This window comes from Salinarimonas sp. (genome assembly GCF_040111675.1).
Taxonomy (GTDB): Bacteria; Pseudomonadota; Alphaproteobacteria; order Rhizobiales; family Beijerinckiaceae; genus Salinarimonas.
In genome coordinates this window covers 1,502,449-1,556,161 of record NZ_CP157794.1, presented here as the reverse complement: position 1 = coordinate 1,556,161, position 53,713 = coordinate 1,502,449, and the positions used below count along the sequence as shown (strand labels likewise).

At 70.8% G+C, this 53,713-nt stretch carries 61 protein-coding genes and 1 pseudogene (2 of these 62 running past the window's edge); 39 read left to right on the top strand and 23 right to left on the bottom strand.

The genetic code is table 11. The features are described from left to right. The 4 genes and pseudogenes from ABL310_RS07280 to ABL310_RS07265 all read right to left on the bottom strand — a co-directional run. Positions 1–118: the start of an arsenate reductase ArsC gene (locus tag ABL310_RS07280; protein WP_349372012.1), read on the bottom strand. 425 nt of this gene lie to the left of the window's left edge; only the first 118 of its 543 coding nucleotides appear in the window; it begins with the start codon at positions 116–118; the stop codon falls past the left edge of the window. A gap of 96 nt (positions 119–214) precedes the next feature. Next, positions 215–451: pseudogene (locus tag ABL310_RS07275) on the bottom strand (ArsR/SmtB family transcription factor); the annotation flags it as partial. 76 nt (positions 452–527) lie between these two features. Beyond that, on the bottom strand, positions 528–1,712 hold the full coding sequence (locus tag ABL310_RS07270; RefSeq protein ID WP_349371021.1) for an MFS transporter: 1,185 nt from the start codon (positions 1,710–1,712) through the stop codon (positions 528–530). Positions 1,713–2,055: 343 nt separating this feature from the next. Continuing rightward, the gene (locus ABL310_RS07265; protein ID WP_349371020.1) at positions 2,056–3,234 is read right to left on the bottom strand and encodes an IS110 family transposase; all 1,179 of its coding nucleotides are present in this window, start codon (positions 3,232–3,234) and stop codon (positions 2,056–2,058) included. Between the two features lie 224 nt (positions 3,235–3,458). On the opposite strand from ABL310_RS07265, the gene ABL310_RS07260 reads away from it, so the two are divergent. The 6 genes from ABL310_RS07260 to ABL310_RS07235 all read left to right on the top strand — a co-directional run bounded on the left by ABL310_RS07260 (position 3,459) and on the right by ABL310_RS07235 (position 8,423). Next, positions 3,459–3,707 (top strand): hypothetical protein, encoded by a 249-nt coding sequence (locus tag ABL310_RS07260; protein ID WP_349371019.1) that lies wholly within the window; start codon positions 3,459–3,461, stop codon positions 3,705–3,707. Then, positions 3,704–4,234, top strand: a complete 531-nt coding sequence (locus ABL310_RS07255) for a DUF1523 family protein (protein ID WP_349371018.1) — start codon at positions 3,704–3,706, stop codon at positions 4,232–4,234. The genes ABL310_RS07260 and ABL310_RS07255 overlap by 4 nt, the downstream gene beginning before the upstream one ends. Continuing rightward, complete coding sequence (locus tag ABL310_RS07250; protein WP_349371017.1) at positions 4,189–5,358, top strand: phosphoribosyltransferase domain-containing protein; 1,170 nt, start codon at positions 4,189–4,191, stop codon at positions 5,356–5,358. Before ABL310_RS07255 ends, ABL310_RS07250 begins: the two co-directional genes overlap by 46 nt. Beyond that, positions 5,355–6,110, top strand: coding sequence for a hypothetical protein (locus ABL310_RS07245; protein WP_349371016.1), 756 nt, complete (start codon positions 5,355–5,357; stop codon positions 6,108–6,110). Before ABL310_RS07250 ends, ABL310_RS07245 begins: the two co-directional genes overlap by 4 nt. A 295-nt stretch (positions 6,111–6,405) precedes the next feature. Beyond that, positions 6,406–7,485 (top strand): cysteine protease StiP domain-containing protein, encoded by a 1,080-nt coding sequence (locus ABL310_RS07240; RefSeq protein ID WP_349371015.1) that lies wholly within the window; start codon positions 6,406–6,408, stop codon positions 7,483–7,485. Beyond that, positions 7,482–8,423, top strand: coding sequence for an HpcH/HpaI aldolase/citrate lyase family protein (locus ABL310_RS07235; protein WP_349371014.1), 942 nt, complete (start codon positions 7,482–7,484; stop codon positions 8,421–8,423). The genes ABL310_RS07240 and ABL310_RS07235 overlap by 4 nt, the downstream gene beginning before the upstream one ends. Positions 8,424–8,639: 216 nt before the next feature. On the opposite strand, the gene ligA is transcribed toward ABL310_RS07235, so the two are convergent. From ligA to ABL310_RS07220, 3 genes are all read right to left on the bottom strand, one after another. Further along, entirely contained in the window at positions 8,640–10,781 is a 2,142-nt protein-coding gene (gene ligA, locus ABL310_RS07230) for an NAD-dependent DNA ligase LigA (RefSeq protein ID WP_349371013.1), read from the bottom strand. Positions 10,782–10,927: 146 nt separating this feature from the next. Beyond that, positions 10,928–11,470, bottom strand: a complete 543-nt coding sequence (locus tag ABL310_RS07225; RefSeq protein ID WP_349371012.1) for a GNAT family N-acetyltransferase — start codon at positions 11,468–11,470, stop codon at positions 10,928–10,930. Position 11,471: 1 nt separating this feature from the next. Beyond that, positions 11,472–11,774, bottom strand: coding sequence for a DUF1778 domain-containing protein (locus ABL310_RS07220; RefSeq protein WP_349371011.1), 303 nt, complete (start codon positions 11,772–11,774; stop codon positions 11,472–11,474). Positions 11,775–12,002: 228 nt separating this feature from the next. Between ABL310_RS07220 and mtnA the strand changes: the two genes are divergently transcribed. Together mtnA and ABL310_RS07210 are read left to right on the top strand one after the other, a co-directional pair. After that, positions 12,003–13,106: an S-methyl-5-thioribose-1-phosphate isomerase gene (mtnA, locus tag ABL310_RS07215; protein ID WP_349371010.1), complete on the top strand. Its 1,104-nt coding sequence runs from the start codon at positions 12,003–12,005 to the stop codon at positions 13,104–13,106. Then, positions 13,103–13,756: a class II aldolase/adducin family protein gene (locus ABL310_RS07210; protein WP_349371009.1), complete on the top strand. Its 654-nt coding sequence runs from the start codon at positions 13,103–13,105 to the stop codon at positions 13,754–13,756. Before mtnA ends, ABL310_RS07210 begins: the two co-directional genes overlap by 4 nt. 10 nt (positions 13,757–13,766) lie before the next feature. Here the strand turns inward: ABL310_RS07210 and uvrC are convergent, their stop codons facing one another. Then, the gene (gene uvrC, locus ABL310_RS07205) at positions 13,767–15,866 is read right to left on the bottom strand and encodes an excinuclease ABC subunit UvrC (protein ID WP_374730376.1); all 2,100 of its coding nucleotides are present in this window, start codon (positions 15,864–15,866) and stop codon (positions 13,767–13,769) included. Positions 15,867–16,007: 141 nt separating this feature from the next. On the opposite strand from uvrC, the gene ABL310_RS07200 reads away from it, so the two are divergent. The 4 genes from ABL310_RS07200 to ABL310_RS07185 all read left to right on the top strand — a co-directional run bounded on the left by ABL310_RS07200 (position 16,008) and on the right by ABL310_RS07185 (position 18,167). Then, positions 16,008–16,202 (top strand): hypothetical protein, encoded by a 195-nt coding sequence (locus ABL310_RS07200; protein ID WP_349371008.1) that lies wholly within the window; start codon positions 16,008–16,010, stop codon positions 16,200–16,202. Positions 16,203–16,789: 587 nt separating this feature from the next. Beyond that, positions 16,790–16,918 (top strand): hypothetical protein, encoded by a 129-nt coding sequence (locus ABL310_RS07195; RefSeq protein WP_349371007.1) that lies wholly within the window; start codon positions 16,790–16,792, stop codon positions 16,916–16,918. Positions 16,919–17,079: 161 nt separating this feature from the next. Then, positions 17,080–18,012 carry a ribose-phosphate pyrophosphokinase gene (locus ABL310_RS07190; RefSeq protein ID WP_349371006.1) on the top strand — a complete coding sequence of 311 codons (933 nt, stop codon included), beginning with the start codon at positions 17,080–17,082 and terminating at the stop codon, positions 18,010–18,012. Next, the gene (locus ABL310_RS07185; RefSeq protein ID WP_349371005.1) at positions 18,009–18,167 is read left to right on the top strand and encodes a hypothetical protein; all 159 of its coding nucleotides are present in this window, start codon (positions 18,009–18,011) and stop codon (positions 18,165–18,167) included. Before ABL310_RS07190 ends, ABL310_RS07185 begins: the two co-directional genes overlap by 4 nt. Positions 18,168–18,384: 217 nt before the next feature. Here the strand turns inward: ABL310_RS07185 and ABL310_RS07180 are convergent, their stop codons facing one another. The 6 genes from ABL310_RS07180 to ABL310_RS24905 all read right to left on the bottom strand — a co-directional run bounded on the left by ABL310_RS07180 (position 18,385) and on the right by ABL310_RS24905 (position 22,991). Beyond that, a complete protein-coding gene (locus ABL310_RS07180; protein ID WP_349371004.1) occupies positions 18,385–18,699 on the bottom strand; it encodes a P-II family nitrogen regulator in 315 nt (104 codons plus the stop codon). 9 nt (positions 18,700–18,708) lie between these two features. Further along, positions 18,709–19,704, bottom strand: coding sequence for a sodium-dependent bicarbonate transport family permease (locus tag ABL310_RS07175; protein WP_349371003.1), 996 nt, complete (start codon positions 19,702–19,704; stop codon positions 18,709–18,711). A 454-nt stretch (positions 19,705–20,158) separates the two neighbouring features. After that, positions 20,159–21,643: an NADP-dependent isocitrate dehydrogenase gene (locus tag ABL310_RS07170; protein ID WP_349371002.1), complete on the bottom strand. Its 1,485-nt coding sequence runs from the start codon at positions 21,641–21,643 to the stop codon at positions 20,159–20,161. Between the two features lie 247 nt (positions 21,644–21,890). Further along, on the bottom strand, positions 21,891–22,280 hold the full coding sequence (locus ABL310_RS07165) for an endonuclease domain-containing protein (RefSeq protein ID WP_349371001.1): 390 nt from the start codon (positions 22,278–22,280) through the stop codon (positions 21,891–21,893). Positions 22,281–22,434: 154 nt separating this feature from the next. Next, a complete protein-coding gene (locus tag ABL310_RS07160; RefSeq protein WP_349371000.1) occupies positions 22,435–22,746 on the bottom strand; it encodes a hypothetical protein in 312 nt (103 codons plus the stop codon). After that, positions 22,743–22,991, bottom strand: a complete 249-nt coding sequence (locus tag ABL310_RS24905) for a colicin E3/pyocin S6 family cytotoxin (RefSeq protein ID WP_374730400.1) — start codon at positions 22,989–22,991, stop codon at positions 22,743–22,745. Before ABL310_RS24905 ends, ABL310_RS07160 begins: the two co-directional genes overlap by 4 nt. 227 nt (positions 22,992–23,218) lie before the next feature. On the opposite strand from ABL310_RS24905, the gene ABL310_RS07155 reads away from it, so the two are divergent. The 13 genes from ABL310_RS07155 to ABL310_RS07095 all read left to right on the top strand — a co-directional run bounded on the left by ABL310_RS07155 (position 23,219) and on the right by ABL310_RS07095 (position 32,578). Then, a complete protein-coding gene (locus tag ABL310_RS07155; RefSeq protein WP_349370999.1) occupies positions 23,219–23,854 on the top strand; it encodes a 50S ribosomal protein L25/general stress protein Ctc in 636 nt (211 codons plus the stop codon). 83 nt (positions 23,855–23,937) lie between these two features. Then, positions 23,938–24,549 carry an aminoacyl-tRNA hydrolase gene (pth, locus tag ABL310_RS07150; protein WP_349370998.1) on the top strand — a complete coding sequence of 204 codons (612 nt, stop codon included), beginning with the start codon at positions 23,938–23,940 and terminating at the stop codon, positions 24,547–24,549. A 67-nt stretch (positions 24,550–24,616) separates the two neighbouring features. Continuing rightward, positions 24,617–24,922, top strand: a complete 306-nt coding sequence (locus ABL310_RS07145) for a hypothetical protein (RefSeq protein WP_349370997.1) — start codon at positions 24,617–24,619, stop codon at positions 24,920–24,922. After that, positions 24,831–25,271 (top strand): PIN domain-containing protein, encoded by a 441-nt coding sequence (locus ABL310_RS07140; protein ID WP_349370996.1) that lies wholly within the window; start codon positions 24,831–24,833, stop codon positions 25,269–25,271. Before ABL310_RS07145 ends, ABL310_RS07140 begins: the two co-directional genes overlap by 92 nt. A 414-nt stretch (positions 25,272–25,685) precedes the next feature. Then, positions 25,686–26,783 (top strand): redox-regulated ATPase YchF, encoded by a 1,098-nt coding sequence (ychF, locus tag ABL310_RS07135; protein ID WP_349370995.1) that lies wholly within the window; start codon positions 25,686–25,688, stop codon positions 26,781–26,783. A gap of 7 nt (positions 26,784–26,790) precedes the next feature. Beyond that, a complete protein-coding gene (locus ABL310_RS07130) occupies positions 26,791–27,468 on the top strand; it encodes a hypothetical protein (protein WP_349370994.1) in 678 nt (225 codons plus the stop codon). Further along, positions 27,437–28,333, top strand: a complete 897-nt coding sequence (locus ABL310_RS07125; protein WP_349370993.1) for an HAD family hydrolase — start codon at positions 27,437–27,439, stop codon at positions 28,331–28,333. Before ABL310_RS07130 ends, ABL310_RS07125 begins: the two co-directional genes overlap by 32 nt. A gap of 51 nt (positions 28,334–28,384) precedes the next feature. Continuing rightward, positions 28,385–29,050 carry an endonuclease V gene (locus ABL310_RS07120; protein ID WP_349370992.1) on the top strand — a complete coding sequence of 222 codons (666 nt, stop codon included), beginning with the start codon at positions 28,385–28,387 and terminating at the stop codon, positions 29,048–29,050. Positions 29,051–29,138: 88 nt separating this feature from the next. Further along, positions 29,139–30,161: a MaoC family dehydratase gene (locus tag ABL310_RS07115; RefSeq protein WP_349370991.1), complete on the top strand. Its 1,023-nt coding sequence runs from the start codon at positions 29,139–29,141 to the stop codon at positions 30,159–30,161. A gap of 103 nt (positions 30,162–30,264) precedes the next feature. Further along, a complete protein-coding gene (gene pgsA, locus ABL310_RS07110) occupies positions 30,265–30,840 on the top strand; it encodes a CDP-diacylglycerol--glycerol-3-phosphate 3-phosphatidyltransferase (RefSeq protein WP_349370990.1) in 576 nt (191 codons plus the stop codon). A gap of 37 nt (positions 30,841–30,877) precedes the next feature. Beyond that, entirely contained in the window at positions 30,878–31,129 is a 252-nt protein-coding gene (moaD, locus tag ABL310_RS07105) for a molybdopterin converting factor subunit 1 (protein ID WP_349372010.1), read from the top strand. 6 nt (positions 31,130–31,135) lie between these two features. Further along, positions 31,136–31,603, top strand: coding sequence for a molybdenum cofactor biosynthesis protein MoaE (locus ABL310_RS07100; RefSeq protein WP_349370989.1), 468 nt, complete (start codon positions 31,136–31,138; stop codon positions 31,601–31,603). Positions 31,604–31,777: 174 nt separating this feature from the next. Beyond that, a complete protein-coding gene (locus tag ABL310_RS07095; RefSeq protein ID WP_374730375.1) occupies positions 31,778–32,578 on the top strand; it encodes a TSUP family transporter in 801 nt (266 codons plus the stop codon). Positions 32,579–32,587: 9 nt separating this feature from the next. On the opposite strand, the gene ABL310_RS07090 is transcribed toward ABL310_RS07095, so the two are convergent. The 4 genes from ABL310_RS07090 to ABL310_RS07075 form a co-directional block, all read right to left on the bottom strand. After that, on the bottom strand, positions 32,588–33,388 hold the full coding sequence (locus tag ABL310_RS07090) for an endonuclease/exonuclease/phosphatase family protein (protein WP_349370988.1): 801 nt from the start codon (positions 33,386–33,388) through the stop codon (positions 32,588–32,590). A gap of 79 nt (positions 33,389–33,467) precedes the next feature. After that, on the bottom strand, positions 33,468–34,052 hold the full coding sequence (locus ABL310_RS07085) for a non-canonical purine NTP pyrophosphatase (protein ID WP_349370987.1): 585 nt from the start codon (positions 34,050–34,052) through the stop codon (positions 33,468–33,470). Then, positions 34,049–34,978, bottom strand: a complete 930-nt coding sequence (locus ABL310_RS07080) for a DMT family transporter (RefSeq protein WP_349370986.1) — start codon at positions 34,976–34,978, stop codon at positions 34,049–34,051. The genes ABL310_RS07085 and ABL310_RS07080 overlap by 4 nt, the downstream gene beginning before the upstream one ends. Before the next feature lie 2 nt (positions 34,979–34,980). After that, entirely contained in the window at positions 34,981–35,235 is a 255-nt protein-coding gene (locus ABL310_RS07075; RefSeq protein WP_349370985.1) for a hypothetical protein, read from the bottom strand. A 189-nt stretch (positions 35,236–35,424) separates the two neighbouring features. Between ABL310_RS07075 and ABL310_RS07070 the strand changes: the two genes are divergently transcribed. Next, positions 35,425–36,366, top strand: coding sequence for an IS110 family transposase (locus ABL310_RS07070; protein WP_349370984.1), 942 nt, complete (start codon positions 35,425–35,427; stop codon positions 36,364–36,366). Between the two features lie 16 nt (positions 36,367–36,382). On the opposite strand, the gene ABL310_RS07065 is transcribed toward ABL310_RS07070, so the two are convergent. Continuing rightward, positions 36,383–37,165 carry an alpha/beta hydrolase gene (locus tag ABL310_RS07065; RefSeq protein ID WP_349370983.1) on the bottom strand — a complete coding sequence of 261 codons (783 nt, stop codon included), beginning with the start codon at positions 37,163–37,165 and terminating at the stop codon, positions 36,383–36,385. 196 nt (positions 37,166–37,361) lie between these two features. On the opposite strand from ABL310_RS07065, the gene ABL310_RS07060 reads away from it, so the two are divergent. Next, a complete protein-coding gene (locus ABL310_RS07060; protein WP_349370982.1) occupies positions 37,362–38,558 on the top strand; it encodes a glycosyltransferase family 4 protein in 1,197 nt (398 codons plus the stop codon). Positions 38,559–38,691: 133 nt separating this feature from the next. Then, positions 38,692–39,222, top strand: coding sequence for a translation initiation factor IF-3 (gene infC / locus ABL310_RS07055; RefSeq protein ID WP_349370981.1), 531 nt, complete (start codon positions 38,692–38,694; stop codon positions 39,220–39,222). 102 nt (positions 39,223–39,324) lie between these two features. Here the strand turns inward: infC and ABL310_RS07050 are convergent, their stop codons facing one another. Next, the gene (locus ABL310_RS07050) at positions 39,325–40,695 is read right to left on the bottom strand and encodes an aminotransferase (RefSeq protein ID WP_349370980.1); all 1,371 of its coding nucleotides are present in this window, start codon (positions 40,693–40,695) and stop codon (positions 39,325–39,327) included. Positions 40,696–40,863: 168 nt separating this feature from the next. Between ABL310_RS07050 and ABL310_RS07045 the strand changes: the two genes are divergently transcribed. The 3 genes from ABL310_RS07045 to ABL310_RS07035 all read left to right on the top strand — a co-directional run bounded on the left by ABL310_RS07045 (position 40,864) and on the right by ABL310_RS07035 (position 43,150). Next, positions 40,864–42,279: an MATE family efflux transporter gene (locus ABL310_RS07045; protein WP_349370979.1), complete on the top strand. Its 1,416-nt coding sequence runs from the start codon at positions 40,864–40,866 to the stop codon at positions 42,277–42,279. Between the two features lie 103 nt (positions 42,280–42,382). Then, positions 42,383–42,871 (top strand): hypothetical protein, encoded by a 489-nt coding sequence (locus ABL310_RS07040; RefSeq protein WP_349370978.1) that lies wholly within the window; start codon positions 42,383–42,385, stop codon positions 42,869–42,871. Between the two features lie 24 nt (positions 42,872–42,895). Continuing rightward, positions 42,896–43,150, top strand: a complete 255-nt coding sequence (locus ABL310_RS07035) for a DUF433 domain-containing protein (RefSeq protein ID WP_349370977.1) — start codon at positions 42,896–42,898, stop codon at positions 43,148–43,150. A gap of 10 nt (positions 43,151–43,160) precedes the next feature. On the opposite strand, the gene ABL310_RS07030 is transcribed toward ABL310_RS07035, so the two are convergent. Then, positions 43,161–44,042, bottom strand: coding sequence for an MBL fold metallo-hydrolase (locus ABL310_RS07030; protein ID WP_349370976.1), 882 nt, complete (start codon positions 44,040–44,042; stop codon positions 43,161–43,163). Positions 44,043–44,245: 203 nt separating this feature from the next. Between ABL310_RS07030 and ABL310_RS07025 the strand changes: the two genes are divergently transcribed. The 8 genes from ABL310_RS07025 (at position 44,246) to ABL310_RS06990 (ending at position 52,306) form a co-directional block, all read left to right on the top strand. Continuing rightward, positions 44,246–44,803, top strand: a complete 558-nt coding sequence (locus tag ABL310_RS07025) for a rhodanese family protein (protein WP_349370975.1) — start codon at positions 44,246–44,248, stop codon at positions 44,801–44,803. Beyond that, positions 44,800–45,609 carry a sulfite exporter TauE/SafE family protein gene (locus tag ABL310_RS07020; protein WP_349370974.1) on the top strand — a complete coding sequence of 270 codons (810 nt, stop codon included), beginning with the start codon at positions 44,800–44,802 and terminating at the stop codon, positions 45,607–45,609. The genes ABL310_RS07025 and ABL310_RS07020 overlap by 4 nt, the downstream gene beginning before the upstream one ends. A gap of 44 nt (positions 45,610–45,653) precedes the next feature. Next, positions 45,654–46,073, top strand: a complete 420-nt coding sequence (locus ABL310_RS07015; protein WP_349370973.1) for a TIGR01244 family sulfur transferase — start codon at positions 45,654–45,656, stop codon at positions 46,071–46,073. 113 nt (positions 46,074–46,186) lie between these two features. After that, positions 46,187–46,492 carry a metalloregulator ArsR/SmtB family transcription factor gene (locus ABL310_RS07010; RefSeq protein ID WP_349370972.1) on the top strand — a complete coding sequence of 102 codons (306 nt, stop codon included), beginning with the start codon at positions 46,187–46,189 and terminating at the stop codon, positions 46,490–46,492. A gap of 196 nt (positions 46,493–46,688) precedes the next feature. Beyond that, positions 46,689–48,467 (top strand): acyl-CoA dehydrogenase C-terminal domain-containing protein, encoded by a 1,779-nt coding sequence (locus tag ABL310_RS07005; protein WP_349370971.1) that lies wholly within the window; start codon positions 46,689–46,691, stop codon positions 48,465–48,467. Next, complete coding sequence (locus ABL310_RS07000; RefSeq protein ID WP_349370970.1) at positions 48,467–48,892, top strand: hypothetical protein; 426 nt, start codon at positions 48,467–48,469, stop codon at positions 48,890–48,892. The genes ABL310_RS07005 and ABL310_RS07000 overlap by 1 nt, the downstream gene beginning before the upstream one ends. Then, the gene (locus ABL310_RS06995) at positions 48,885–50,093 is read left to right on the top strand and encodes an acetyl-CoA C-acetyltransferase (RefSeq protein WP_349370969.1); all 1,209 of its coding nucleotides are present in this window, start codon (positions 48,885–48,887) and stop codon (positions 50,091–50,093) included. The genes ABL310_RS07000 and ABL310_RS06995 overlap by 8 nt, the downstream gene beginning before the upstream one ends. An 11-nt stretch (positions 50,094–50,104) precedes the next feature. Continuing rightward, positions 50,105–52,306 (top strand): 3-hydroxyacyl-CoA dehydrogenase NAD-binding domain-containing protein, encoded by a 2,202-nt coding sequence (locus ABL310_RS06990; RefSeq protein ID WP_349370968.1) that lies wholly within the window; start codon positions 50,105–50,107, stop codon positions 52,304–52,306. 35 nt (positions 52,307–52,341) lie between these two features. Here the strand turns inward: ABL310_RS06990 and ABL310_RS06985 are convergent, their stop codons facing one another. Together ABL310_RS06985 and ABL310_RS06980 are read right to left on the bottom strand one after the other, a co-directional pair. Beyond that, positions 52,342–53,031: an ABC transporter ATP-binding protein gene (locus ABL310_RS06985; RefSeq protein WP_349370967.1), complete on the bottom strand. Its 690-nt coding sequence runs from the start codon at positions 53,029–53,031 to the stop codon at positions 52,342–52,344. After that, a protein-coding gene (locus ABL310_RS06980) for an ABC transporter ATP-binding protein (RefSeq protein ID WP_349370966.1) crosses the window boundary here: on the bottom strand, positions 53,028–53,713 show its 3' portion. The gene runs 100 nt beyond the window's last position; only the last 686 of its 786 coding nucleotides appear in the window; the start codon falls outside the window, past its right edge — the gene reads right to left on this strand; the stop codon is at positions 53,028–53,030. The genes ABL310_RS06985 and ABL310_RS06980 overlap by 4 nt, the downstream gene beginning before the upstream one ends.

The window sequence follows — 53,713 nt, the reverse complement described above, 5'->3', positions numbered from 1 at the left end:
CGGCGGAGAAGGCGCGGAAGCGGCCCGCGCCCTCCTTGCGCAGAAGGCTCTCGGCCATGATCGAGCGGGCGCTGTTGCCCGAGCACAGAAAGAGCACGTTGTAGACGCGGTCCGGCATCGGGTCTCGCATGGGCAGGCTCCTCAGGACGGGGGCGCAGATCTCGGGACGCCCCTCGCAGCATTCCTCGAGCAGGAAGCGGACGAGGTCGGAGAGCGCGTTCACCCGCGCGCGGTAGACGATGGAGCGACTCTCGCGCCGCCCCTCGATCAGCCCGGCGCGCTCGAGATGGGAGAGGTGGAACGACAGGCCCGAGGAGGAGACGCCCACCGCCTCCCCGATCGCGCCCGCCGCCATGCCGGCCTCGCCCGCGCGCACCAGCAGGCGCAGGACGCGCAGGCGCGTCTCCTGCGACAGGGCGGCGAAGGCGGAGAGCGCGTCACGCTCGAGCATCTCTCGATATCTCCATAACTCTTGAAATGTTGAGCACGAGCGCGCGCCCGAGTCAATCCGTGCGGCTGCGCAGACCTCAGCGCGTGCGCCGCTCGAGGATCGTGTTGAGCCAAACGAGCGTCAGCGCCGCGGCGAGCACCATCAGCGGTACGGCGCCGACGCCGAACGCATCGGCGAGGACGCCGCCGAGCGCGGGGAACAGCACGCCGCCCAGCATGGCGGCCGAGACCTGGAAGCCGATGGCGTGGGCGGCGAGCGCCTCGCCCAGCCGCGCGGGCGTGCGCGACATCAGCATCGGGAAGACCGGCGCGCAGGCGAGCCCGATGAGGATCACGCCCGGCAGCGCGAGCCATGTCGGCGCGAAGGCGAAGGCGGCGGCGCCGACCACCATGCCGCCGAGCCCGAGCCGCACCGAGCGGTCCTCGCCGAGACGCTCGGCGAACAGGCCGAAGCCGACCCGGCCGACGAAGAGCCCGGCCCAGTACAGGCCCGCCATCGCCCCCGCGAGCTCGACGGACAGCCCCCTGCCCTCGCTCAGCACGGTGAAGATCCACAGCCCCGCGCCGTACTCGACGCCGACATAGACGCAGAACATCGCGATCTGGAGGCGCACGACCGGGTGCCTCAGCGCGGCGCCGGTCGAGACCCGCGCGGGCGCGTGGCCCTCCCCGGCGGCGATCGGCCCGCCGGCGTCGGCGCGCCAGGCGCCGCGGGTCGTGAGGAACAGGAGCGCCATCGCCCCCATGATCAGGGCGATCAGCCCGTAGCCGAGCCGCCAGGAGCCGGTGGCGAGGAGCGCGCCCGTCATCAGGAACGGCCCGCAGGCCGCGCCGAAGCCGAAGGCGGCATGGAGCCAGTTCATGTGGCGCGGCGAGAAGCGCTTGGCGGCGTAGGCGTTGAGCCCCGAATCGATCGCCCCCGAGCCGAGCCCGACGAGCGGCGCGCAGGCGAGGAAGACCGGAAAGGCCGGCGCCAGCGCGATGCCGGCGAGGGCGGCTGCGACGAGCCCGGTGCTCCCCGCGAGAAGACGGCCGACGCCGAGCGCGGCGAGCAGGCGCCCGGCGAAGAAGGAGGAGACGAAGAACCCCGCCGCCGTCCCCGCCATGATCAGCCCGAGACCGCTCTGCGGCAGCGCGAAGGCGTCGCGCACGAAGGGCCAGGCGACGCCGTGCGCGACGTCCGGCAGCGCCAGCGAGACGAAGCCGAGATAGGCGACGACGACGAGGAACGCGCGCGGCGCGACGCGGGCGGCTGTGGACACGGGAACGCGCCTTTCGCGGTTCTAGAGCGCCGCGGTTCTACGCGCCGACGGCGGGCGTGTCACGGGCGATGGACACCCTCCCCTCGTGGAGAGGGAAGGACGTCGGCGCTCGACGCCCTCGCCGCACGGGACGTGCAGTGCGGGCCTCCGCGGACGGAAGCAGGACGGCCCCGCGTCGGAGGGCGCCGGCTCCTCGGCGACGAGCGGGGTGGCTCGGGCGGGCGTCTTCGTGGCAGGATGGGCGCGCGCGGCCGGAGGGCCGGCAGGAGGGGCGTTTCTTGGCGATGACGGATCTCGATCGGCGCTCGCCGACCGCGGCGGAGGAGGCTGCGTAATGAGCAAGTCAAGCAGCTTTTCGATCGGGATCGAAGGCTTCGCGGCGCTGAAGCATGGTCCAGATCACGGTGACGCGGCGCCTTGCGAGTGCGATGAGGGCCTGGGTGTGGTGCTTTCCTTCGCGTCGCTTGCGGTCGTAGAAGGCCTTGGAGAGAGGGTCTTTGGTCGTGACGGCGCAGAAGGCGCTCTGGTAAAAGACGCGCTTGAGGGCCTTGTCGCCGCCGTAGGCGCGCCGCCAGCCTGCGCGCTTTCCGGACTGGCGCTGGACGGGCGCGAGACCGGCAGCGGAAGCCAGCGCGTCGGCCGACCCGAAGCGCCGGATGTCGCCGACGCAAGCGATGAACTCTGCCGCGAGGACCGCCCCCATCCCCGGCAGCGAACGGATGAGGGCGCCGTCAGGGTGGTCGGCGAGCAAGCCTTCGAGATCGCGCTCGATCCGGACGATCCTGGCGCGCGCCTCGAGTGCCTCGTTTGCAAGCTCGCGGATCAGTTCGGCCGTAGGCGCCTCGCCCGGCACGACGATCTTCTGCGCCCGGGCGGCCTCCAGCGCGCGATCGACGAGGGCGTCCGTCCCGTGCAGGTGCGGCGTCCTCTTCAGATGCGCGAGCAGGCGGGGTTTTCCGGCGCGTCGGATCTCGGACGGCGTGACGTAGCGCGTGAGCAGGGCCAGCGGCCCCTTGCAGGTGAGGTCCAGCGTCCGTTCGAGGCCGGGGTGGATGCCGCACAGAAGTCCACGCAGGCGGGAGATGCGCCGCGTCTGATCCTGGATCAGCTCGCGCCGGCGACCGACCTTCAGCCGGAGCGCGACGAGCGTGTCGTCGTCCGGCAGGATCGGGCGCAGATCGCGGGTGCGCACCAGGTCCGCGATGGTGCGCGCATCCCGCGGGTCGGACTTGCGTTCGCCCCCCGAGAAGCCCTGGCCGGCGCGGTTCACCGCGATGCCGGGCGTGTGCACGAGGGCAAAGCCCTCGGCCAGCAGGACCGCTTCGAGGAAGCGGGCGAAGGAGCCCACGACGTCGAGCCCGATCACCACCTCTCGCCCGAGCGCGCGAAGCTCCCCGACCAGCGCGTCGATCGCGTCCGGGTCGTTCTCGACCGCGCGGTCGAGAACGACCCGGCCCTCGCCGTCGACCGCCACCGCCCAATGCGTGACCTTCGCGGCATCGATGCCGACGCATATCCTCATCGTACAACCTCCCTTCCGACCCCGGAACGCAGGCCTCGTCTCGCCGGCATCGCCTTACAAAGCCATCGAGGGCATCGCGTAATCAGCGGTCGATCAGAGGCGGCGATGCGGGCGGCCGAGCCACCTGAGCCATCGAGGACAGCCGGCATGACAGCCATACCCGCATCGCCTGCGCCACAGCAGCTTCTCACTACCGACAGCGCTAGGAAAAGGGGTAAGGCGGCGTGACCCGCTGGCTGATCGTCTTCCTCGTCCTCGCCGCGCTCTTGACGCTGACCCGCGAGGCGGTGCTGACGCTCGGGGAAATTCGGCGGCGCCGTCGCGCACGTCTCACGGACGAGCTTGACGAGGACGCCCTGGAATACGACATCGCGGAATGGCGACGTTCCACGGGGCGTCGCCTCTGGCTGCAGCTGGTCGGCGTTCCCCTCCTCCTCCTCGGCGTTCTCATCTTGGTCGGAGTCTACGGATGAAAGACAGAATGCGCGGCGGCCTCGTGAAGGCGCTGCTTCTCCTGATCGTGCTCCTGCCGGTGGGGGCGTTCCTGCACTACAACCTGCCGGGCTACGACGTGGTCCGCGTCGTCGGCACCGAGATCCGGCGCGTGGACACCGAGCCCACGACGGGCGAGAACCCCCAGAGGACGCGCGACGTCTACGTGATCCAGGCCGTCGATCCCGACGGGGGCGACGTGCGGGTGTACTACAACGAGGACACCGGCTGGGGCTTCCCGTTCTATTTCAAGTTCGACTCGGCCAACGTCCAGGCGCGCGCGCAGGAGCTGGCGGAGGACCGCGCGACGGCGCTCGTCACGCATTACGGCTGGCGCGTGCCGATGTTCTCCTGGTTCCCCAACGCCGTCTCCGTGGAGCGGGTGGAGCCGGGCTACACGCCGATCCCGTGGTTCAACATCGTCTTCCTGGTGATCCTGGCGCTGGTGATCGGCTGGATCTGGTGGTCGATCGCCCGCTGGCGGCGTCGCCGCGCGGCGGCGCACTGACCGCCTCCGCGATGGACTTCGAGGCGCGGCTCGCGACGGGGACGATCGAGGCCCGCGTCGCGCGGTCCTCGCGCCCGCCGCGCGACCTGTTCGGCTTCGCGGAGCGGCGCAACCCGAAGCGCTCCTTCCTGTTCGTGTCGAAGGTGCTGGGGCGCCACATCCCGGTGGCGCCCTCGGTGATGCGCGGCGCGACGCGGGAGCTCGCGGGGACGATCCCCGCCGACCTGCCCGGGCCGGTGCTCGTCGTCGGCATGGCGGAGACGGCGGTGGCGCTGGGCGCGGGCGTGGCGCAGGACTACGCGGCGGCGACGGGGCGCGACGACGTGCTCTACCTACCGACGACGCGCCACCCCCTCGGCTCGCCGCTGTGGCTGACCTTCGAGGAGGAGCACAGCCACGCGACGCGCCACCTGATCCACGAGCCGCTCGACCCGGATCTCGCGGCTTCGGCGCGCGGCGCACGCAGCCTCGTCCTCGTCGACGACGAGGCCTCGACCGGCAAGACCTTCGTGAACCTCGCCGCCGCCTTCCGGGCGGCCGGGCTCGCGCCCGAGCGGACGGTGCTGGTGACGCTCACCGACTGGTCCGGCGGATCGGCGGCGCGTGCGCTCGGCGCGACGAGCGTGGCGCTGCTCGAGGGGACCTATCGCTGGCGCCCGATTCCGGGCGCGCCGCTTCCCACGATGCCGGGGGTCGACGTGACCGCGCGCGGCGCGCATTCGCCGGACCCCGCGCGGGACTGGGGGCGGCTCGGCGTGCGGGAGCACCGGACGCCCTCGGCGGCGCGGCTCGCCCCGCGGCGGGGGGAGCGGATCCTGGTGCTGGGGACGGGGGAATACGTGTTCCCGCCCTTCCTGCTGGCGGAGGCGCTGGAGCGCGCGGGGGCGGACGTGCGGTTCTCGGCCGTGACGCGCTCGCCGATCGCCCTCGGCCACGCCATCGAGACGGCGCTCGCCTTCGGCGACAATTACGGGCTCGGCATCCCGAACTTTCTCTACAATGTCGTACGCGAGCGCTACGACCGTATCGTGATCTGCGTCGAGACCGGACGCGCCGCGCTCGACCCGGCGCTGGTCGAGGCGCTCGGGGCCGAGGTCGTGGAAGACGGAGAGCTTTACGGATGAGCCGCCCCATCGTCTTCGTCGATCTCGACGACACGCTGTTCCAGACCCGGCGCAAGTGCCCGCCGGACGAGCCTTCGGAGCACCTGACGCTGGCGGCGCAGGCGACGAACGGCGCGCATTCTCTGATGACGCGCCGGCAGAAGGCGCTGGTCGACTGGCTGATCGCCTCGGCGGAGACGGTGCCCGTGACGGCGCGCTCGACGGAGGCCTATTCCCGCGTGGCGATCCCCTTCGCGGCGCACGCCGTGCTCGCCAACGGGGCGGTGATCCTGGGGCCGGACGGCGCGCCGGAGGCGGAGTGGGCGGCGATCATGGCGCGCGACCTCGCCGCCCACGAGGAGACGCTGGCGGCTCTGCTCGAGCACGGCCGCGCCGCGGGGGAGACGGCGGGGCTCGACATGCGCTCCTGGATCGTGGCCGAGGCGGAGATCGCGACCTACGCCGTGTTCAAGCAGAACGACGGCGAGGGCGAGCGGCTCGTCGAGATCGCCGACGCGCTGACCACCGGCTTCGACCTCGCCGGCTGGACCGTGCACCACAACGGCAACAATCTCGGCCTCCTGCCGCCGGCTTTGTCGAAGCGCCGGGCGGTGGACTGGCTTCTGGCGCGGCTTCGCGCCGAGGACCCGACGCGGCCCGCCATCGGCTTCGGCGACAGCCTGACCGATTTGCCGTTCCTGCTCGCCTGCGACCTGTTCGGGGCCCCGGCGGGCAGCCAGCTGGCGCGGGCGCTGACGGAGGGGGCGGGGTGATGGGGGGCGCGACGGCGCCGGCATCCCGCGCGGCCGCATCGGAGTGCTCGCTGACGCGAGACGCGGCACGGCCTCTCCTTCCCTGTAGGGGAAGGTGGCGCCGCGCGAAGCGCGGTGACGGATGGGGCGCGCGGAACGCGCGTTCGGCGAAGCCGAAACCGACGTGCGCGACCGTCGGCCGCCCGGGAGCTTCCGCTTCGCGGAACGCGTCGCTCGCGCGCCGCGCCCCATCCGTCTCGGCTTCGCCGAGCCACCTTCCCCTACGGGGAAGGAAAAGCGCCGGGAGGCTCCGCTGATGCTGGGCGGGTTCCCGGGGTCGTTCGCAGCGGGGGACGTCGATTTCCTGCTGACCCCGCTCGCCATCGACGAGACGCCGGTGGAGGAGAAGGAGCGGGCGATCCAGTCGGGGGCGCGGCACTATTCCGAGATGATCGGGCGCGAGAGCCCGCCCTCCCCCGAATACCGCGCGCTCTACGACGACGCGCTGGCGCGCCATGCGCCGCGGGCGGCGCGGGAGGTCGCGGGGCTGGCGAAGGGGCTCGCCGCGGCGGTGGACGGGCCGATCACGCTGATGAGCCTGGTGCGGGCGGGCGCGCCGCTGGGGGTTCTGCTGAAACGGTCGCTGGAATGCCTGGGCCGCGACGTGGCGCATGCCGGGATCTCGATCATCCGCGACCGGGGCATCGACGAGGCGGCGCTCGCGCATGTCGCCGCGCGGCGGCCGAGCGCGGGGGCGGTGTTCGTCGACGGCTGGACCGGCAAGGGGGCGATCGCGGGGGAGCTGGAGCGGGCGCTCGCGGGGCGGACCGACTACGCGCCGCGTCTCGTGACGCTGGCCGATCCGTGCGGGCGGGCCTGGCTCTCGGCCTCGGGGGAGGACTGGCTGATCCCCTCCGGCATCCTCGGCGCCACCGTGTCGGGGCTGGTGAGCCGGACGATCCTCAACGAGGCGATCGGGCCGGGGGACTTCCACGGCTGCATGGTGTGGGACCACCTCGCGCCGCACGACGTGACGCGCGATCATGTCGAGGCGATCTGGCGGCTCGCGCGCCCGGCTCTGGGCGATTCGACCGCGCCGCCCATCGCGCCTGAGGACCCGGACCGGGCGCGGCGGCGGGCCGCCTCGCTGGCCGTGGTCGAGGGCCTCGCGGCGCGGTTCGGCGTGGACAACCGCAACCGGATCAAGCCGGGCATCGCCGAGGCGACGCGCGCGGTCTTGCGCCGGGTGCCCGAGCGGGTTTTCGTAGCGTCGAGGACGGACCCCGATTGCGCCGCGCTGGTTCACCTGGCGCGCGAGCGGGCGGTTCCGCTCGAGGAGGCCGGGGCGGCGATCGCGCCCTACCGGGCGCTGACCTTGATCAGGAGGGTGTCGTGACGATCCCAGCCGACGCGTCCCCGATCGATCCGCTCGCGCTCGGCGCGACGCTCTACATGCCGGCGACGCGGGCCGACATGCTCGCCGTGGCGCAGGGCGCGAAGATCGGCGGCCTGCGCTCCATCGTGCTGTGCCTCGAAGACGCCGTGCACGAGACCGATCTCGGCGACGCGCTGGCGAACTTGCGCGCCCTGCTCGGGCGGCTCGCCCGGCTGCCGCCGGCGGAGGGCGCGCCGCTGCTGTTCGTGCGGCCGCGCTCGCGGGCGATGGCGGCGGAGATCGCGACGCTGCCGGGCGCGGAGCGGCTCGCCGGCATGGTGGCGCCGAAGGTGCGGCCGGGCCAGGTCGCCGGCTGGATCGCGGCGCTGGGCGATAGCCGCCTGATGCTGATGCCGACGCTGGAGACGGCGGAGGCGTTCGACCCGCTCGCCATGCGCGATTTCCGCGACGAGCTCCTGGCGGAGGGGCGCGGGCGGGTGCTCGCGCTGCGCATCGGCGGCAACGACCTCCTCGCCTGCCTGGGGCTGCGGCGCATCCCCGGCGAGACGCTCTACGAGGGGCCGCTCGGGGCGGTGGTGGCGCAGCTCGTCGGGCTGATGATCCCGGCGGGCTTCGCGCTCACCGCACCGGTCTACGACGTCGTGCGCGACCCCGCGACGCTGGCGCGCGAGACGGCGCGGGACGTCGCCCACGGGCTCGTCGGCAAGACGGCGATCCACCCGATCCAGGTGGCGACGATCCATGCCGCCTTCGCGGTGAGCGCGCCGGAGGTGGCGAGCGCCGAGGCCGTGCTGGCCGAGGAGGCGAAGGCCGTTTTCCAGCACGAGGGCGCGATGTGCGAGCCCTCCGTGCACCGGGCCTGGGCGCGCCGCGTGCTGGCGCGGGCGGCGTTGTACGGGGTGACGGAGGAGGGGTGGGCGGCGGACGCGGTGGGGTGAGTGATTGGGGGGTGTGGTCGTCGTCCCCGGCCGGAGCGCCGCAGGCGCGCAGGGGAAGGGGACGTGAGCGCGAAAAGCGCGCCGAAGGCGCTCTATTGCCGCCGACCAGGCGGCTGGTCGCCGCCGGAAGGAGCGCCTGCGGCGCGACAGATCTGCTGGGTCCCCTTCCCCTCCGCGCGCAAGCGCGCTCCGGCCGGGGATGACACGAGGAGCGCTCTACCGCCCGACCAGCGCGAACCAGCCGTCCTCGTCCGTCACCTGCACGCCCAGGTCCTGCGCCTTCTTCAGCTTCGACCCCGCGCCCGGCCCGGCGACGACGAGGTCGGTCTTGGCGGAGACGGAGCCGGCGACCTTGGCGCCGAGGCGCTCGGCCATGGCCTTGGCCTCGTCGCGGGTCATCTGCTCGAGGGTGCCGGTGAAGACCACGGTCTTGCCGGCGACGGGGCTGTCGGTGTCGATGCTCTCCGCGAGCGGCTGGGGCGTCACCTCGGCGAGGAGCTCGTCGAGCATCTCCTCGTTGTGGCCCTCGCGGAAGAACTCCACCAGCGCGTCGGTGACGACGGCGCCGATGCCGTCGATGTCGATGAATTCCCGGTAGGCGCCCTCGTCGCCGCCGGCGGCGCGCTTGGCGGTCTCGCGCAGGGTCTCGAACGTGCCGAAATGGCGGGCGAGCAGCTTGCCCCCGGTCTCGCCGACATGGGGGATGCCGAGCGCGAAGACGAAGCGGGCGAGGTCGACCGTGCGGCGCGCATCGATGGCGGCGAAGAGGTTGCGGGCGGATTGCGGGCCCCAGCCCTCGCGGCTCTCGAGCCGAGTGAGGCTCTGGGCGTTGCGGCGCTCCAACGTGAAAATGTCCTGTGGGCGGGTGACGAGCCCGTCGCGGTAGAAGTCCTCGACCCGCTCTGCGCCCAATCCCTCGATGTCCATGGCGGTGCGCGAAACGAAGTGCTTGAGCCGCTCCACGGCCTGGGCCGGGCAGATCAGCCCGCCGGTGCAGCGGCGCGCCGCGTCCTCCCGGCCGGTGCGCGGGTTGAGCTCGCGCACGGCGTGGCTGCCGCAGGCGGGGCAGGTGGTGGGGAAGATGTAGGGCGCGGCGTCGGGCGGGCGCTTGTCGATGACGACGTCCATCACCTTGGGGATGACGTCGCCGGCGCGGTAGACGATCACGGTGTCGCCGACGCGGATGTCCCGGCCCTCGCGGATGGTCTCGCCGCCGCCGCCGATGCCCTTGATGTAGTCCTCGTTGTGGAGCGTCGCGTTCGAGACCACGACGCCGCCGACCGTCACGGGCCGCAGCTTCGCGATGGGGTTGAGCGAGCCGGTGCGGCCGACATTGATCTCGATCGCCTCCACCACCGTGAAGGCCTCCTGCGGCGGGAACTTGTGGGCGAGCGCCCAGCGCGGGGCCCGGGAGACGAAGCCCAGCCGCTCCTGCAGGCCGAGGTCGTCGACCTTGTAGACGACGCCGTCGATGTCGTAGCCGAGATCGGCGCGGTCCTGCTGGATGCGGCGGTAATGGGCGAGCATCTCATCGAGGGTGGCGCAGCGCGCCATCAGGGGATTGGTCCGGAAACCCCAGGACTCGAAGCGCTTCACCGCCTCGAATTGCGTGGGCGCCGGCGGGCTCATGGCGCCCCAGGCGTAGGCGAAGAACTTCAGCGGCCGCTCGGCGGTGATGCGCGCGTCGAGCTGGCGCAGCGAGCCGGCGGCGGCGTTGCGCGGATTGGCGAAGAGCGGCTTGCCGGCGGCGACCTGGCGTTCGTTGATGGCGGCGAAATCGGCGTGGGAGAGATAGACCTCCCCGCGCACCTCGACGGCGCCCGGCTCGGGAATCTCGGCGGGGATGTCGTCGACCGTGCGGGCGTTGGCGGTGACGTCTTCGCCCTCCGTCCCGTCGCCGCGGGTGGCGGCGGTGACGAGCCGCCCGTCCTCGTAGCGCAGCGAGAGCGAAAGGCCGTCGATCTTCGGCTCGGCGGTGAAGACGGGCGTCTCGGCGAGGGCGAGGAAGCGCTTCACCCGGGCGACGAAATCCGCCACCTCCTCGTCGTCGAAGGCGTTGTCGAGGGAGAGCATCGGCACGCGGTGGCGCACCTTGGCGAACTTCTCCGCCGGCTTCGCGCCGACCCGCTCGGAGACGCCGAGCTCGCCCTGGGCGATCAGCTCCGGAAAACGCTGCTCGATCTCGCCGAGCCGGCGGCGCAGGGCGTCGTACTCGGCGTCGGAGACGGTGGGCGCGTCCTCCTGGTGATAGCGCACGTCGTGCCCGGCGATCTCCTCCGCGAGCCGCCTGTGCTCGGCCTTGGCCTGACGTGCGGTGAGAGCCGAGGGGGCGAGATCGGCATACGAGGTGCGGGCCATGCGGGGTGACTCGGGCGGGTGACGACGCCCGGGACTTTAGCGCGCGCGGTCGCGAACGGAAGGGGGGGCGGCGGTGCGCAGGACCGCGCCCTCTCCACCCGCCGGCCTTCGTCCGACTTTCTCCCCCGCGGGGAGGGCGCCCCGCCCTACCCTGCCCTGAGCGCGCCCTCCGCCGTCTCCACCGGGAGCAGCATGGTCTCGGCGTCGTCGGAGAAGGCGGCGAAGCCGAAGGCGGCGTAGAAGGCGCGGGCGCGGTCCTCCACGGCGCGGGCGAGGACGGCGCGGACGCCGAGCTCGGCGCCGGTGGCGACGATGCGCTGGAGGGCGTCCATCAGCAGGTCGGCGCCGAGCCCCCTGCCCTGCCAGGGCGCGTCGACGGCGAGCCGGCGCAGGATCGCGACGGGAATCGGGTCGCGGGCGGGCGTGGCGTAGGGCAGCCGCGGGCGCGGCGGCTCCTCCGGCGCCGCGACCAAGCCGGCGGCGAGGCAGAAGAAGCCGGCGATCCGACCGTCCTCGCAGACGGCGAACGTGCGCGCCCCGCGCGCGTCGCGCCGCAGGGCACGGCGGCGGATCCAGGCGTCGATCACGGCGTCGCCGCAGGCGAAGGCGGAGGCGTCGCATTCATGGGTGAGCCGGCCGGGTCGCGAGAGGCCGGTCGTCGCGCCGGCCACGGTGACGGAGCGGTGCACCTCAGCTCTCCCAGGCCGGACGCCGGCCCATCAGCGCCTTGAGCCGCGCGCTCGCGGACGGCGGCGAATCGAGCGCCTCGAGGAAGGCGGCATGCCGCGTCTCGTCGAGCGCGAACAGCCGCTCGTCGAGCAGCACGTCGACGGCGCGCGAGCGCGCGCTCTCCAGGATGAATTCCGAGCGCGTCTTGCCGAGCGCGCTCGCGGCCTTGTCGATCAGGTCGCGGGTGCGCGCCGGCGCCCGCACGTGGATCGTCGTCTCGCGCCGGACGCTGTCCGCTCGGGCCGTGCGCTTGCCCCGTTCCATCGGCGCATCCTCCTGCGCGAGACTCCGGCTCGCAGCTGTCGCGTCAAGTTGACACAGCATGCGTAACGATTTCTCCGACGTCAACACGGAGGACTTGGTATGCCGGGCGTTCCGATCGAACGCACGCCTTGACGCGCCGGCCCCGCTCCGCCCCAATGCACGGACGGATACAGGCGGCGATTGCCCGGCGGCGATCGTAAGCCGTGCGCGAGCCGGCGGAGGCGCAGCATGAAGATTCACGGACGGCACTACCGCACCATCTTCCCCGCCGAGGACGGCGAGGGCGTCTCGATCATCGACCAGACGAAGCTGCCCTTCGACTTCGCGCTCGAGCGGCTGGCGACGCTGGACGACGCGGCCGTGGCGATCCGCGACATGAAGGTGCGCGGGGCGCCGCTGATCGGGGCCACGGCGGCCTACGGCGTGGCGCTGGCGATGATGCGCGACGCCTCCGACGCGGCGCTCGCGGAAGCCGTGCGCGTTCTCGGCGCGACGCGCCCGACGGCGGTGAACCTGCACTGGGCGCTGGCGCGGGTGGAGCGGCGGCTCGCCGCGCTCGCGCCCAACCAGCGCATCCGGGCCGCCTGGACCGAAGCGGAGGCGATCTGCGACGAGGACGTGGAGCAGAACCACGCCATCGGTACGCACGGCGCGCGGCTGCTGGCCGAGATCCACGCGCGCACGAAGAAGCCGGTGAACGTGCTCACGCACTGCAATGCCGGCTGGCTCGCGACGGTGGACTGGGGCACGGCCATGGCGCCGATCTACCAGGCGCACGATGCCGGCGTGCCGGTCCATGTCTGGGTGGACGAGACCCGTCCGCGCAACCAGGGAGCGGCACTGACCGCCTACGAGCTCGGCGCCCACGGCGTGCCGCACACGGTGATCGTCGACAATGCCGGCGGGCACCTGATGCAGCACGGGCGGGTGGACATCTGCTTCGTCGGCTCCGACCGCACCACGGCGGCGGGCGACGTCGCCAACAAGATCGGCACCTATCTCAAGGCGCTCGCCGCCAAGGACAACGGCGTGCCTTTCTACGTGACGTTGCCGGTGACCACGATCGACTGGACGCTCGGCGACGGCGTGGCCGAGATCCCGATCGAGGAGCGCTCGGCCCGCGAGGTGACGCACCTGACGGGTGAGGACGAGTCGGGCGCGATCCACACCGTGCGGGTGGTCGCGCCCGGGAGCGAGGCGGGGAACCCGGCCTTCGACGTGACGCCGGCGCGGCTCGTCACCGGGCTGATCACCGAGCGCGGCGTTTGCGCGGCCTCCCGCGAGGGGCTGGCCGGGCTCTATCCCGACTATGCGAAGACGGCGGCGGAATGACGAAGCAGGACCAGGAGAGCGTGCGCGCCCACATCGTGCGGGTGGCGCAGGCGATGGACGAGGCGGGCTTCTGCCCGTCGAAGTCGGGCAACGTCTCGGCGCGGACGGACGCGGGCATGATCATCACGCCGTCCGGCCTGCCCTACAAGGCGACGACGCCGGCCGACCTCGTCGAGATCGGCTTCGACGGCGTGGTGCGGGCGGGCAAGCTGCGGCCCTCCTCGGAATGGCCGTTCCACGCCGCGATCTACGAGGCGCGCCCGGACGCGAAGGCGATCGTGCACACGCATTCGCCCAAGGCGACGGCGCTGGCCTGCGCGCGCCGCGGCATCCCCGCCTTCCACTACATGGTGGCCTATTGCGGCGGCAAGGACATCCGCTGCGCGGACTACGCCACGTTCGGGACGGACGATCTCGCGCGGAACGCCGTCGCCGGCCTCGAGGGGCGCAAGGCGGTGCTGCTCGCCAACCACGGCGTCATCGCGCTCGGCGCGACCCTCGACGGCGCCTACGCCATCGCCGCGGAGGTGGAGAACCTCGCCGGGCAATACTTGGCGCTGCTGGCGGCGGGGCTGGAGCCGGTGGTGCTCGACGACGCCGAGATGGCGCGGGTGGGGGAGAAGTTCGCGGGATACGGGAAGGTGGGGTGAGGAGGCCCGGCTAGCCCCCCTCGTGGAAGTGGTCGTACACCGCCTTCGCGGTGGCCGCGTTGACGCCCGGCGTCTTCATCAGGTCGTCCAGCGCGGCGCGCTGGATCGCCTTCACGGTCCCGAAATGGTGGAGCAGCGCGCGCTTGCGGGCGGGGCCGATGCCGGCGATCTCGTCGAGCGGGTTCTTGGTGAGCGCGCGCTTGCGCTTGGCGCGGTGGGTGCCGATGGCGAAGCGGTGGGCCTCGTCGCGCAGGCGCTGGATGAAATAGAGCGCGGGGTCGCGGGGCGGCAGCTTGAACGGGCTCTTGCCCGCGCAGAAGAAGGTCTCGCGCCCCGCGTCGCGGTCGCGGCCCTTGGCGACGCCGACCAGCGCGACGTCGGTCACGCCGATCTCGGCGAGCGCCTTGCGCGCCGCCGCGACCTGCCCAGCGCCGCCGTCGATCAGCACGAGGTCCGGCCAGGCGGGGAATTCCTCGTCGGCGGACGCGGCCGCCTCGAGCTCCTCCTCCAGAGCCTCGTCCTCGCTCTCGAGCTCGGGCCCCTCGGCGACGAGCGCGTCCTCGATCTCACGCGCCTCCTCCGGCTCGTCCGCGACCGCCTCGCGGGCGCGGAGGAGCCGGTCCGGATGCTCCTTGACGAGGCGCGCGAAGCGGCGGCCGAGCACCTCCTTCATCATCCCGAAATCGTCCCCGGGGCTGAGGTCCTGCGACTTGATGTTGAAGGTGCGGTAGTGCTGCTTCATGAAGCCGGAGACGCCGGCGACGATCATGGCGCCCACCGCGTTCGTGCCCATGATGTGGGAGTTGTCGTAGACCTCCACCCGCCGCGGCGCCTCCTCCAGGCCGAAGGCCTGGGCCAGCGCGCCGAGCAGCTTCGCCTGCGAGGAGCGCTCGGCGAGGCGCCGGCCGAGCGCCTCCTTGGCGTTGCGCAGCGCCCCCTCGACCACGGCGCGTCGCTCGCCGCGCTTGGGCGCGTGCACCTCCACCTTGTGCCCGGCCTTGAGGGTGAGCGCCTTCTGGACGAGCTCGCGCTCCTCGATGTCGTGCGAGAGCAGCACGAGCCGCGGCGGCGGCTTGTCGGCGTAGAACAGCGAGACGAAGGAGGCGAGCACCTCCTGCGTCGCGAGCCCCTTCTCGGCCTTCGGGAAATAGGCCCGGTTGCCCCAGTTCTGCCAGTTGCGGAAGAAGAACACCTCCACGCAATAGGCGCCCGCCTGCTCGTCGATGGCGACGACGTCCGCCTCCTCCACCGACCGGGTGTTGATCCCCTGCGATCCCTGGATGGCCGAGAGCGCCGCGATGCGGTCGCGGTAGCGTGCGGCGCGCTCGAACTCGAGCGCCTCCGCCGCCTCCTGCATGTCGGCGGCGAGGCGCTCCTTCACCGCGGTGGAGCGCCCGGCGAGGAAGTCCTTCGCCTCGCCCGCGAGGGCGGCGTAGTCCTCTTTCGAGATCTCGCCCGTGCAGGGGCCCGCGCAGCGCTTGATCTGGTGGAGCAGGCAGGGTCGGCTTCGGTTGTCGTAATAGCTGTCCGTGCAGGTGCGCAGCAGGAAGGCGCGCTGGAGCGCCGTCATGGTGCGGTTCACCGCCCAGACGCTGGCGAACGGGCCGAAATAGGCGCCCTTGCGGTTCCTCGCGCCGCGATGCTTCACGAGCTGCGGCGCGCGCTCGGCGTCCTCGGTGAGGAGGATGTAGGGCAGGGACTTGTCGTCCCGCAGCAATACATTGTAGCGCGGCTTGAGCTGCTTGATCAGGTTCGTCTCGAGCAGCAGCGCCTCGGTCTCGGTCTGCGTCGTGACGAACTCCATCGCCGCCGTGTCGACGATCATGCGGGCGATGCGGTTCGAATGCGCGTAGCCGCGCGCGTAGGAGCCCACGCGCGACTTCAGGTTCTTGGCCTTGCCGACGTAGAGCACCTCGCCCGAGGCGTCGATCATGCGGTAGACGCCGGGCGCGTTGGGCAGCGTCTCCCAGAAGCGCCGGATCACCGACATGCCGGCCGCGAGCTCCGCCGGCGCCTCGAAGTCGAAGGCCGCGCGCGTCCCCTCGGAATCGGCGGCCTCCGGAAGCGGGGCGATGTCGGTCGCGGGCGTGGAATCGGTCTCGTCGCTCATCGTGGGCGAGATGTATGCGACCGGCGGGCGGGGGGGAAGGGCGCGCGCCGTCGCGGCGGATTGCGATCCGTCAATCGGACGCGTGGCGAGGCCCGTAGGATGCGCTCGGGAAGGGGTTTCGGGGGCTCCGGAGGCTCATGCATGAACCGGTCCCGCAACAGGCTCCTGCCGTGGTTCGTCGGCGTCGCCATCGTCGTCGCGGCGGTCGTCTTCGTCGGATGGCGCATGATCGCCACCGGCTGCGCCGCCGACACGCCGGTGGCGCTCGGCGTGCTGATACTGATCCCGCTCGTCTATCTCGGGCTGATGTACCTGACGCTGACGAGCCAGGAATGAGGCGCCGGGGGTGCGTCGGCTGTCTCCCGCGCAGCGCTGGATGAAGAGAGGCCCCTGGACCCGGCTGCCAAAAGCCGGTTGCTTTTTTCGAGCTTGACGACCAAAGCGCTTCTGCGGCCTTGCGCACGGGCCGAGATGCGCGCAAACTATGAGTGACCCGGGCATACAGATCGACCTGGAGGATGTCGACGGAAACGTCGCCATCGCGATCGTCCGAACGCCGGTTGGAACGTTGCACGTCGTCGCGCGCTTCGTCAGAGCCGGTGATACGCTCCGAGTGGAAGACGCGCACGTCCAGGGGCTGGGCCGCGGCGCTCTCGGCCGCAGGGGGCTGAACGCGATCGGTCGTGCCGTTCTGGAGGCTACGAATGTCCAGCAGGTCTGCGTTTTCGGCGGCGTTCGGACGACGGGTGCACGGCCCGGCTCGCGCCCGCCGCCCTTCTGCTTCCCGCGTCGCCGTTGATTTGCGGGCGGCTTCCGGCATCGAAAGACCCGTGGATCTCGTCCGTCGCCTGCGGGACCTCGGCGCTCCGTTGGCGACGGCTCACGCGGTCCTCGGATCTCTGGCTGAGACAGGGAACGCGAGGGTGCCGCTGTCGGCGAGCCGCGACCGTATCGAGGACGCGCTGGCCGAGTTCGACATCGAGGTGATTCCGCGGCCCGCCCACGAGGGCGACACGTCGGACGACGAGGAGCCCAGCGCTCCCCGCTTCTGACGCCCCCTCGTCGGAACGGGTCCGCCGCCGCGCGCCCATTCGGCTGTCCATGCGCCTCGTCCATGCGCTTGCCCATGCGCCGGCTACCCTGATAAGACCCCTCGCGACATCCGCGCGCGGGCGCCCGACGCCGCGCCATCCAGCTCGAGGCCCCGTTCCCGATGAAGCTCGTCGCCGGCAATTCCAACCGTCCGCTCGCGGAGGCGATCGCCGCCTATCTCGATGTCTCGCTGGTGCGCTGCACCGTCAAGCGCTTCGCCGACATGGAGATTTTCGTCGAGCTGCAGGAGAACGTCCGCGGCGAGGACGTCTTCATCGTGCAGTCGACCTCGTTCCCGGCGAACGACCACCTGATGGAGCTCCTGATCCTCATCGACGCCTGCCGGCGCTCCTCGGCCAAGCGCATCACGGCGGTGATCCCCTATTTCGGCTACGCCCGCCAGGACCGCCGCACGGCCGGCCGCACGCCGATCTCGGCGAAGCTCGTGGCGAACCTGATCACCGAGGCCGGCGCCGACCGCGTGCTGACCCTCGATCTCCACGCCGGGCAGATCCAGGGCTTCTTCGACATTCCCACCGACAACCTCTTCGCCGCCCCGGTGATGACCCGCGACATCAAGGAGCGCCTGCCGACGGGCGAGCGCATGGTGGTCTCGCCGGACGTCGGCGGCGTGGTGCGCGCCCGCGCCCTGTCGAAGCGCCTCGAGACCACGCTCGCCATCGTCGACAAGCGCCGCGACCGCCCCGGCGAGTCCGAGGTGATGAACATCATCGGCGAGGTGCGCGGGCGCTCGTGCATCCTCATCGACGACATCGTCGATTCCGGCGGCACGCTGTGCAACGCCGCCGAGGCGCTCCTCGCCGAGGGCGCCACCGAGGTCTCCGCCTACATCTCCCACGGCGTCCTCTCCGGCGGCGCGGTCTCGCGCATCGCCAATTCCAAGCTCAAGGAGCTCGTCATCACGGACTCGATCCAGCCCACCGAGGCCGTGAAGGTCGCCCGCAACATCCGCGTCGTCTCCATCGCCCCCCTGATGGGCGAGGCCATCGCCCGCACCGCGAGCGAGAGCTCGGTGTCGAGCCTGTTCGATTGATCGCCGATAGCGGGAGAGGGCACCTGCCGGATCACAAGGTCGCCCTCGTCACCGCCGGCGGGTCCGGCATGGGCGCGGACGCTTCGCGCCGGCTCGCCGCCTACATGACCGGCCAGAACCTGCGGCTCGACGGCGGTCTGACGCGCTCGCTCTGAGCGGGGCCCCGCTGGTCGGCGTTTCTCCGTCATCCCGGACGGCGAAGCCGATCCGGGACCTATACGCGCCGACGCCGGATTCGCAGCCTTCAGGCTGCGTTGCGCTGCATCGACGCGCAGGGAGGTCGCGCGACGAGCGCGCCATGCGCGCTCGAAGCCGAGGTCGCGGTGATGGGTTCCGGGTCCGCTTCGCGGCCCGGGACGACGTCGTTCGCGCTCAGAACTTCTCCGCCCGCACCACCTCGACGCTCTCGAGCCAGACGATGCCCGTATGGCGCTGGAAGCTCTCCCGCGCCAGCGCCTCGGCGATCCGCTCCGCCGCCGTGCGGTCGAGCATCACGGCCTCGAGCTTGACGATGGAGAATTCCCGCACGAGCGAGGCGCCGTCGGCGGGATGGAGCCCGTGCGAGCCCTTGCCGCCGCCGGGAAAGATCGAGTAGCCGCTCACCTTCTCGGCTTCCAGGATGCGCTCGATCTGCGGCAGCAGGAAGCGCTCGGCGACGATGGAGATCTTGGTGGCCGGTGTCGTCATGGGAGCCTCTCAGGCGGGGAAGACGGTCTGCGCGAGCGCGAGCCAGAGCGGGATGGAGAGGAGCGCGACGGGCGTGCCGATGCCGGTGGAGGAGCCGACATAGGCGGAGGGGTTGGCGGTGGGGATCGCCGCGCGCAAGGTCGGCGGGCCCGAGATGTCCGAGCTCGACGCGGCCATCACCGCGAGCAGCGCGACGCCGCCCGGCGAGAAGCCGGTGAGGACGTGGGCGACGGCGCCCAGCCCGAAGCCGAGGAGCCCGTGCAGGAGCGGCGCGGCCACCGCGTAGACCGCGTAGACGTGGGCCACGCGCCGCAATTCGGCGAGACGGCTGTAGGCTTCCATGCCCATCACCAGCATCAGGATCGACAGGAGCCCGCGGAAGAGCGGGTCGTAGAAGCTCTCGTAGACCGATTCCGGCCGTGCGAGGAGGCCGAGCGCGAGGCCGAGCAGCAGCGCCGAGAGCGCCGCGCCCCGCAGGCTGTCGACGACGATCGGCCAGAGCGCGACCCGCTCGCCGTCCCCCTCCTTGCGGCGCCGGTGCATCTGCGCGAGCACGATGGCGGTGACGAGCGCGGGAATGTCCATAAACGGGTAGAGCGCCGGCACCCAGCCCTCGAAGGCGACGCCCTCGCCGTCGAGCAGCACCATGCCGGCGGCGAGCGTCGAGGCCGACACCGCCCCGAACAGGCCCGCCGTGGCCACCCCGTCCTCGACGCGCACGCCGCGCATCCGGCCGAGCGTGAACCGCCCGATCAGCACGATGACGACGCCGAGCACGGCCGCGATCAGCGCCGGCACGACCAAGGCGGCGATCTCCGCCTCGCGGATCTCGATGCCGGCGCCGAGCCCGATGCGAAGCAGCAGGAGCGCCACGACGAACCGGTAGATGGCGTCCGGGATCTCGAAACGGCTGCCGAGCGCGGCGAGCACCATGCCGCCGATCAGGAAGGCGAGGGTCGGCTTCTGCAGCTGGGCGACGAAGGTGGCGAGGAAGTCGAGAATCATGGGGCGGAAGCTCGCGAAAGGGGCGCGGGCCCTCTGACTACATGCCTATTCTCGATCTGGATAATTCATTGTTCTGGAGACATCGTTCGCTTCGAGAGAACGTTCACCGCGCGGTCGGCGGCCGGTCGCGGGCCGCCGGACAACAGGAGCGCTTCTCTTCTCCAGCTCGGCGGGCGCGCCGAAGCTCCTCCTTCCTTGTAGGGGAAGGTGTCGCCGCGCGAAAGCGCGGTGACGGATGGGGCGCGCCGGCAGGCGCGTTCGGCGAAGCCGAATTCGACGGGTGAGACCGCCGGCCGACGGAGAGCTTCCGCTTCGCGGAACGCGTCGCGCACGCGCCGCGCCCCATCCGTCTCGCCGCTGCGCGGCGATCCACCTTCCCCTACAGGGAAGGACACGGGTCGATGCGCCCGCCCGAGACCGCCACGATGCCGTTCGTGGCAGGTCGCGCCGGCGATTACTCCCCCTGGCCGAGCGAGTACCCCGCCACCCCGTCGAACGTGTAGAGCTGCTCGGTCTTCACGAAATCGACCCCCGCCGCCGCGAGCGCGGCGAGGAGGGCGGCGACGTCGGCATTGGCCGGCGTCGCGCCCTCGGGCGCCTTGAAGCGGGCGCGCCAATGGTCGACGAGGCTCGTCTCCGGCAGGCCCTGCGGCCAGACCTTGACGCCGCGATTGGTGAGCAACGTCAGCGCGAAGGGCGCCACCGCCGCCCCCTGCAGCCGCGCGGCGAGCGTGTCCGGGTCGGTCGTGTCGTCGTGGACGAAGACGTCGACGCCCACCAGAGCCTTCGCCTGCTTCTTCCGCGGAGCGGCCTGCGGCACGCCGAGCGGCGCGCCGGCCTGGTAGGCGACCGGGGCGAGCGTGCGCGGCGCCTCGCCGAGCCGCGCGATCACCGCGTCGGCGAAGGCCTGCGTGCCCACCGGCGCGACCTCGCGGCCGCGGGCGAGGTCGGCGGTGACGATCCCGTCCTCGAGCGTGCGCTTCCAGGCGTTGTGGATCCGCGTCGCGACCTCCGCCTGGCCGAGATGGACGAGCATCATCACGCCCGCCAGCAGCAGGCCCGAGGGGTTCGCGACGTCCTGGCCGGCGATGGTGGGCGCCGAGCCGTGGATCGCCTCGAACATCGCCCCGTGCGGGCCGATATTGGCCGACGGCGCGAGGCCGACCGAGCCCGTCACCTCGGCGGCGATGTCGGAGACGATGTCGCCGTAGAGGTTCGGCGTCACGATCACGTCGAACAGGTCCGGCTGCGCCGCGAGCTTGGCCGCCCCGATGTCGATGATCCAGTGGTCGGTCTCGATCTCGGGATAGTCCGGCGCGATCTCCTCGAAGACCCGACGGAACAGGCCGTCGGTGAGCTTCATGATGTTGTCCTTGGTGAAGGCCGTGACCTTCCGCCGGCCGTTGGCGCGGGCGTACTCGAAGGCGTAGCGCACGATGCGCTCGCAGCCCGGGCGCGTGATCAGCTTGAGGCACTGGACGACGTCGTCCGTCTGCCGGTGCTCGATGCCGGCATAGAGGTCCTCCTCGTTCTCGCGCACGATGACGACGTCCATCGTCGGGTGCAGCGTCGGCACGAAGGGCGCGTAGGCCGAGCAGGGGCGCACGTTGGCGAAGAGGCCGAGCGCCTTGCGCATGGTGACGTTCAGGCTCTTGTAGCCGCCGCCCTGGGGCGTCGTGATCGGGGCCTTGAAGAGCACCTCGTTGCGCCGGATCGTCTCCCACGCCGCCGCCGGGATGCCCGAGGTCTCGCCCGAGCGATAGACCGCCTCGCCGATCGTGATCGGCTCGCAGGCGATCTCCGCTCCCGCCGCCTTCAGCACGCGCAGGCTCGCCGCCATGATCTCGGGCCCGATGCCGTCCCCGAAGGCGACCGTCACGGGCGTCGCGCCCGGGCCGGCGGTGAACAGGGTGTCGGCGGGATCGAACGGTGCGGACATGGGTGTGGCCCCCGTGTGGTGTCGGTGTCGGTGAGCGTGTAGCCGGAGGCGGACGTTCTGGGAAATAGATTGTGGCGAACGATGTGTTCGGTTGGAGTGAACGGTTCGTGCGCCGTGCTCGGCGGCGATCCCTCCCCGCAGGGGAGGGAGGAGGCTCGCAGAGCCGACGGGTGGGGAGGGCCGGGCATGCCGCGCCGCCCCCCGGGCCGCTGGGGCGGCCCACCTTCCCTTCGCTGAGATGGCGGCGTCACGACCAGTATCGTTCCGGGTCCGTGAGGCGCGCGTGGATCTCGTCCATCACGTAAGGCAGCTCGAGCGCGATCTGACGATTCCAGAAGCGCGCGACGCGGAAGCCCTCCGCCCGCAGCATCCGGTCGCGGCTGCGGTCGCGCCCCTCGTGCCCCGGCTCGCCGTGATGCGCACCGTCGACCTCGACGACGAGACGCGCCTTCAGGCAGGCGAAGTCCACGACGAAGGGGCCGATCGGGACCTGCCTGCGAAAGTGGTATCCCGCCGGCCGCAGCTTGCGCAACCCACCCCAGAGCCGCTTCTCCATCGGCGTCGGGTAGAGACGCAGCGCGCGCACCCGCGTTGGCGCGACGGACGTCGTCGGCCGCCCCCTCGCTCGTACGGTCATGCCTCGCTCCTCGTGATCCCTTTTTGTTCTCGGCGCAATGTAGCCTGCTCGACGCGGAAAGCAACCGAAAAGTTTCACCTCTCGCGTCCCACCCCTCCGGGCCGCTGGCGCGGCCCACCTCCCCTGCGGGGAGATGGCGGCGGCGCGTCCGTCTTCACGTTCGGGGCCGCTCGCTGCTCTGCAGAGGGCTGCTCGGCGGGGGCTCCGCCGTATGGAGCGGCTCGGAACAGGGCTCGAGGTAATAAGCGAGCGCCGGGTCGAGCGGGCCTGCCCCGATCAGGCCTGCGATGTCGTTGGCCTTGGCGGGCTCGAGCTCGTAGGAGAAGACGGCGTCCGGATCGTCCGCGGGGATCGCGACGAGACGCTTCACGTCCTCGTCGCGGCCCTCCGGGACACGGAAAGAGAAGCTCTCCTGGTCCGTTTTCGGATCGTAGCCGACGAGCTCATGCATGATGCGCATCTTCATGGCTCTATTCTCCGGGTCGGATCGGGCGGAGTAATGAGTTTCCCGGTATCAGGATCTGCCTCGCCCTGGTGCCGTCCGCGATGATCGTACACCTCGACGCGGCCATGCTGATAGTCCCATTCGTAGATCCGGTCGTCGTCTCGCCAGCGTCTCCGCTTCCGTCCGTCGTCCATGACCGTCTTGGGACGAACCTTGTGCGCCCTCGGGAATCCACGAAGTTGGTTGGGCGGAGGGATGTACGCCATGGAAGCAACGCGTTGATCGGGAAACCGCACTTGCGGCACCATGGTTGCACGTCCTCTTGCAGACAAGGAAAAAGGCGCAGCTTGCCCTCCCCCGCAAACCCGCCTATAAGCCCGCTCGCGCCCGCTAGACACCCTTGGAGGCACGGGCGCGCGCCGGGCCGCCCACGCGACGTCGCATCACGGGCGGCCTTCGGCGTTTCCAGACAGACGCTGAGGAAAACACGACCATGTCCGAGACCAAGATTCTCCAGGCCGTGGCGCGCGATCGGGCCGGCAAGGGGGCCGCCCGCGAAGCACGTCGTCAGGGCCGCGTTCCCGCCGTGATCTACGGCGCCGGCAAGCCGCCCCGCGCCATCGCCGTCGACTTCAACGAGATCAAGAAGCTGATCTACGCCGGCGGCTTCAAGACCACCGCTTTCGACATCCAGGTCGACGGCCAGAGCGAGCACGTCATCCCGCGCGAGTATCAGCTCGACCCGGTGAAGGACATGCCGATCCACGTGGACTTCTTCCGCGTCGGCAAGGGCCAGACGATCGCGGTCGAGGTGCCGGTGCACTTCGTCAACGAGGAGAAGTCGGTCGGCATCAAGCGCGGCGGCACGCTCAACGTCGTGCGGCACACGATCGAGCTGAACGTCCCCGCCGACAAGATCCCGGACGCCATCGAGATCGACGTCTCCAAGCTCGACATCGGCGACAGCCTGCACATCTCCGCCGTCGCCCTGCCCAAGGGCGTGACGCCGACGATCACCGATCGCGACTTCACCATCGCCACGATCGCCGTTCCCGCGGGCGTGCGCGAGCAGCTGCAGCAGGAGGCCGCCGAGAAGGCCGAGTCCGGCGGCGGGGAGGAGGAGGGCTGATCCGCGCCCTTCTCGCAAGACTGTTTCGTGCGCGCGCTCCGGCCGAAGGGCCGGAGCGTTTCGCCGTTTCGGGGGAGGGTCCCGTGCGCCTCTTCGTCGGGCTGGGCAATCCCGGCGCCCGCTACGCCGGAAACCGTCACAACATCGGCTTCATGGCGATCGACGAGATCGCCCGCATCCACGGCGCGGCCCCCTGGCGCCGCCGCTTCCAGGGCGAGGCGTCGGAGGCGCTCGTCGGGCGCGAGCGGGTGCTGCTCGTCAAGCCGCAGACCTACATGAACGAGAGCGGCCGCGCGGTCTCCGAGGCGATGCGCTTCTACAAGATCCCGCTCGACGACGTCTGCGTCTTCCACGACGAGCTCGACCTCGCGCCGGCCAAGCTGCGCATGAAGAAGGGCGGCGGCAACGCCGGCCACAACGGCCTGCGCTCGATCACGGCGCAATGCGGCAACGACTATCGCCGCGTGCGCCTCGGCATCGGCCATCCCGGCGACAAGGCGCTGGTCCACGGCTACGTCCTCAACGACTTCGCCAGGTCCGAGCAGCCCTGGGTGGAGGACCTGTGCCGGGCGGTGGCGGACGCCGCCGAGCTCCTCGCCAAGGGCGACGACGCCTCGTTCCAGAACAAGGTGCATCTGGCCATGGAGGGCCGCGGCTGGGGCGAGGTGAAGCGCCCGGGGGAGAAGCGCGGTTGACACGGCAGGGCGCTTGCACGACATCACGAGAACACGGATCTCGTGTTTTCGTGAGCGGAGCGCGGCCATGAAGAACGTGACGATCAGCCTCGACGAGGAGGTCCTCGCACGGGCGCGCGTCGAGGCGGCGAAGCAGGGCAAGAGCCTGTCGCGGTTCGTCTCGGAGACGGTGGAGCAGCGGATCGGTCGTCAGCTGACGCAGAAAGAGGCGTTGGCCGGCTTTCTCGCCGGACCCGAATGGCGGTCGAAGGGCGGGCCGCTGCCGAAGCGCGAGGAAATCTATGAAGAGCGTCTTCGTCGATACGAACGTGCTGATCTACATGCGGGATCCGACCGAGCCTCTGAAGCGGAGCGCGGCGACGGCTTGGGTTGAGCGTCTGGTCGCCCGCGGCCTCGTGGTGATCAGTCCGCAAGTCCTGAACGAGTTCGTGTCGGTGTCGCTTAGACGCTTCGACAACGGAAGGGACGAACTCGAGACCAAGGTTCACTTCCTCACCTCGTTCTGCAAGGTGGAGCTGACGGCGAAGACCGTCATGCGAGCGCTCGACCTCCGCCGGGGTCGCATGCTGTCATGGTGGGATGCGGTTCTCGTCGCATCGGCTCTCGACCACGGTTGCGAGCTCTTGCTGACCGAAGATCTTCACGATGGTCTGCAGATCGAAGGCCTCCGCGTGGTCGACCCGTTCACGACGAGCATCGATACGATATTGCGAGACGTTTGAAGATCGCGGGAGGGCCTTGCGTTCGGAGGAACGATCCCGCCGCAGGAGAAGGCCTATGGAAGACGAGAGATCGGAACGGTCCGAAGAAGCAGAATCTGCGGAGAACAACGCGATTGCGCGAGCCGACGAGGGACGCGACAGACCGGGGGAGCCGCAGCGGATGTCGCAGCGCACCGTTCTGCAGCGCTTCCTCGCCGGGCCGCCTATGGACCTTCTCGACGAGAACGGCCGGGCGCCGACGCGGGACCAGATCTACGACGACGACCCGAAGTGAGCCGCGCGCCTGCTGAGAGATTTGCCGCTTCCCCCGAAGCGAAGACATGGTACACGAAACCCGCTTCGAGGGCGTGACGGTGATCAGCCCCTTCGAGGTCGCGCCTCACGAGATCTGAACACGAGATACGCAGGACGGACATGGGCTTTCGCATGGGCATCGTCGGGCTGCCGAACGTCGGCAAGTCCACGCTCTTCAACGCGCTGACGCAGACGGCCGCGGCGCAGGCGGCGAACTATCCGTTCTGCACGATCGAGCCGAACGTGGGCGACGTCGCGGTGCCGGACGAGCGGCTCGACACCCTCGCCGCGATCGGCAAGTCGGCGCAGGTGATCCCCACCCGCCTCACCTTCGTCGACATCGCCGGCCTCGTGCGCGGCGCCTCCCGCGGGGAGGGGCTCGGCAACCAGTTCCTCGCCAACATCCGCGAGGTCGACGCGGTCGCCCACGTGGTGCGCTGCTTCGAGGACGAGGACGTCACCCACGTCGAGGGCAAGATCGACCCGATCGCCGACATCGAGACCATCGAGACCGAGCTGATGCTCGCCGATCTCGACAGCCTGGAGCGGCGCGTCCTCGGCCTCGAGAAGAAGGCCAAGGGCGGCGACAAGGAGGCGAAGGAGAGCCTCGACCTCTGCAACCGCGCCCTCGTCCTGCTGCGCGAGGGCCAGCCCGCCCGCCTGGTCGAGGTCTCCGCCGAGGAGGAGAAGGCCTTCCGCATGCTCGGCCTGATGACGGCCAAGCCGGTGCTCTACGTCTGCAACGTCGAGGAAGGCTCCGCCGACCAGGGCAACGCGTTCTCCGCGCGTGTCTTCGAGCGGGCGAAGGCCGAGGGCGCGCAGGCGGTGGTCGTCTCCGCCAAGATCGAGAGCGAGATCGCCATCCTGCCCGAGGCCGAGCAGGCCGAGTATCTCGAGGCGGTGGGCCTCTCCGAGCCCGGCCTCAACCGCGTCATCCGCGCCGGCTACAGGCTGCTGGGCCTGCTCACCTATTTCACGGTGGGCCCCAAGGAGGCCCGCGCCTGGACCATCGTCGACGGCACTCGCGCCCCCCAGGCCGCCGGCGTCATCCACACCGACTTCGAGAAGGGCTTCATCCGCGCCGAGACCATCGCCTACGACGACTATGTTTCGTTGAAAGGCGAGGCGGGGGCCCGCGAGGCGGGCAAGATGCGGCTTGAAGGAAAAGAGTACGTGGTGCACGATGGGGATGTGATGCACTTCCGCTTCGCTCCTTGAGTTGCCGATGAGCCAGACGACGCCCGCGCCGGAGGACCCCGAGAGACTGAAGGCGCGGCTCGAGCACGAGGACCGGCTGCTCGAGATGAAGCTGCGCGTCTGGGAGCGCGCGGTCGAGACGCAGCAGCACTTCAACGAGATGGCCGTGAAGAGCCGCCAGATGGGGCTGACCCTCGTCGTGGCGGCGCTCGGCTTGGCGGCGTTTCTGTTCACGCGCTTCGAGGAGAGCCTGCTTTCGGCACGGCTGTTCGGCCTTTCCGGCGCCTTTCACATCAGCGGCGTGATCGTTCTCCTGTCCGCGTTCGCGCTCTTCGCGGTCATGCGGCTCGATTTGGGGGTCTATCACAAGATGCTGAGGGGAGCCGTTCGCTTCAATGAACGGTTCGAGCAGGAGGGACACCTCAGGAAGCTGATCGGGCCGGAATTCGGCTTGACCACCGGCATCTCTCATTACAGTCGCTACGACGACGCGGATTACGCCGATGGAAAGCTCTCCGGGAACAAGCGCCGGAACGCCGCGAAGAAGCTGCAGCGATTCTACCGATATGCGATTATCTTCTTGACAGCCGTTGGTGTCGTGCTGACCGTCGCGACGTGGAATGCCGACGTCGCGCGCGCTCCCGTGGGCGAGGCGTCCACTGAGGGGGATGAGAATGTCTCACCGACGTCGCGCCCTGATCCTTGACCTCGACAACACCCTCTACGATTGGGTGGGCTTCTTCGTCCCCGCCATCAACGCCCTCGTGGAGACGGCGTCCGAGATCCTCGCCGTCGACCCGAATGCGTTGCGCGACGACCTCCGCCTCGTCCACCGCAGGCACGAGAACTCGGAGCACCCGTTTGCGCTCCTCGAGACAGCCGCCGTACGGGATTGGCTCGCGGGACGCCCCGCGCGGGTCGCCATGGAGGCGCTCGATCCCGCCTTCCACGCCTTCAACCGCGTACGTCGCGAGAAGCTGCGTCTCTACCCCGGCGTACGCGAGCTGCTCGATCGGCTCGCGGGTCAGGGGATTCTCGTCGCGGCGTTCTCCGAAAGCCGGCAGTACGGCGTCTTCGATCGCTTGAGCCGTCTCGGAGTGGAGGACGCATTCGACGTCGTCTTCTGCCGTCCGCCCTCTCCGAGCACCGAGCTCGTCCGAAGCTCGCGTTCGGCCTTTCTGCGACGCTTGAAGTCGGACAAGTATAGGTTGCTTCCCGAGGCGTTCCGAAAGCCGGATGCAGCGGCCCTTCGGGGCGTCCTCCTGCGCTGGGGCATCGATCCGAGCCGCTCCGCTTATGTGGGAGACAGTGTCTTCAAGGACGTGCTGATGGCGCGAGAAGCAGACGTTCCGGCGGTCTGGGCGCGCTACGGCGCCGTCGTCGACAGCGACCTCTACGCGGACCTGGTCAGCGTCTCGCACTGGACCGACACCGACATCGCCCGCGACAAGGCGCTGCGGGCGCACGCCGGTGAGGTACGGCCGGACTTCGTGATCGACGACGTCCGCGACATCTGGGACGTGCTGAAAGCGCTCGACGCCCGCGCCCCGCGCTACGCCGTCGGCGTCTGAAGCGCATCCACCCCCCGCAACCTTACGCCCCCGCCCCGCGTTTCGGCGTCCATGAGGATCGAACGCCGTCACGAGTGGGATCTCGACGTCGCGGAGGCGACCCGCCTCCAGGAGCGGCTGCGTCGCGAGGTCGATGTCTCGACCCCGCTGGCGCTCGACGCGATCCGGCTCGTCGCCGGGACCGACGTCGTCATCAAGGACGACGACGCCCATGCCGTGGTGGTGGTCGCCACCTATCCCGAGCTGAAGCCGCTGGAGACCGTGCGCGGGGTGGCGCGGGTCCGGCTGCCGAACGTGCCGGCGATGACGAGCTTCCGCGAGGGGCCGGCATTGGTCGACGCCTTCGCCAAGCTCGAGCACGAGCCCGACGTCGTCCTGTTCGACGGCGCCGGCATCGCCCATCCCCAGCGCTTCGGCACCGCCTGCCATCTCGGCCTCTTCCTCGACAGGCCCACCGTCGGCTGCGGCAAGACGCGGCTGTGCGGGCGCTTCGACCTCCTGCCGGAAGACAAGGGCGCCATGGCCCCCCTCGTGGACGAGGGCGAGACCATCGGCATGGCCGTGCGCACCCGCACGCGCATGAACCCGATGTTCATCTCCCCCGGCCACCGCGCCGATCTCGACACGTCCGTCGCCCTCGTCATGCGCACGACCGAGAAGTACCGCCTGCCTGAGCCCATCCGGCTCGCCTACAAGGCGGGTGCGGAGGCGAAATGAAGGGCGCGCGCGGCTTGACCCGCGGGCGCGGCCGTGCGCTTTCGCGGGAACCCGTCCACCCGCCCGCCCCTGTGCCCGACCCGCGCTCATGCTCCCTGCCACGCCCCCTGCCGCGCCCCGCCTGTTCTTCGAGGACTTCCGCCCCGGCGAGCGCATGACCTACGCCCCGGTCACGCTGACCGAGGAGGCGATCGTCGCCTTCGCCCGGGACTGGGACCCGCAGCCCTTCCACGTCGACCCGGTCGCGGCGCGCGACAGCTTCGCGGGAACGCTGATCGCGTCCGGCTGGCACAGCTGCGCGCTGCTCATGCGGGCCCTCTCCGACGCCTTCATCCTGGAGGCCGCCTCCATGGGCGCGCCGGGCGTCGAGGAGGTGCGCTGGCTCGCCCCGGTCCCGCCGGGGGCGATCCTGACCGGCGGGCACGAGGTGCTGGAGACCCGCGCCTCGCGGTCGCGGCCCGGCATGGGCCTCGTGCGCTTCCGCTTCGCCCTGCATGATCCGGGCGGCCGCCCCGTGGTCGAGCAGACGAACTGGATCCTGTTCGCCCGCCGCGGCGCCGAGCCCGTCCCGCCGGCCGTGCGGCCCACGGGAGAGGGCGCCCCGCCGCCGCCGGTCACGCCGGCCGAGCCGCTGCCCTTCTTCGAGGATCTCGCCGTCGGCGGCGCGCCGGAGGTGCTCGGCGCGCGCTCCTTCACGGCCGACGAGATCGTCCGCTTCGCCCGCGCCTTCGACCCGCAGGCCTTCCACGTCGATGCGAACGCGGCCCGCGCCAGCCATTTCGGCGACCTGTGCGCGTCCGGCTGGCATACGGGCGCGGCCTGGATGCGCGCCATGGTCGACCACCGCGAGCGCGCCCGGCTCGCCGCGCTCGACGCCGGGCTCAGGCCCGCCCGCCTCGGCGCCTCGCCGGGCTTCGTGAACCTCGTCTGGTCGAGACCGGTCCATGCCGGCGACACCATCACCTACACCACCCGCGTCGTCGACAAGCGCGAAACGCGCTCGCGCCCGGACTGGGGCCTGGTCTTCACCCGCAACGAAGGCGTGAACCAGCACGGCGAGACGGTGTTCGGCTTCGACGGGCGGGTGTTCTGGGAGCGGCGTGGGACGTGAGCATCGGCGCGGACGCGACGCCACGCGCGGCGGTCGCGTCTCCCCGCATTGACCTTTTCCCTCCCCGCGTGTTCTCTCCCCATCGCGACCGGCGGCGGCCTTCATGAGACGATCCACAGCGCTCTCCCTTCCCAACCTCCTCACATACGGGCGCTGCCTCGCCGTTCCGGCGGTGGTGGGGCTGTTGTTCTGGCCCAACGAGAGCTGGGCGCGCTGGTGGGCGCTGGGCATCTTCGTCGCGGCCGCGATCACGGACTATTTCGACGGCTGGCTCGCCCGGGCGTGGAACCAGCAATCGGCGCTGGGGCGCATGCTCGACCCGATCGCGGACAAGCTGCTGGTCGCCGCGGTGCTGCTGATGCTCGTCGCGCACGGGACCATCGCCGGCTGGAACATCTGGGCGGCGATCGTGATCCTGCTGCGCGAGATCCTGGTCTCGGGCCTGCGGGAGTTCCTGGCCGAGCTGAAGGTCTCGGTTCCCGTCTCGAAGGTCGCGAAGTACAAGACGACGGTGCAGCTCGTGGCGCTGGGCTTCCTGGTGGCGGGGCCCGCGGGGGACGCGGTGTTCCCGATCACGACGCTGGTCGGGCTCGTCCTGCTCTGGGCGGCGGCCCTGCTGACGCTGTATACGGGCTGGGACTACATGCGCGCGGGAATGCGCTATCTCGTCGAGGAATGATGCGGGGAACAACAATCGTGGGGATCACGTCATGGCTTTGAAGGTCCTCTATTTCGCCTGGGTGCGCGAGCGCATCGGCAAGGCCGAGGAAATGCTCGAGCCGCCGGGAGACGTCGTCACGGTGGCCGATCTCGTCGCCTGGCTGAAGAGCCGGGGCGAGGAATATGCCTACGCCTTCGAGAACGAGAGCGTGATCCGCGCCGCCATGGACCAGATCCACGTCAAGCGCGACGCGGTGATCACCAGCGCCGACGAGATCGCCTTCTTCCCGCCGATGACCGGGGGCTGACGCCCGATGAGCTGCGTTCCCGCCGTGCGGATCCAGGCCGAGCCCTTCGACGCCGCCGCCGAGGCCGCCGCGCTGACGCGCGGGCGCACCGACATCGGCGCGGTGGTGACCTTCACCGGGCTTTGCCGCGACGAGGGCGGGCGCCTCGCGGCGCTGGAGCTCGAGCATTATCCCGGCATGGCCCAGGCCGAGATCGCCCGCGTCGCCGGCGAGGCGGCCCAGCGCTTCCCGCTCCAGGGCCTCGTCGCGGTGCACCGCTACGGCGTGATCCGGCCGGGGGAGGACATCGTCCTCGTGGTGGCCGCCTCCGCCCACCGCCGCGCCGCGTTCGAGGCCGCCGACTTCATGATGGACTATCTGAAGACCCGCGCCCCGTTCTGGAAGCGCGAGCACCCGCTCGGCGAAGCGGAGACCGGCGGCTGGGTCGACGCCAAGGAGGCGGACGACCGGGCGGCGGACCGCTGGGTGCGGTGAGGGGCGCCCTGCGTATTTTCGCTTGCGTTCCGCACGGGATGCGTTAGCGTATCCGAAGTGAGGCAGGCGACGGCTTCGCAACTCCGCCGAGCCGGGTTTCCGGTTCCGGATGCGGTGTCGCGCTCACCGGTTCGGCGTCGCCGCACGGCGCTTCGTGGCAAGGCGCGTGGCGGCATGTTCGGCGTCGAGATCGGTATGGCGCCCGAGCTGCTCGGGCTGCTCTTCCTCGTCGCCGTGGCGGCGGGCTGCTTCGACGCCATCGCGGGCGGCGGCGGGCTGGTGACCGTGCCGGCGCTGCTGCTGGCGGGGCTCGACCCGGTGGCGGCGATCGCGACCAACAAGCTGCAGGGGGCGGCGGGGACCGTGTCCTCGACGGTCGCCTTCGCGCGGCGCGGGCTGATCCCCTGGCGCACGGCCTGGCCGATCGCGGCGATCGCCGCGGCGGTGTCCGTGCTCGGCGCGCTGTCGGCGAGCGTGCTGCCGGCCGCATGGCTCGAGGCCGGCGTGCCGATCCTGCTCGTCGCCATCGCGCTCTATTTCGGCCTCTCGCGGCGGATGGGCGAGGCGGACGTGAAGGCGCGGCTGACGCGCCCGGTCTTCCTCCTCGCGCTGGTGCCGCCCATCGCCTTCTACGACGGCCTGTTCGGGCCCGGCGCCGGCTCGTTCTACATGGCGGGCTTCGTCGCCGCGCTGGGCTACGGCGTGGTCAAGGCGACGGCGCACACCAAGCTCGCCAACGCCGCGAGCAATCTCGGCGGCCTCGCCCTCTTCGCCGCGACCGGCGCCGTGGTCTGGCCGATCGGGCTCGTCATGGCCGCGGGCGCGCTGATCGGGGCGCAGATCGGCGCGGCGCTCGCCGTGCGCTTCGGCGCGCGGCTGATCCGCCCGCTGCTGGTGGCGATCTCCTGCGCGATGGCGATCCGGCTGCTGGCGGACGCGCAGAACCCGCTGCGGGTCTGGGCGGCGGGCGGGTAGCGCGCCGGCCTACAGCTCCAGCACGAGCGGGCAATGGTCGGAGACTTCCGGGTCGCGGACGACGCGGAAGTCGCGCACGGCGGCCTCGTCGTCGACGAGCATGTAGTCGGCGAACCGGCCGGGCTTCTCGTAGAGCGAGGTGCGGGTGCCCGGGAGGCCGCGGCGCGTGACGAGCTCGACGAGGCCGGCCTGCTCGAGCAGGCGCAGGGTCTCGCTGCCGGGCTCGACGTTGAAGTCGCCGCAGATCACCCGCAGATCGCCGGGCTCGGCCACCTGCGCGGCGAGCGCGAGCAGGCGCCTCGCCTGCTCCAGGCGCTCGGGCGTGTCGCCCTTGCCGCGCAGGTCGCGCAGCCCGTGCATGTGGGTGACGGCGATCGCCCGGTCGGTGCGGTAGTCGAAGATCCGGATCGCGTGCGCGCTGCGCGAGCGCGGGTGATCGCCGTAGCCGTGGGGCGAGAAGCCCTTGTGCACGAAGCCCTGGGCCTGCGCGACGACGGGCAGCGACCGGCGCACGAAGGTCGCGAGGCCCCAGCGCGAGGGCAGCGGCGTCTCCCCGTCCCACAGGACGCCCTGCGCTGCGGCGCAGAAGGTCCCGACATGGTCGGGCAGCGCCGCGCAGACGTCGCGGAAGAAGTTCGCACGCTGCGGCAGGACGTGCGCGCCGTCGCGATAGGTCAGCCAGTCCCTGTCGGTCTGCGGGCTGTGCACGACCTCCTGCAGGCACAGCACGTCCGGCGACGCCTGCGCGAGATAGGGGACGAGCCGATCGTGCAGCCGGCCGCCCCAGCCGTTCAGGCACATGATCCTCATGCGGGCCTCCCGCCGCCATGGCGCGCCCGAAGCGTCGCCGCAGGGGGGCGGGGGGTCAAGAGAGGACCCGGTGAGCGGCTCACGACCCCCGATACCATTCCGCGAAACTGGAAAGTGCCGAACACCTCTCACGGTACGAGTCGAACGCTCTGCGACGCGGCTCCGGAATCTCGGGGTAGGGCGCGGTCTCGCCGGGCGGAACGAGAATACGCCAGAGCGAGGACCAGCCCTCGATAGCATCGGATCTGGATGCGGCTCGCGCGACCTGCAGCACGTTCGACTCGTCTGCAAACACCGAAATTCGGCCTTCCGCATCGGCATAGGCGACACGGGAGGCGAGGACCGCCCCGCGATCTCGCTCCTCGCGCTCGAGGAGCGAGAGCAATCCCTCGACACCGATCGTCCGGAGCACGTATGCGGTGTATGCGCCCGGAAACCCGTTCAACGCCCGAATGTATAGCCCGCCGTCCTCCACCAGGACCGGGCCACCGACGAGCTTCTTCGCCTGCTCGGCTTTCGACCGCGCAATCTCGCCGAGATCATCGTCCTGGATCTCGGTCAGCGGCGCGTGGACGTGCCTTGCGGCGATGCCCCGGCGGCACAGCGCATCGATGGCTGCGGCGGCTTTTCGACGATTGGCCGTCACGACGGCGAACTCGCTCATCGCTCTGCTCCGCCGCGCGTTGCCCTCGAAGAGAGCCAGACGCCGAGAAGAACGAGAGCGGCGGAGCCGATCGCGGCGACCGGAAAGGTCTCGCCCAGAAACAACATTCCGAGAAGTGCTGCGACCACGGCCGACACGTATCCCGCGGTGCTAGTGTCGACAGGGCCGTCCGCCGCGAGCGCGATGAAGAAGACGACGGATGCAAGGCCGTTCGCGCAGGCCGCCAGCGCCGTGAACCAGACGGCCTCGGAAGATAGATTCGAGACCGAAGGGGCGCTCGCGAACGGGACGGTGAAAGACGCGACGAGAACCACGAGCGATGCAGCGACGATGTTCGTGTCGACGGCATCTCGCACCGGGCCGGCCCGGCCCGAGGAAAAGGATGCACATACGACATTGGCGATCGCGTAGCTCGCCGGCGAAAGGAAGGCCAGCGCCAAGAAACCCGCTGCGTGCGTCCGGAAGGCCTCCACGCCATCGTCCGCCTGCGACCAGATCAGCCCACTCACGCCGACGAGCCCGAGCAGGACGCCGGACAGGCGCCGCGGCGTCAGCGGCTCCGTTCTCAGCACGGCGACGATCAGAACGGTGAAAAGCGGAGTCGTCGTGAGGACGATGGCCATCAAGGAGGCGGTGACCTGCTCCAGCGCAATGTACGTGACCATGTAGGGACATACCACCAGCAGAAGCGCCGCCGCCCCCAGGAAGCGCGCGCGCGCCGCTCCTGCCGACGGCCCCGGCCGCAGCGCCACGCGCACGGCGAGGGATCCCAATCCGAGCGCGATAATCTGGATGGTCCCCAGAAGCCCACCGGGCATCCCGCTTGCGATCGCTGCTCGGCCGACGACGATACCGAGCGCCCAAAGCGCTCCCAGAGCGAGGAACGCGCCGGGAATGCCGGCTCTGAGCGTGCCTGGCCGAGCCATCGTTACGGGGCCGGGTCGAGGTAGTCGAACGCGTCGACGAGATTGTCGCGGAACGCGAAAGTGTCCCGACCGTCCAGGATGACGAACCCCTCAGACTCCAAGCTGCACACCAATGCACGCAGAGGGTCCCAGAAGCCGTCCGCGCCGGTCGCTTCGTCGCGTTTAGTCGAGAGCAGCATTGCGGGTATTGTCTTAATGCTTCCATCGAAGGCTGCAACTCGGTAGACATACCCATTACGAAGGTCGCCGCGCGCCATGGCGCGCCCCCTTGTAACTCTCATCGCGCCGACTCTGGCATAATGCCGGAGGCGGTGGCGAGCGTGAGGCCGACGCCCCTCAGGGATACCGAGCCCGTGGGTGAGCCCGGGCCCACGCTCGCCGTTCCATTGAACCCGAACAGTCGCTTGGGCCGCCAGCGAAGCCCGCTTGCGCAAGGACGGGAGACAATGGACGCCATCGCCCCCATCGTCGGTATCGACGTTTCCAAGGACCGCCTCGACGTGCACGTGCGCGGCCCGGACGAGCGCTTCGACGTCGCGCGCGACACCGAAGGCATCGCGGCGCTGGTCGAGCGCCTGCGCGCCGTGGCCCCGAAGGCGATCGGGCTCGAGGCGACCGGAGGCCTGGAGGCCATCGTCGTCGCGAGCCTCGCCGAGGCCGGCCTGCCCGTCCTCGTCGTCAACCCCGCCCAGGTCCGCGCCTTCGCCCGGGCGCTCGGCGAGCGGGCGAAGACCGACGCCATCGACGCCGCCGTGATCGCGCACTTCGTCGAGGCGACCGCCCCGGAGATCCGGCCGCTCGCGGACGCCGAGACCCGGCTGCTCGCCGATCTCGTCGCCCGGCGGCGCCAGATCGTCGCCATGATGACCTCCGAGCGCCAGCGCCGCGCCAGCGCGCCGCCACGGGTACGCAAGAGCATCGACCGGCTCTTGAAGGCGCTCGCCCGCGAGCTCGACAGCCTCGACCACGACATCGACGGGGCCGTGCGCCGCTCGCCCGCCTGGCGCGAGAAGGAGAACCTGCTCACGTCCGTACCGGGGGTCGGCCCCGTCATCGCCCGCACCCTCATCGCCGAGTTGCCCGAGCTCGGCACGCTCGATCGCCGACGAATCGCCGCTCTCGCCGGGCTCGCGCCCTGGACGCGCCAATCCGGACGCTGGCGCGGCAAGAGCTTCATCGGCGGCGGCCGCGCATCCGTTCGCACCGCCCTGCACATGGGCGCGCTCGTCGCGAGCCGGCGCAATCCCGCGCTGAAGGCCTTCCGCGACAAGCTCGTCGCCCAGGGCAAGCCGAAGATGGTCGCCCTCGTCGCCACCGCTCGAAAGCTCCTCACCATCCTCAACGCCATCATCCGGGACGGTACCCCATGGCACGCCCAAAACGCTTGACGCCGAAGACAGTCGCTCACCCCTCCCCCGCCGCCTCGATCATCCGCGCCACCGTCTCTTCCAGGCGGTCGAGGTCCTCGTCGCGGGAGAGGCGGTGGTCGCCGTCCTTGATCAGCGTCATGGTCACGGAATCGGAGGCCATGGCCTCCATGGTCTCCACCGCGTGGCGCCACGGGACGTCGGGGTCCTGCATGCCCTGGAGGATGTGGACGGGGCAGCCGGTGACGATGGGGGCGTCCATCAGGAGATGCGAGCGGCCGTCCTCGACGAGGGCGCGGGTGATCGGGGTCGGGTCGCCGTAGGGCGAGGGCTCGTGGTAGACGCCCTCGCGCAGGATCGTCTCGCGGATGCTTTCGGGAAAGCGCGACCACATCAGCCGCTCGGTGAAGTCGGCGGCGGGGGCGATCAGCACCATCCCGGCCGGCGCGATCGGCGTGCCGGCGAGGGCGCGGGCGACGAGGAGCGCGATCCAGCCGCCCATGGAGGAGCCGACCAGAACCGGGGGGCGGTCGACGTGGGCCCGGATCACGGCGAGCGCGTCCTCGAGCCAGAGCGAGATCGTGCCGTCCTCGAAGCGGCCTTCCGATTCGCCGTGGCCGGAATAGTCGAAGCGCAGGCAGGCGCGGCCGGTGCGGGCGGCGAAGGCGTCGAGGCGCTCGGCCTTGCCGCCGCGCATGTCGCTGCGGAAGCCGCCGAGCCAGACGATCGGAGGGTCCTCGCGGCGCGTCGTGGCCGGGCGGGCCTCGACCGCGAGCCGCCGGCGCGCCGCGCCTTCGCCGATTTCCAACATTTCCGCCATGGTTTTACCAAACCTCAACGCTGTTTAAGGAGTTTCGAAGAACGCCCGCGCAATCCGACGCGTCACCCCGAGGCCCTCGCCCCATGCTCCCGCGCCGCCCACGGCCGCTCTCGCGCTCGATTCGTGCTCTACCACGTCCGGCGACCCGCATGCGAGCCGGGGGCGGGGCCCGATGAACCTGATGGAGCGCGCGCCGATGGATCCCCTCGCCCACCCGCTCGCCGGCCGGACGATCCTGCAGATCATCCCCGAGCTGGAGGCGGGCGGCGCGGAGCGCACGGCGGTGGACGTCGCCGCCGGGCTCGCGACGATCGGCGCGCGCGCGCTGGTGGCGACGGAAGGCGGGCGGCTGGTGGGCGAATTGCAGGCCAAGGGCGGCATCTGGGCGCCCTTCCCCGCCGCCTCGAAGAACCCGCTGACCATGCTGCGCAACGTGCGCCGCCTCGCAAAGCTGTGCCTCGACGAGGGGGTGGGGCTGATCCACGCCCGCTCGCGGGCGCCGGCCTGGTCGGGGCTCGGCGCGGCGCGGGCGCTGTCGCTGCCTTTCGTGACCACCTATCACGGCTCCTACCAGAGCCGCACGGGGCTCAAGCACCGCTACAATTCGGTGATGGCGCGCGGCGACATCGTCATCGCCAACTCGCACTACACGGCCGGGCTGATCGCCGGGCTCTACCCCGAGGCGGAGGGGCGGCTTCGGGTGATCCACCGCGGCACGGACCTCTCGGCCTACGCGCCCTCCGCGGTGGCGCCGGAGCGGATCGAGGCGCTGCGCGCGGCCTGGGACGTGGCTCCGCACCAGCGGGTGGTGCTGCTGGCGGCGCGGCTGACCTCGTGGAAGGGCCAGAAGGTGCTGATCGAGGCGGCGGCGCGGCTGCAAGACTGGGGGCTGTCCGACGTCGTCTTCGTGCTCGCCGGCGACCCGCAGGGCCGCGAGGGCTACGTGAAGGAGATCGACGGGCTGATCGCGGCGCGGGGTCTCGACGGCGTGGTCAAGCGCGTGGGCCATTGCACGGACATGCCGGCGGCGCTCCTCGGCGCCTCCGTGGTGACGGTGCCCTCCACCGAGCCCGAGGCCTTCGGCCGCTCGGCGGTGGAGGCGCAGGCCATGGGCACGCCGGTGGTGGTGAGCGATCTCGGCGCCGTGCCGGAGACGGTGCTCGCGCCCCCGCAGGTCGAGGCCGCCGAGCGCACCGGCTGGCGCGTGCCGCCCGGCGACCCGGACGCCCTCGCCGACGCCGTGGCCGAGGCGCTGACGCTGCGCGCCAGCGCGCGCGAGGCCATGGCGCTGCGCGCGCGCATGCATGTCGAGCGGCATTTCTCGCTCGATCGCATGGTGGCGGACACGCTGGACGTCTACGCGACGCTGCTCGATCGTCTCCGCGCGCCTTGACTTATAGCGCGTTTGCGCAAACATGCTCGTTCATGAGGTACAGGGGTTCGCGCCCGACGGTCGGCCGCCCGCTCAGCGGTGCGGCCTCGGCGTGTACCCTGCAAACGAGGAGATCACAGCCATTCGCCGACCCATGAGAGCCCCGCCGACCCCCCAGAAGGAGGGGCCGCGCGCCAACCGTGACATTCGCGGCGTCCGCGAGGTTCAGCTCATCGATCAAGAGGGCCAGAACCGCGGCGTCATGTCGTTCTTCGACGCCATGCGCGTCGCCGAGGAGGTCGGCCTCGACCTCGTCGAGATCGCGCCGAACTCGGAGCCGCCCGTCTGCAAGCTGCTGGATTACGGCAAGTTCCGTTTCGACCAGCAGAAGAAGGCCTCCGAGGCGCGCAAGAAGCAGAAGACCGTCGAGGTCAAGGAAGTCAAGCTCCGTCCCGCGATCGACAAGCACGATTACGAGACGAAGATGAAGAACGTCCGGCGCTTCTTCGACGAGGGCGACAAGGTCAAGATCACCCTGCGCTTCCGCGGACGCGAGATGGCGCACCAGGATCTCGGCCTGAAGCTGCTCGAGAAGGTCAAGGAAGAGACCCAGGAGATCGCCAAGGTCGAGGTCGAGCCGCAGCTCGAAGGCCGGCAGATGATCATGATCCTGGCCCCGCGCTGACCGGCGGGCCCATCCCGAAGGACGAGCGAGCCGCCCGCAAGGGCGGCTTTTTCGTGCGCGGCGTGATCTGGCGCGGCACGGGCGGTGCGAATCACCCGGCGCTCAGCCGAGGCTCGCCGCCCAGTCCAGGGTGCGGTCGAGCGCGCGCGTCAGCTTGTCGAAGAGCTCGTCGATCTCGGCCTCGGTGATGATCAAGGGCGGGCAGATCGCGATGCGGTCTCCCATCAGGTTGCGCAGGATCAGCCCCTCCTCCTGGCAGAAGGCCACCGCCTTGGCGGCGACCATGGCCTTGGGGTCGTACTGACGCTTCGTCGCCTTGTCGGCGACGAGCTCGATCCCGGCGATGAGCCCGAGCCCGCGCGCCTCGCCGACGAGCGGGTGCTCGCCGATGGCGGCGAGGCGGCGCAGGAAGTGCGGCTCCTTCGCCGCGACACCCTCGACGATGCGGTCGCGCGCGTAGATCTCGAGCGTCTTCAGCGCCACCGCGCAGGTGGTCGGGTGGCCGGAATAGGTGAAGCCGTGGCCGAAGGTGCCGACCTCGCGCGAGCCCTGGAGCATGGCCTCGTACATCGGCTCGTCGAGCAGCACCGCGCCGAGCGGCATGTAAGCCGAGGTGATGGCCTTGGCGACCGAAAGCGTGTGCGGCGCCATGCCGAGCCGCTGCGAGCCGAACATGGTGCCGAGCCGCCCGAAGCCGCAGATCACCTCGTCGGCGATCAGCCGCACGTCGTATCTCTCGAGCACCGGCCCGATCGCCTCGAAATAGCCCTTGGGCGGCACGAGCGCGCCGCCCGCGCCCATCACCGGCTCGGCGATGAAGGCGGCCACCGTGTCCGGGTCCTCGCGCTGGATCATCTCCTCGAGCTCGGCGGCGAGCCGGGCGGAGAAGGCCTCCTCCGTCTCGCCCTCCTCCGCGAAGCGGTAATGGTGCGGGCAGGAGGTGTGCAGGATGTTCTGGATCGGCAGGTCGAACAGCGCGTGGTTCGCCGGCAGCCCGGTGAGCGAGGCCGAGGCCACGGTGACGCCGTGGTAGCCCTTCGTGCGGGCGATGATCTTCTTCTTCCGCGGCCGGCCGAGCGCGTTGTTCATGTACCAGGCGAGCTTCACCTGCGTGTCGTTCGCCTCAGACCCGGAGGAGCAGAACGTCACCTTGGAGATCGGCACCGGGGCGATCTCCTTGAGCTTCTCGGCGAGCGCGATCGCCGGGTCGTGGCTGCGGCCGGAGAAGATGTGCTGGAAGGGGAGCCGCTCCATCTGCTCGCGCGCGGCCTCGACCAGCTCGCGATTCGAGTAGCCGAGCGAGGTGCACCACAGCCCCGCCATGCCCTCGAGATAGGGCTTGCCCGCCCCGTCGAAGACGTGCACGCCCTCGCCGCGCTCGATCACGAGCGGGCCCGTCTCGCGAAACTTGTCGAGATGGGTGTAGGGGTGGATCAGGGTTTCGACGTCGCGGGCGGCGAGGTTGCTCAGCACGGGGGAAGCTCCGGATGATTGGGCCGGCGCGAGCCTAGTCCCCCGGCCGCGCGCGGGGAAGATCGCAGAAATCCGAGGAGGGTGCGCCCGTCTATGCCCCGCCGCCGGAGCACGCTAAAGCTTCGGGCGCGCGCCGGGATCGTGGGCGGGCGAAAGCGGAGGTGGCGCTTGGAGACGAAACAGGCCGAGGACGGGCGCTTCGTGACGGGATCGACGCTGCGCCACGTCGTCGTGATGACGACGACGGGGGCGGTGGGGCTCGTCGCCGTCTTCCTCGTGGACCTGCTCTCGCTCCTCTACATCTCCTGGCTCGGGGTGAAGAGCGTCACGGCCGGCGTCGGCCTCGCGACCATCCTCCTGTTCTTCGTCACCTCGATCAACGTCGGCCTGATGATCGCGACGGCGGCGCTCGTCTCCCGGGCGCTCGGCGCGCGGGATCGGGCGAGCGCGCGCCGCCTCGCCGGGGCGACGCTGGCCTGGTCGGTGATCGCGGCGAGCGTGGCGACGCTCGCGATCTGGCCCCTCGTCCCGGCGATCATGGGCTGGCTCGGCGCGGAGGGTGAAGCGAAGGAGGTGGCCGTCGGCTTCGTGACGATGGTGCTGCCCGCCAACATCCTGATGGCGCTCGGCATGGGCGCGTCGGGCGTCCTGCGCGCCGTCGGCGACGCGCGCCGGGCCATGTACGTCACCCTCTCCGGCGCGGTCTTCACCGCCGTGCTCGACCCGATCCTGATCTTCGGGCTGGGCCTCGGCTGGCAGGGCGCCGCGCTCGGCATGATCGCGGCGCGGGTCGTCTTCGTGGCGGTGGGCCTGTGGGGGGTCGTGCGCGTGCACGATCTCCTGGCCCGCCCCACGCTCGTCGATCTCCTGCGCGACGGCCCGCCGATGGCGCACATCGCGGGGCCGGCGATCCTCACCGCGATCGCGAGCCCGGTCGCCGCCGGCTTCGCGGCGCGCTTCATCGCGCAGTTCGGCGACGAGGCCATCGCCGGCAACGCCATCGTCGAGCGCCTCGTGCCCCTCGCCTTCGGCGGCCTGTTCGCGCTCTCGGGGGCGGTCGGGCCGATCCTGGGACAGAACTGGGGCGCGACGCGCTACGACCGCATGCACCGCATCCTGCGCGATTCGATGCTCGTCGCCGGCCTCTACGTTCTCGTCACCTGGGTGCTCCTCGTCGTCTTCCGGCACGAGATCGTCGCCCTGTTCGGCATCTCGGGCGCGGCGGCGGACCTCGTCGCCTTCTTCTGCCTGATCTCGGGGCCGGTCTGGTTCTTCAACGGCCTCCTGTTCGTGGCCAACGCCTCCTTCAACAATCTCGGCTATCCGCTCTATTCCACCGCCTTCAACTGGGGTCGCGCGACGCTCGGCGTGATCCCGTTCGCCTGGCTCGGCGCGGAGATCGCCGGCCCGCAGGGCGTGCTCGCGGGCGTGGGCGTCGGCGCCATCGGCTTCGGCTGCGCCGCGCTGGCGACGGCGTTCTGGACGGTGAAGGCGCTGGAGCGGCGCGAGCGCGCGGCCACGCCGACACCGGCGCTCGAAACGCCGCACCTCCTGCGCGAGGAGGCGGAGGGGGCGGGGCGGTAGCGTGCACGTGAGTCGTACGGTCGGCGATATGTGCCATTGACAGTATCCGTGACGGCGCTAGAACAACGATAATTGCGTCGTCGCGGCAGGAGCCACGCGGACTATGCTGGAGCCTCGGACTTCGGACGCAGCGCTTTGGCGCGAGCGGTTGGAGGTCCCGACCTACCGGGTTCGGGAGGCGGCGCGCTATGCGCGCACCTCGCCGCAGACCGTCGTGCGCTGGCAGCATCTCGGCGAGGACCGGCCAGGCCTCATCGCGGCGCGGGACGGCGGCGTCCCGCTTTCCTACTTTCAGCTGATCGAGCTGGGCGTCGTCGCCGCGATGCGGCAAGCGGGCGTTCCGATCAGCGAGATCCGGGCCGCGCGCGCCTACATGGCGCGGGAGCTGGGCTCGCGCTTTCCCTTCGCGGAATACCGCTTCTGGGCCCACGGCAAGCAGCTCTTCGTCGACTTCGACGCCGTGGAAGGCGGATCGGCCAAGCACAGGCTTCTCGGCGTCTCCGCGGAGGGCCAGCTGGCCTGGCGGGAGATCCTCGCCGGCCGCCTGCGGGAGTTCGACTACGACCCCGATCTCGGGACCGTGCTGTCCTAGCGCGTAGACGGGACCGAGAGCCCCGTGCGGCTCGACCCGCGCCTCGCCTTCGGCGCGCCGAACGTGCGCGGCGTCGCGACCTGGGCCTTGAAGGACCGATGGGAGAGCGGCGAGACCATTCGGGACATCGCCGACGATTTCGACCTCGATCCTCCCGACGTCGAGGCCGCGCTGGCCTTCGAGCGCGTCGCCATCGATCGCGATCCCGTGCCCCTGCCGCTCCGGATCGATCCTTCGGCGGCGGTCGCGGATGCGCCGCCGCCGGAGCCGATCGCGTGAGGGCGTTCCCTCACGCCGCGTGCGCCTCCTTCTTGAAGGTCACCGGGATCGTCAAATAGTGCACCCCGTTCGCCTCCTTGGCCGGGAAGCGGCCGGCGCGGATGTTCACCTGGATGGAGGGGAGCAGCAGGGTCGGGGCGGCGAGGGTGGCGTCGCGGGCGGTGCGCATGGCGACGAACTCCTCCTCGGCGACGCCCTCGTGGACGTGCTTGTTGGCGCGTCGCTGCTCGGCCACCGTGGTCTCCCAGGCGTAGTCGTCGCGGCCGGGGGCCTTGTAGTCGTGGCACATGAACAGCCGCGTTTCGGCCGGCAGCGCGAGGAGGCGCTGGATCGAGGCGAAGAGCTTCTTGGCGTCCCCGCCGGGGAAGTCGGCGCGGGCGGTGCCGAAATCGGGCATGAACAGCGTGTCGCCGACGAAGACGGCGTCGTCGATCCTGTAGGCGACGTCGGCGGGCGTGTGGCCCGGCACGTAGAGCACCTCGACCGAGAGCGCGCCGATCGCGAAGGTCTCGCCGTCGGCGAAGAGGTGGTCGAAGTCCGAGCCGTCGGTCTTCAGGTCGGTGGCGTTGAAGACCGGGCGGAAGATGCGCTGCACCTCCTTGATATGCTCGCCGATGCCGATCTTGGCGCCGGTCTTCGCCTTGATGTAGGGCGCACCCGAGAGGTGGTCGGCGTGGGCGTGGGTCTCGAGCGCCCAAGCGATGGTGTAGCCGGCCTCGGCGGCGGCGGCGAGGATCGCCTCGACGGAGTCGGTCGTCACCGTGCCGGCCTTGTGGTCGTAGTCGAGCACGGGATCGATGACGGCCGCCTGCCCGGTCGCCGGGTCGGCGACGAGATAGCTCACCGTGTTGGTCGGCTCGTCGAAGAAGGCGCGGATGACGGGCGCGGTCATGGGGATCTCCTGCTGGTGTCTCGCGTTCACGAGGTCGCGCCGCGGCGGCCCCGCTCGATCTGGCGACCAATATATCATCACTTTCTAATTTAGCAATGCCTTGAAAGCTGATGCAGGACGGGCTATCTTCGCTCCGTCATCGAAACCGTCCGGCTGCCCGCCAGGAGCGCGGCCGTCATCGACCTGCGAGGAGTTCCCCCCGAATGTCGCTTCCGACCATCACCCCGGCCGAAGCCAAGCGCCTGATCGACCAGGGCGCCGTTCTCGTCGACGTGCGCGAGCGCGACGAGCACGCCCGCGAGCGCATTCCCGGCGCCCGCAACGTCGCCCTGTCGAGCCTCGAGCAGGCCGAGCTCGAGGCCGGTCCCGGCAAGATCGTGCTGTTCCATTGCAAGAGCGGCATGCGCACGATCGGCAACGCCTCCAAGCTCGCCGCCAAGGCCGGAGAGGGCTGCGACGCCTTCGTCGTCGAGGGCGGCATCGACGCCTGGCGCAGGGCGGGGCTTCCCGTCGAGGTCGACGCGAAGCAGCCGCTCGAGCTGCAGCGCCAGGTGCAGATCGGCGCCGGCTCGATGGCGCTGGTGGGCACCGTGCTCGGCGTCGTCGCCGATCCGGCTTTCCTGATCGTCCCCGCTTTCGTCGGCGCGGGCCTCACCGTGGCCGGGATCACCGGCTTCTGCGGCATGGCGCGCGTGCTCAAGGTCATGCCCTGGAACAAGGCGCTGCGGACCCCCGCCGCCAGCCCGGTCGTCGCGCGATGATCCCGCTCTCCCTCGCCCCGTCGCTCCTGCAGGGCGTGCTCGGCCTCGCCTCGGGCTCGCTGGTCGGCTTCGTGCTCGGCCTCGTGGGCGGGGGAGGCTCGATCCTGGCGGTGCCGCTGCTCATCTACCTCGTGGGGGTGGAGAGCCCTCACGTGGCGATCGGCACCGCCGCCGTCGCGGTCGCGGCCTCCGCCGCGATCAACCTCGTGAACCACGCCCGCGGCGGCACGGTGAAATGGCGCTGCGCCGGCGTCTTCGCCGGCTCTGGCATCGTCGGCGCCTTTCTCGGCTCGACCATCGGCAAGATGGTGGACGGGCAGGCGCTCATCGCCGCCTTCGCCGTGCTGATGCTGGTCGTCGCCGCGCTGATGGTGCGGCGCAAGGACAAGGGCACGGGCGCCGAGGTGCGGCTCGGGCGCGAGAACGCGCCCAAGCTCGTGGGGTTCGGGCTCGCCGCCGGCGCGCTCTCGGGCTTCTTCGGCATCGGCGGCGGCTTCCTGATCGTGCCGGGCCTCGCGCTGGCGACGGGCATGCCGATGCTCTACGCGGTGGGCTCCTCGCTCGTCGCGGTCACCGCCTTCGGGCTGACCACGGCGGCGAACTACGCGGCCTCGGGCCTCGTCGACTGGACCCTCGCCGGGCTGTTCGTCGCCGGCGCCTTCCTCGGCGGCCTCCTCGGCGCGCGCTCGGCGCGGCAGCTGTCGGGCACCAAGGGCGCGCTCAATCGCGTGTTTGCGGCATTGATCGTCGCGGTCGCACTGTTCATGCTCGCGCAGAGCCTTCCCGCCGCCCTGAGCCTCTTCTGAGGCGGCGGCGACCGAGACGAGACACAGAAGCGAGGAAGACCCCCATGGCCGACATCCGCACGCTGACGCCCGAGATCGCCGTCGCCCCGCAGCTCCGCATCGAGGATCTCGCGGCGGTGAAGGAGGCCGGCTTCAAGACCGTGATCAACAACCGCCCGGACGGCGAGAGCATGGACCAGCCGCCCGGCGCCGCCCTCGAGGCGGAGGCGAAGCGGCTCGGCCTCGACTACCGCTACGTCCCCGTCGTCTCGGGCGCGATGACCATGGACGACGTCACCGCCTTCGACGCCGCCCTCTCCGAGACCGAGGGGCCGGCGCTGGCCTTCTGCCGCTCGGGCACGCGCTCGGCGACGCTGTGGGCCTTCACCCAGGCCGGCGCGCGCTCGCCGGACGAGATCCTGACCATCGCGGGGAACGCCGGCTACGACCTGTCCGGGATGCGACCCTACCTGCAACGAGGCTGAGAGCCATGGACGCCGCCTTCGATCCACTCGCGCCCCTTCCCGAACGGCATGACCCTTGCCCTCGGGTCGCTTCGCCGCCATGTTGCGGACGGGTAGCTGAAGGGAAAAACGGGGTGGCGACGGCGGACGATCTCGCGGCGCTCGCGCCGAAGGCGGACAAGGTGGCGGAGCTGCTCTCCGCGCTGGCGCATTCGAAGCGGCTGATGGCGATGTGCCGGATGATGGACGAGGAAGTCTCGGTGGGCGCGCTCGCCGAGGCCGTCGGGCTCGGCCAGTCGGCGCTCTCGCAGCACCTCTCGAAGCTGCGCGCGCTCGGCCTCGTCACCACGCGCCGCGAGGGGCAGACGATCTATTATCGGCTGGCCTCGCCGGAGGCCCGCGAGCTGATCGCGACCCTGTATCGGCTCTATTGCGCGTGAGGCGCGCGCAGCCCGGATCGTCTCCCATCCGATCGGGACGACGCCCATCGCGATACCCGATACGTGAGACGCCGCCGGCGGCCCTAGCCGACGCCGCCTCCAGGATGTGACCGCCATCGCGCGACAATCCCCCTGGCGTTCCGCGCCGTGATAGTTTATATGTGAACTATCCAGGCCGACACCTCGGGAGACAGACATGCCGGTCTACAAGGCCCCCGTCGCGGAAACCTCTTTTCTTCTCAACGACGTGCTGAAGCTCGACACCTATGCGGACCTCCCCGGATTCGCGGAAGCGACGCCCGACACGGTCGCGGCGATTCTCGAGGAGGCGGCGAAGCTGACCGAGACCTCGTGGGCGCCGACGAACCTCGTCGGCGACAAGGAGGGCTGCGTCCGCAACCCGGACGGCAGCGTCACCACGCCCGCCGCCTTCAAGGACGCCTACCGGGCCTATGTCGAGGGCGGCTGGCTCGGCCTCTCGGCGCCCGAGGAGCTCGGCGGCCAGAACCTGCCGTCGACCCTCAACACGGTGATGCAGGAATTCGCCTCCTCGGCGAACCTCGCGCTCGCCATGTATCCCGGCCTCACCCAGGGCGCGATCGCGGCGCTGATGGTGCACGGCTCGCCCGAGCAGAAGGCGACCTACCTGCCCAAGATGGTCGAGGGCGTCTGGTCGGGCACGATGAACCTGACGGAGCCGCATTGCGGCACCGACCTCGGCATGATCAAGACCAAGGCCGTGCCGAACGGCGACGGTTCCTACGCGCTCTCCGGCACGAAGATCTTCATCTCGTCGGGCGAGCACGACCTCACCGAGAACATCGTCCACCTGGTGCTGGCCCGCATCGAGGGCGCGCCGGCGGGCACGAAGGGCATCTCGCTCTTCGTCGTGCCGAAATTCCTGGTCGGCGAGGACGGATCGCTCGGCGCTCGCAACGGCGTCTCCTGCGGCTCGCTCGAGCACAAGATGGGCATTCACGGCAACGCCACCTGCGTGATGAACTACGACGGCGCCACCGGCTGGCTCGTCGGCGAGGAGAATCGCGGGCTCGCGGCCATGTTCGTGATGATGAACGAGGCGCGCCTCGCGGTCGGCGTCCAGGGCCTCGCGGTCGCCGAGGTCGCCTACCAGAACGCGGTCTTCTACGCCAAGGACCGCCTCCAGGGCCGCTCCCTCACCGGCCCGAAGAACCCGGACGGCCCCGCCGACCCGATCATCGTCCACCCGGACGTGCGCCGCACCCTGATGACGATCCGCGCCATCAACGAGGCGGCGCGCGCGCTCATCCTGAAGACCGCGCTCCAGTCCGACATCGCCCACCGCTCGCCGGATCCGGCGGCGCGGCAGAAGGCGCTCGACTTCCTCGGCCTGATGACGCCGGTGGTGAAGGGCGTCTTCACCGATCTCGGCTTCGACAACGCGGTCAAGGCCCAGCAGATGTTCGGCGGCCACGGCTACGTCGAGGAATGGGGCATGTCGCAGTTCGTCCGCGACGCCCGCATCACCATGATCTACGAGGGCGCGAACGGCATCCAGGCCATGGACCTCGTCGGCCGCAAGCTCGCCAAGGACGGCGGGCGCGCGGTGATGGCCTTCTTCGGCGAGGTCGAGGCCTTCTGCAAGGAGAACGGCGGCGACGCGGCGCTCCAGCCGATCGTCGGGCCGCTGGCCGAGGGCCTCGGGCGCCTGCAGCAGGCGACGATGTGGTTCATGAACAACGCCATGACCAAGCCCGACAACGCCGGCGCCGGCGCCACCGACTACATGCACCTCTTCGGCCTCGTCGCCATGGGGCACATGTGGGCCGTCATGGCCAAGGCCGCCCTCGCCAAGGAGGGCGCGCCCGGCATGGCCGAGAAGCTCGTCCTCGCCCGTTTCTACATGGAGCGCCTGATGCCGGAGACCGCGGCCCAGCTCGCCCGCATCTCGGCCGGCGCGGAGACCACGATGGCGCTGCCGGCGGAGGCGTTCTGATGAAGCTGGATCCCGACGTCCTGCGTAGTCTCGCTCTACGCGCGGAAGTCGACTGTCCACTTGACGTCGCACCCACAGCTCCTGTGATCGATATCGATGAGAGCGAAGGCTTCCGCGTGAGCATCGCTGTGCCCACTGACGCCGGTCCTGAGTTCACGCATTGGCGCATCTTGTGCGAACTCGATTGGGTGCGCGCGGAACATCAGGGAAGGCCGGGCCTCGGAAGATCGGGTGGAAGAATCATGAGGTTGACGGCTGCGGGGCACGAATTTGTCGAGCTTGCCCGTGATGAAGACCGTTGGCGGGATGTGCTAGCTCGCCTTCGATTATCATCAGCCGCAACGCCCAGCTTGATATTGAGCGAACTGAAGAATGAAGCGCGGAAGCAGCTCCGCCGACTCCGCACGGAGGATTCCAATGCCTGAAGCGTACATCTACGACGCCGTGCGCACGCCCCGCGGGCGCGGCAAGCCGGACGGGTCGCTCTACGAGGTGCCGGCGGTGGACCTCGCCATCACCACCTTGAGGGCGATCCAGGAGCGCAACCACCTGAACCCGGTCCTGATCGAGGACGTGGTGCTCGGCTGCGTCGACCCGATCGGCGAGGCCGGCGGCGACATCGCCCGCGCCGCCGCGCTCGGCGCGGGCTTCGGCAAGGAGGTCCCGGGCGTCCAGATCAACCGCTTCTGCGCCTCGGGCCTCGAGGCGGTGAACTTCGCCGCCGCGCAGGTGATGAGCGGCATGAAGGAGATGGCGATCGGCGGCGGCGTCGAATCGATGAGCCGCATCGGCATGGCCGCCTCCGGCGGCGCCTGGCCGGTGGACCCCAAGCTCGCCATCGACACCTATTTCCTGCCCCAGGGCATCGCCGCCGACCTGATCGCGACGAAATACGGCTTCTCCCGCGACGACGTCGACGCCTTCGCGGTGGAGAGCCAGCGCCGCGCCGCCGCCGCCTGGGCGGAGGGACGCTTCGCCAAATCGATCGTGCCGGTGGAGGACGTCAACGGCCTCACCATCCTCGACCGCGACGAGCACGTGCGGCCGGGCACGGACATGCAGTCGCTCGGCGCGCTCAAGGCCGCCTTCGTGCAGATCGGCGACATGGGCGGCTTCGACGCGGTGGCCATCGCGGCGCATCCGGACGTCGAATATCTCGAGCACGTCCACCACGCCGGCAACTCGTCCGGCATCGTCGACGGCGCGGCCGCCGTGCTGGTCGGCTCGAGGACGGCCGGCGACATGGCCGGCCTGAAGCCCCGCGCCCGCATCCGGGCCTTCGCCTCGACGGGCTCCGACCTCGCGCTGATGCTCACCGGCCCGATCGACGTGACCGAGCTCGTGCTCAAGCGCGCCGGCATGACCAAGGCCGACATCGACCTTTTCGAGATCAACGAGGCCTTCTCCGCCGTGGTGCTGCGCTACATGCAGGCGCTCGACCTCGACCCGGGCGTCGTCAACGTCAATGGCGGGGCGATCGCCATGGGCCACCCGCTCGGCGCGACGGGCGCCATGATCCTCGGCGCCGCCCTCGACGAGCTGGAGCGCCAGGACAAGCAGACGGCGCTCGTCACCCTGTGCGTCGCCGCCGGCATGGGCTCGGCCGCCATCATCGAGCGCGTGTGAGGGAGAGCGTCATGGAACTCGTGAACTTCCGCTTCGAGGTCGATTCCGACGGCGTCGCCCTCGTCACCTGGGACATGCCGGACCGCTCGATGAACGTCATCACGCTTCCCGTGATGGACGAGCTCTCCGCCATCGTCGAGCACGTCGCCGCGACCGAGGGCATCAAGGGCTGCGTGATCGCGTCGGGCAAGAAGGACTTCTCCGGCGGCGCCGACCTCACCATGCTCCAGGGCTTGCGCGATCTCCACACGCAGCTCGCGGCCGAGAAGGGCGACAAGGAGGCGATGCGCGTCTTCTTCGAGGAATCGCGCCGGCTCTCGCTGCTCTACCGGCGGCTCGAGACCTGCGGGAAGCCGTTCGTCGCCGCGATCCACGGCACCTGCCTGGGCGGCGCCTTCGAGCTCGCGCTCGCCTGCCATCACCGCGTCCTGTGCGATCATGACGCGACCAAGGTCGGCCTGCCCGAGATCAAGGTCGGGCTCTTCCCCGGCGCGGGTGGCACCCAGCGCGTGGCGCGCCTGATGCAGACGGGCGACGCGCTGCAGATGCTGTTCAAGGGCCAGCAGCTGAAAGGCCTGATGGCCCGCAACATGGGCCTCGTGCATCAGGTCGTGCCGCACGACACGCTGATCGACACGGCCAAGGCCTGGATCCGCGACGGCGGCTCGGCGGTCGCGCCCTGGGACCAGAAGGGCTTCAAGCTGCCGTCGAACCGCGTCCATTCCGCGGCCGGCATGCAGATCTGGCCGGCGGCCAACGCCATCTATCGCCGCGAGACCAACGACAACTACCCCGCCGCCAAGGCCATCCTGCAATCGGTCTACGAGGGCCTGCAGCTGCCTATGGATCTCGCGCTGAAGGTGGAGTCGCGCTGGTTCGCGCACATCCTGCGCTCGAAGGAGGCGGCGGCGATGATCCGCACGCTGTTCGTCTCGATGGGCGAGCTCAACAAGGGCGCGCGCCGGCCCGCCTCGGTGGGCGAGACGAGGCTGAAGACGATCGGCGTCGTCGGCGCCGGCTTCATGGGCGCGGGCGTCGCCTACGTCGCCGCGAACGCGGGCTTCGAGGTCGTGCTCGTCGACCGCGACCTCGAGACCGCGGAGAAGGGCAAGGCCTATTCCCACAAGCTGATGACCGATCAGGTCATGAAGGGCCGCGCCAAGACGGCGGACCGCGATGCGCTCCTCGCGCGCATCACCGCGGCGGACGACTATGGCGCGCTCGCCGGCTGCGATCTCGTGGTCGAGGCGGTGTTCGAGGACCCCAAGGTCAAGGCCGAGGTGATCTCCAAGGTCGAGGCCGCCGTGGGCGAGAGCGCGATCTTCGGCTCGAACACCTCGACGCTGCCGATCTCGGGCCTGGCCAAGGCCTCCTCCCGTCCGGAACGCTTCGTCGGCATCCACTTCTTCTCCCCCGTCGAGAAGATGATGCTCGTCGAGATCATCCTGGGCGAGAAGACCGGCGACGAGGCGCTGGCCGTCGCCCTCGACTTCGTGCGGGCGATCAGGAAGACGCCGATCGTCGTCAACGACGCGCGCGGGTTCTTCGCCAACCGCTGCGTCGGCGCCTACGTGCTCGAGGGGCACAAGATGCTGGTCGAGGGCGTGCCGCCGGCGATGATCGAGAACGCCGGCAAGGCGGCGGGCATGCCGGTGGGGCCGCTCTCGCTCAACGACGAGGTAGCGCTCGATCTCGCGCTGAAGATCGTCAAGGCGACCGAGGCGCAGCTCGGCGGAGGCAGCATCGACCCGGACCAGAAGGCGCTTCTGGTGGGCATGGTCGAGGAGGAGGGCCGGCTCGGGCGCAAGAACCGCAAGGGCTTCTACGACTACCCCGAAGGCGGCAAGAAGCGGCTGTGGCCGGGCCTCGCGCGCTTCGCCAAGGAGCGGCGCACGGGCGAGACCATCGACTTCGCCGAGCTGCAGGAGCGCCTCCTCGTCGCCCAGGCGCTGGAGGCGGCCCGCACCGTCGAGGAGGGCGTCGTCGTCGATCCGCGCGAGGCGGATGTCGGCTCGATCCTGGGCTTCGGCTTCGCGCCGTTCACGGGCGGCGCGCTCTCCTACATCGACTTCATGGGGGCGAAGGCCTTCGTGGAGAAGGCCGACCGGCTCGCCACGATCCACGGCGCGCGCTTCGCCGTGCCGGCGCTGCTGCGGCAGATAGCGGATGCGGGCGAGACGTTCTACGGCCGCATGCGCCAGAAGGCGGCCTGACGCCCGCCGCACCACGATCGGCGCGGGCGCGGGGCTCACACCTCGAGCGCCCGCGCCGCCTCCGCGAGCGGTCCCGAGAAGCGGATCTCGCCGCGCTCGATGACGAGGGCGCGGTCGCAGACGGCGCCGGCGAAGGCGGCGTTCTGCTCGCTGAGCAGCACCGCGATCCCCTCCCCTTTCATCGCCCGCACGGCGTCCGCCATCTGCTCGACGATCACGGGCGCGAGCCCCTCCGAGGGCTCGTCGAGCAGAACGGCGCGGGGATTGCCCATCAGGGTGCGCGCGATGGCGAGCATCTGCTGCTCGCCGCCCGACATGGCGTCGGCGCGCCGGGCGCGCATCTCGGCGAGGTTGGGGAAGAGCGCGAAGAGTCGCTCGGGCGTCCACGGCGCGACCCCCGGCGCCGCCGCGCGGCGGCCGACCTCCAGGTTCTCCGCCACCGTCAGCTCGGTGAAGATGCGCCGATCCTCGGGCACGTAGCCGAGCCCGAGCCGAGCGATGCGGTGGGCGGGCAGCCCCGCGATGTCGCGACCGGCGAAGCCGAGGCGCCGCGCGCGGGCGGGGACGAGGCCCATGATCGCCTTCAGCGTCGTCGACTTGCCCGCGCCGTTGCGGCCCATCAGCGCGACGACCTCTCCCGGCGCGAGCGCGAGCGAGACGCCGAACAGCACCCGCGCGGGGCCGTAGGCGGCCTCCAGGCCCTCGACCTCGAGGAGCCGGCTCATCGCGTGCGCTCCCCGAGCGCGGCGGCGGCGGTGGCGGCGCCGCTCTCGCCGAGATAGACGGCGCGCACGCGCGGGTCCTCGCGCACCGCCGCGGGCGGGCCGTCGGCGACGATCTCGCCGCGCACCAGCACGAGGATGCGGTCGGCATGGGAGAAGACCGCGCCCATGTCGTGCTCGGTGAAGAGCACGCCGATGCCGCGCTCGCGGGCGACGGCGCGGGTCAGCGCCATGAGATCGGCGCGCTCCTTCGGCGCCATGCCGGCGGTGGGCTCGTCCATGAGCAGCACGGTCGGGCCGGCGGCCAGCGCGATGGCGAGCTCGACGCGCTTGACGTCGCCGTAGGCCAAAGTCGCGATCGGCCGGTCGGCGGCCTCCTCCATGCCGACGCGGGCGAGGACGCCCAGCGCCTCCGTGCGGCGCAGTGTCCGCGCCGGCGCGAACAGGCCGCCGAGGCCGCCCGCGGCGGAGATCAGCGCCATCTGCACGTTCTCGACGACGGTCATCGTGGCGAAGGTCTGCGCCACCTGGAAGGTGCGGCCGACGCCGCGGCGGAACAGGGCGGCCGCCGAGAGGCCGGTGACGTCCTCGCCGGCGAGCAGCACGCGGCCGGAATCGGGCCGCAGCTGGCCGCCGACCATGGCGAAGGTGGTGGACTTGCCCGCGCCGTTGGGGCCGATCATGG

Excerpts from the sequence above, each read along its gene's own strand:
- ABL310_RS07265 (WP_349371020.1), bottom strand. The coding sequence starts at position 3,234 with ATGAGGATATGCGTCGGCATCGATGCCGCGAAGGTCACGCATTGGGCG.
- ABL310_RS07255 (WP_349371018.1), top strand. The coding sequence starts at position 3,704 with ATGAAAGACAGAATGCGCGGCGGCCTCGTGAAGGCGCTGCTTCTCCTG.
- ABL310_RS07245 (WP_349371016.1), top strand. The coding sequence starts at position 5,355 with ATGAGCCGCCCCATCGTCTTCGTCGATCTCGACGACACGCTGTTCCAG.
- ABL310_RS07240 (WP_349371015.1), top strand. The coding sequence starts at position 6,406 with ATGCTGGGCGGGTTCCCGGGGTCGTTCGCAGCGGGGGACGTCGATTTC.
- ligA (WP_349371013.1), bottom strand. The coding sequence starts at position 10,781 with ATGGCCCGCACCTCGTATGCCGATCTCGCCCCCTCGGCTCTCACCGCA.
- ABL310_RS07220 (WP_349371011.1), bottom strand. The coding sequence starts at position 11,774 with ATGGAACGGGGCAAGCGCACGGCCCGAGCGGACAGCGTCCGGCGCGAG.
- mtnA (WP_349371010.1), top strand. The coding sequence starts at position 12,003 with ATGAAGATTCACGGACGGCACTACCGCACCATCTTCCCCGCCGAGGAC.
- ABL310_RS07210 (WP_349371009.1), top strand. The coding sequence starts at position 13,103 with ATGACGAAGCAGGACCAGGAGAGCGTGCGCGCCCACATCGTGCGGGTG.
- uvrC (WP_374730376.1), bottom strand. The coding sequence starts at position 15,866 with ATGAGCGACGAGACCGATTCCACGCCCGCGACCGACATCGCCCCGCTT.
- ABL310_RS07200 (WP_349371008.1), top strand. The coding sequence starts at position 16,008 with ATGAACCGGTCCCGCAACAGGCTCCTGCCGTGGTTCGTCGGCGTCGCC.
- ABL310_RS07190 (WP_349371006.1), top strand. The coding sequence starts at position 17,080 with ATGAAGCTCGTCGCCGGCAATTCCAACCGTCCGCTCGCGGAGGCGATC.
- ABL310_RS07180 (WP_349371004.1), bottom strand. The coding sequence starts at position 18,699 with ATGACGACACCGGCCACCAAGATCTCCATCGTCGCCGAGCGCTTCCTG.
- ABL310_RS07175 (WP_349371003.1), bottom strand. The coding sequence starts at position 19,704 with ATGATTCTCGACTTCCTCGCCACCTTCGTCGCCCAGCTGCAGAAGCCG.
- ABL310_RS07170 (WP_349371002.1), bottom strand. The coding sequence starts at position 21,643 with ATGTCCGCACCGTTCGATCCCGCCGACACCCTGTTCACCGCCGGCCCG.
- ABL310_RS07165 (WP_349371001.1), bottom strand. The coding sequence starts at position 22,280 with ATGACCGTACGAGCGAGGGGGCGGCCGACGACGTCCGTCGCGCCAACG.
- ABL310_RS07160 (WP_349371000.1), bottom strand. The coding sequence starts at position 22,746 with ATGAAGATGCGCATCATGCATGAGCTCGTCGGCTACGATCCGAAAACG.
- ABL310_RS24905 (WP_374730400.1), bottom strand. The coding sequence starts at position 22,991 with ATGGCGTACATCCCTCCGCCCAACCAACTTCGTGGATTCCCGAGGGCG.
- ABL310_RS07155 (WP_349370999.1), top strand. The coding sequence starts at position 23,219 with ATGTCCGAGACCAAGATTCTCCAGGCCGTGGCGCGCGATCGGGCCGGC.
- ABL310_RS07145 (WP_349370997.1), top strand. The coding sequence starts at position 24,617 with ATGAAGAACGTGACGATCAGCCTCGACGAGGAGGTCCTCGCACGGGCG.
- ABL310_RS07140 (WP_349370996.1), top strand. The coding sequence starts at position 24,831 with ATGAAGAGCGTCTTCGTCGATACGAACGTGCTGATCTACATGCGGGAT.
- ychF (WP_349370995.1), top strand. The coding sequence starts at position 25,686 with ATGGGCTTTCGCATGGGCATCGTCGGGCTGCCGAACGTCGGCAAGTCC.
- ABL310_RS07130 (WP_349370994.1), top strand. The coding sequence starts at position 26,791 with ATGAGCCAGACGACGCCCGCGCCGGAGGACCCCGAGAGACTGAAGGCG.
- ABL310_RS07125 (WP_349370993.1), top strand. The coding sequence starts at position 27,437 with ATGTCTCACCGACGTCGCGCCCTGATCCTTGACCTCGACAACACCCTC.
- ABL310_RS07120 (WP_349370992.1), top strand. The coding sequence starts at position 28,385 with ATGAGGATCGAACGCCGTCACGAGTGGGATCTCGACGTCGCGGAGGCG.
- ABL310_RS07115 (WP_349370991.1), top strand. The coding sequence starts at position 29,139 with ATGCTCCCTGCCACGCCCCCTGCCGCGCCCCGCCTGTTCTTCGAGGAC.
- pgsA (WP_349370990.1), top strand. The coding sequence starts at position 30,265 with ATGAGACGATCCACAGCGCTCTCCCTTCCCAACCTCCTCACATACGGG.
- ABL310_RS07100 (WP_349370989.1), top strand. The coding sequence starts at position 31,136 with ATGAGCTGCGTTCCCGCCGTGCGGATCCAGGCCGAGCCCTTCGACGCC.
- ABL310_RS07095 (WP_374730375.1), top strand. The coding sequence starts at position 31,778 with ATGTTCGGCGTCGAGATCGGTATGGCGCCCGAGCTGCTCGGGCTGCTC.
- ABL310_RS07090 (WP_349370988.1), bottom strand. The coding sequence starts at position 33,388 with ATGAGGATCATGTGCCTGAACGGCTGGGGCGGCCGGCTGCACGATCGG.
- ABL310_RS07085 (WP_349370987.1), bottom strand. The coding sequence starts at position 34,052 with ATGAGCGAGTTCGCCGTCGTGACGGCCAATCGTCGAAAAGCCGCCGCA.
- ABL310_RS07080 (WP_349370986.1), bottom strand. The coding sequence starts at position 34,978 with ATGGCTCGGCCAGGCACGCTCAGAGCCGGCATTCCCGGCGCGTTCCTC.
- ABL310_RS07075 (WP_349370985.1), bottom strand. The coding sequence starts at position 35,235 with ATGGCGCGCGGCGACCTTCGTAATGGGTATGTCTACCGAGTTGCAGCC.
- ABL310_RS07070 (WP_349370984.1), top strand. The coding sequence starts at position 35,425 with ATGGACGCCATCGCCCCCATCGTCGGTATCGACGTTTCCAAGGACCGC.
- ABL310_RS07065 (WP_349370983.1), bottom strand. The coding sequence starts at position 37,165 with ATGGCGGAAATGTTGGAAATCGGCGAAGGCGCGGCGCGCCGGCGGCTC.
- ABL310_RS07060 (WP_349370982.1), top strand. The coding sequence starts at position 37,362 with ATGGATCCCCTCGCCCACCCGCTCGCCGGCCGGACGATCCTGCAGATC.
- infC (WP_349370981.1), top strand. The coding sequence starts at position 38,692 with ATGAGAGCCCCGCCGACCCCCCAGAAGGAGGGGCCGCGCGCCAACCGT.
- ABL310_RS07040 (WP_349370978.1), top strand. The coding sequence starts at position 42,383 with ATGCTGGAGCCTCGGACTTCGGACGCAGCGCTTTGGCGCGAGCGGTTG.
- ABL310_RS07030 (WP_349370976.1), bottom strand. The coding sequence starts at position 44,042 with ATGACCGCGCCCGTCATCCGCGCCTTCTTCGACGAGCCGACCAACACG.
- ABL310_RS07025 (WP_349370975.1), top strand. The coding sequence starts at position 44,246 with ATGTCGCTTCCGACCATCACCCCGGCCGAAGCCAAGCGCCTGATCGAC.
- ABL310_RS07020 (WP_349370974.1), top strand. The coding sequence starts at position 44,800 with ATGATCCCGCTCTCCCTCGCCCCGTCGCTCCTGCAGGGCGTGCTCGGC.
- ABL310_RS07015 (WP_349370973.1), top strand. The coding sequence starts at position 45,654 with ATGGCCGACATCCGCACGCTGACGCCCGAGATCGCCGTCGCCCCGCAG.
- ABL310_RS07005 (WP_349370971.1), top strand. The coding sequence starts at position 46,689 with ATGCCGGTCTACAAGGCCCCCGTCGCGGAAACCTCTTTTCTTCTCAAC.
- ABL310_RS07000 (WP_349370970.1), top strand. The coding sequence starts at position 48,467 with ATGAAGCTGGATCCCGACGTCCTGCGTAGTCTCGCTCTACGCGCGGAA.
- ABL310_RS06995 (WP_349370969.1), top strand. The coding sequence starts at position 48,885 with ATGCCTGAAGCGTACATCTACGACGCCGTGCGCACGCCCCGCGGGCGC.
- ABL310_RS06990 (WP_349370968.1), top strand. The coding sequence starts at position 50,105 with ATGGAACTCGTGAACTTCCGCTTCGAGGTCGATTCCGACGGCGTCGCC.
- ABL310_RS06985 (WP_349370967.1), bottom strand. The coding sequence starts at position 53,031 with ATGAGCCGGCTCCTCGAGGTCGAGGGCCTGGAGGCCGCCTACGGCCCC.